General features: G+C 69.7%; 45 protein-coding genes, 1 rRNA gene and 1 pseudogene (1 of these 47 cut by a window edge). 34 read left to right on the forward strand and 13 right to left on the reverse strand.

Going from position 1 to position 55,083, the window contains the following annotated elements:
• Together hemG and hemE are read right to left on the reverse strand one after the other, a co-directional pair.
• A protein-coding gene (gene hemG / locus AB0I91_RS08375; RefSeq protein ID WP_499636056.1) for a protoporphyrinogen oxidase crosses the window boundary here: on the reverse strand, positions 1 to 231 show its 5' portion. 1,188 nt of this gene lie to the left of the window's left edge; only the first 231 of its 1,419 coding nucleotides appear in the window; the start codon lies at positions 229 to 231; the stop codon falls past the left edge of the window.
• On the reverse strand, positions 228 to 1,280 hold the full coding sequence (hemE, locus tag AB0I91_RS08380; protein ID WP_498782758.1) for a uroporphyrinogen decarboxylase: 1,053 nt from the start codon (positions 1,278 to 1,280) through the stop codon (positions 228 to 230). Before hemE ends, hemG begins: the two co-directional genes overlap by 4 nt.
• 97 nt (positions 1,281 to 1,377) lie before the next feature.
• Here hemE and AB0I91_RS08385 point away from each other — a divergent pair, with 97 nt between their 5' ends.
• The gene (locus AB0I91_RS08385) at positions 1,378 to 1,914 is read left to right on the forward strand and encodes a DUF3000 domain-containing protein (RefSeq protein WP_498782760.1); all 537 of its coding nucleotides are present in this window, start codon (positions 1,378 to 1,380) and stop codon (positions 1,912 to 1,914) included.
• A 75-nt stretch (positions 1,915 to 1,989) separates the two neighbouring features.
• On the opposite strand, the gene AB0I91_RS08390 is transcribed toward AB0I91_RS08385, so the two are convergent.
• Positions 1,990 to 3,153 carry a dipeptidase gene (locus tag AB0I91_RS08390; protein ID WP_499636059.1) on the reverse strand — a complete coding sequence of 388 codons (1,164 nt, stop codon included), beginning with the start codon at positions 3,151 to 3,153 and terminating at the stop codon, positions 1,990 to 1,992.
• 254 nt (positions 3,154 to 3,407) lie between these two features.
• Between AB0I91_RS08390 and AB0I91_RS08395 the strand changes: the two genes are divergently transcribed.
• Together AB0I91_RS08395 and AB0I91_RS08400 are read left to right on the forward strand one after the other, a co-directional pair.
• A complete protein-coding gene (locus AB0I91_RS08395) occupies positions 3,408 to 4,124 on the forward strand; it encodes a response regulator (RefSeq protein ID WP_053718177.1) in 717 nt (238 codons plus the stop codon).
• A gap of 67 nt (positions 4,125 to 4,191) precedes the next feature.
• Positions 4,192 to 5,439 carry an HRDC domain-containing protein gene (locus tag AB0I91_RS08400; protein WP_498782763.1) on the forward strand — a complete coding sequence of 416 codons (1,248 nt, stop codon included), beginning with the start codon at positions 4,192 to 4,194 and terminating at the stop codon, positions 5,437 to 5,439.
• A 76-nt stretch (positions 5,440 to 5,515) separates the two neighbouring features.
• On the opposite strand, the gene AB0I91_RS08405 is transcribed toward AB0I91_RS08400, so the two are convergent.
• Positions 5,516 to 6,163 (reverse strand): MerR family transcriptional regulator, encoded by a 648-nt coding sequence (locus AB0I91_RS08405; RefSeq protein ID WP_498782765.1) that lies wholly within the window; start codon positions 6,161 to 6,163, stop codon positions 5,516 to 5,518.
• A 92-nt stretch (positions 6,164 to 6,255) separates the two neighbouring features.
• Between AB0I91_RS08405 and AB0I91_RS08410 the strand changes: the two genes are divergently transcribed.
• The 4 genes from AB0I91_RS08410 (at position 6,256) to AB0I91_RS08425 (ending at position 11,019) form a co-directional block, all read left to right on the forward strand.
• Positions 6,256 to 7,161 (forward strand): hypothetical protein, encoded by a 906-nt coding sequence (locus AB0I91_RS08410; RefSeq protein ID WP_499636062.1) that lies wholly within the window; start codon positions 6,256 to 6,258, stop codon positions 7,159 to 7,161.
• Positions 7,158 to 7,607 (forward strand): ABA4-like family protein, encoded by a 450-nt coding sequence (locus tag AB0I91_RS08415; protein ID WP_499636064.1) that lies wholly within the window; start codon positions 7,158 to 7,160, stop codon positions 7,605 to 7,607. The genes AB0I91_RS08410 and AB0I91_RS08415 overlap by 4 nt, the downstream gene beginning before the upstream one ends.
• An 83-nt stretch (positions 7,608 to 7,690) precedes the next feature.
• Positions 7,691 to 8,911, forward strand: coding sequence for a thiolase family protein (locus tag AB0I91_RS08420; RefSeq protein WP_498782771.1), 1,221 nt, complete (start codon positions 7,691 to 7,693; stop codon positions 8,909 to 8,911).
• Positions 8,908 to 11,019 carry a 3-hydroxyacyl-CoA dehydrogenase NAD-binding domain-containing protein gene (locus tag AB0I91_RS08425; protein ID WP_499636066.1) on the forward strand — a complete coding sequence of 704 codons (2,112 nt, stop codon included), beginning with the start codon at positions 8,908 to 8,910 and terminating at the stop codon, positions 11,017 to 11,019. Before AB0I91_RS08420 ends, AB0I91_RS08425 begins: the two co-directional genes overlap by 4 nt.
• 60 nt (positions 11,020 to 11,079) lie before the next feature.
• Here the strand turns inward: AB0I91_RS08425 and AB0I91_RS08430 are convergent, their stop codons facing one another.
• Entirely contained in the window at positions 11,080 to 11,760 is a 681-nt protein-coding gene (locus AB0I91_RS08430; RefSeq protein WP_499636069.1) for a phospholipase D-like domain-containing protein, read from the reverse strand.
• A gap of 104 nt (positions 11,761 to 11,864) precedes the next feature.
• A pseudogene (locus AB0I91_RS08435) lies at positions 11,865 to 13,934 on the reverse strand (AAA domain-containing protein); the annotation flags it as partial.
• A gap of 541 nt (positions 13,935 to 14,475) precedes the next feature.
• On the opposite strand from AB0I91_RS08435, the gene AB0I91_RS08440 reads away from it, so the two are divergent.
• From AB0I91_RS08440 to AB0I91_RS08465, 6 genes are all read left to right on the forward strand, one after another.
• On the forward strand, positions 14,476 to 15,882 hold the full coding sequence (locus AB0I91_RS08440) for a plasmid pRiA4b ORF-3 family protein (RefSeq protein ID WP_499636071.1): 1,407 nt from the start codon (positions 14,476 to 14,478) through the stop codon (positions 15,880 to 15,882).
• A gap of 90 nt (positions 15,883 to 15,972) precedes the next feature.
• A complete protein-coding gene (gene pglW, locus AB0I91_RS08445; RefSeq protein ID WP_499636073.1) occupies positions 15,973 to 20,193 on the forward strand; it encodes a BREX system serine/threonine kinase PglW in 4,221 nt (1,406 codons plus the stop codon).
• A gap of 113 nt (positions 20,194 to 20,306) precedes the next feature.
• On the forward strand, positions 20,307 to 20,693 hold the full coding sequence (locus AB0I91_RS08450) for a PE domain-containing protein (RefSeq protein WP_499636076.1): 387 nt from the start codon (positions 20,307 to 20,309) through the stop codon (positions 20,691 to 20,693).
• A gap of 27 nt (positions 20,694 to 20,720) precedes the next feature.
• Positions 20,721 to 21,263 (forward strand): DUF3558 domain-containing protein, encoded by a 543-nt coding sequence (locus tag AB0I91_RS08455; RefSeq protein WP_499636151.1) that lies wholly within the window; start codon positions 20,721 to 20,723, stop codon positions 21,261 to 21,263.
• Between the two features lie 10 nt (positions 21,264 to 21,273).
• Positions 21,274 to 22,539, forward strand: coding sequence for a PPE domain-containing protein (locus AB0I91_RS08460; RefSeq protein ID WP_499636079.1), 1,266 nt, complete (start codon positions 21,274 to 21,276; stop codon positions 22,537 to 22,539).
• Positions 22,536 to 23,315 (forward strand): ESX secretion-associated protein EspG, encoded by a 780-nt coding sequence (locus tag AB0I91_RS08465; RefSeq protein WP_499636082.1) that lies wholly within the window; start codon positions 22,536 to 22,538, stop codon positions 23,313 to 23,315. The genes AB0I91_RS08460 and AB0I91_RS08465 overlap by 4 nt, the downstream gene beginning before the upstream one ends.
• A 79-nt stretch (positions 23,316 to 23,394) precedes the next feature.
• Here the strand turns inward: AB0I91_RS08465 and AB0I91_RS08470 are convergent, their stop codons facing one another.
• Entirely contained in the window at positions 23,395 to 23,694 is a 300-nt protein-coding gene (locus AB0I91_RS08470) for a hypothetical protein (protein WP_499636085.1), read from the reverse strand.
• A 134-nt stretch (positions 23,695 to 23,828) separates the two neighbouring features.
• On the opposite strand from AB0I91_RS08470, the gene AB0I91_RS08475 reads away from it, so the two are divergent.
• The 14 genes from AB0I91_RS08475 (at position 23,829) to AB0I91_RS08540 (ending at position 44,887) form a co-directional block, all read left to right on the forward strand.
• Positions 23,829 to 24,722 carry a helix-turn-helix domain-containing protein gene (locus AB0I91_RS08475; RefSeq protein WP_499636088.1) on the forward strand — a complete coding sequence of 298 codons (894 nt, stop codon included), beginning with the start codon at positions 23,829 to 23,831 and terminating at the stop codon, positions 24,720 to 24,722.
• A complete protein-coding gene (locus AB0I91_RS08480) occupies positions 24,667 to 24,855 on the forward strand; it encodes a DUF397 domain-containing protein (RefSeq protein ID WP_499636090.1) in 189 nt (62 codons plus the stop codon). The genes AB0I91_RS08475 and AB0I91_RS08480 overlap by 56 nt, the downstream gene beginning before the upstream one ends.
• 58 nt (positions 24,856 to 24,913) lie before the next feature.
• Positions 24,914 to 28,792 (forward strand): BREX-2 system adenine-specific DNA-methyltransferase PglX, encoded by a 3,879-nt coding sequence (gene pglX, locus AB0I91_RS08485; protein ID WP_499636093.1) that lies wholly within the window; start codon positions 24,914 to 24,916, stop codon positions 28,790 to 28,792.
• Positions 28,793 to 28,869: 77 nt separating this feature from the next.
• Positions 28,870 to 29,556: a hypothetical protein gene (locus AB0I91_RS08490; protein ID WP_499636095.1), complete on the forward strand. Its 687-nt coding sequence runs from the start codon at positions 28,870 to 28,872 to the stop codon at positions 29,554 to 29,556.
• Positions 29,553 to 29,879, forward strand: a complete 327-nt coding sequence (locus AB0I91_RS08495) for a hypothetical protein (RefSeq protein WP_499636097.1) — start codon at positions 29,553 to 29,555, stop codon at positions 29,877 to 29,879. Before AB0I91_RS08490 ends, AB0I91_RS08495 begins: the two co-directional genes overlap by 4 nt.
• Positions 29,876 to 30,640 (forward strand): hypothetical protein, encoded by a 765-nt coding sequence (locus AB0I91_RS08500; RefSeq protein WP_499636099.1) that lies wholly within the window; start codon positions 29,876 to 29,878, stop codon positions 30,638 to 30,640. Before AB0I91_RS08495 ends, AB0I91_RS08500 begins: the two co-directional genes overlap by 4 nt.
• An 89-nt stretch (positions 30,641 to 30,729) precedes the next feature.
• Entirely contained in the window at positions 30,730 to 31,740 is a 1,011-nt protein-coding gene (locus tag AB0I91_RS08505; RefSeq protein ID WP_499636102.1) for a hypothetical protein, read from the forward strand.
• Between the two features lie 151 nt (positions 31,741 to 31,891).
• Positions 31,892 to 35,578 (forward strand): DUF6079 family protein, encoded by a 3,687-nt coding sequence (locus AB0I91_RS08510; RefSeq protein ID WP_499636104.1) that lies wholly within the window; start codon positions 31,892 to 31,894, stop codon positions 35,576 to 35,578.
• Positions 35,575 to 38,217, forward strand: coding sequence for a BREX-2 system phosphatase PglZ (gene pglZ / locus AB0I91_RS08515; RefSeq protein ID WP_499636107.1), 2,643 nt, complete (start codon positions 35,575 to 35,577; stop codon positions 38,215 to 38,217). Before AB0I91_RS08510 ends, pglZ begins: the two co-directional genes overlap by 4 nt.
• Entirely contained in the window at positions 38,217 to 39,539 is a 1,323-nt protein-coding gene (gene brxD, locus AB0I91_RS08520; RefSeq protein ID WP_499636110.1) for a BREX system ATP-binding protein BrxD, read from the forward strand. The genes pglZ and brxD overlap by 1 nt, the downstream gene beginning before the upstream one ends.
• Positions 39,536 to 41,647 (forward strand): DEAD/DEAH box helicase, encoded by a 2,112-nt coding sequence (locus AB0I91_RS08525; protein ID WP_499636112.1) that lies wholly within the window; start codon positions 39,536 to 39,538, stop codon positions 41,645 to 41,647. Before brxD ends, AB0I91_RS08525 begins: the two co-directional genes overlap by 4 nt.
• 254 nt (positions 41,648 to 41,901) lie before the next feature.
• Positions 41,902 to 43,167 (forward strand): DNA sulfur modification protein DndB, encoded by a 1,266-nt coding sequence (locus tag AB0I91_RS08530; protein WP_499636115.1) that lies wholly within the window; start codon positions 41,902 to 41,904, stop codon positions 43,165 to 43,167.
• A gap of 497 nt (positions 43,168 to 43,664) precedes the next feature.
• On the forward strand, positions 43,665 to 44,114 hold the full coding sequence (locus tag AB0I91_RS08535; protein WP_230571397.1) for a hypothetical protein: 450 nt from the start codon (positions 43,665 to 43,667) through the stop codon (positions 44,112 to 44,114).
• 26 nt (positions 44,115 to 44,140) lie between these two features.
• Positions 44,141 to 44,887 (forward strand): DUF72 domain-containing protein, encoded by a 747-nt coding sequence (locus AB0I91_RS08540; RefSeq protein WP_499636118.1) that lies wholly within the window; start codon positions 44,141 to 44,143, stop codon positions 44,885 to 44,887.
• Between the two features lie 52 nt (positions 44,888 to 44,939).
• Here AB0I91_RS08540 and AB0I91_RS08545 read toward each other — a convergent pair whose 3' ends face one another.
• Positions 44,940 to 45,677: an arylamine N-acetyltransferase family protein gene (locus tag AB0I91_RS08545; RefSeq protein ID WP_499636121.1), complete on the reverse strand. Its 738-nt coding sequence runs from the start codon at positions 45,675 to 45,677 to the stop codon at positions 44,940 to 44,942.
• Positions 45,678 to 45,711: 34 nt separating this feature from the next.
• On the reverse strand, positions 45,712 to 46,404 hold the full coding sequence (locus tag AB0I91_RS08550; RefSeq protein ID WP_499636124.1) for a hypothetical protein: 693 nt from the start codon (positions 46,402 to 46,404) through the stop codon (positions 45,712 to 45,714).
• 60 nt (positions 46,405 to 46,464) lie between these two features.
• On the opposite strand from AB0I91_RS08550, the gene AB0I91_RS08555 reads away from it, so the two are divergent.
• The 3 genes from AB0I91_RS08555 to AB0I91_RS08565 all read left to right on the forward strand — a co-directional run bounded on the left by AB0I91_RS08555 (position 46,465) and on the right by AB0I91_RS08565 (position 48,404).
• Complete coding sequence (locus AB0I91_RS08555; RefSeq protein ID WP_499636126.1) at positions 46,465 to 47,313, forward strand: DUF72 domain-containing protein; 849 nt, start codon at positions 46,465 to 46,467, stop codon at positions 47,311 to 47,313.
• A gap of 66 nt (positions 47,314 to 47,379) precedes the next feature.
• A complete protein-coding gene (locus AB0I91_RS08560) occupies positions 47,380 to 47,745 on the forward strand; it encodes a peptidase inhibitor family I36 protein (protein WP_499636129.1) in 366 nt (121 codons plus the stop codon).
• 110 nt (positions 47,746 to 47,855) lie between these two features.
• Entirely contained in the window at positions 47,856 to 48,404 is a 549-nt protein-coding gene (locus AB0I91_RS08565) for a hypothetical protein (protein WP_499636131.1), read from the forward strand.
• Here the strand turns inward: AB0I91_RS08565 and AB0I91_RS08570 are convergent.
• On the reverse strand, positions 48,401 to 49,585 hold the full coding sequence (locus tag AB0I91_RS08570; protein WP_498786880.1) for a PP2C family protein-serine/threonine phosphatase: 1,185 nt from the start codon (positions 49,583 to 49,585) through the stop codon (positions 48,401 to 48,403). The genes AB0I91_RS08565 and AB0I91_RS08570 overlap by 4 nt on opposite strands.
• Complete coding sequence (locus tag AB0I91_RS08575) at positions 49,582 to 50,385, reverse strand: alpha/beta fold hydrolase (RefSeq protein WP_499617269.1); 804 nt, start codon at positions 50,383 to 50,385, stop codon at positions 49,582 to 49,584. Before AB0I91_RS08575 ends, AB0I91_RS08570 begins: the two co-directional genes overlap by 4 nt.
• A gap of 196 nt (positions 50,386 to 50,581) precedes the next feature.
• Between AB0I91_RS08575 and AB0I91_RS08580 the strand changes: the two genes are divergently transcribed.
• Positions 50,582 to 51,217, forward strand: a complete 636-nt coding sequence (locus AB0I91_RS08580) for a hypothetical protein (RefSeq protein WP_498786882.1) — start codon at positions 50,582 to 50,584, stop codon at positions 51,215 to 51,217.
• Positions 51,218 to 51,240: 23 nt separating this feature from the next.
• Positions 51,241 to 52,260, forward strand: coding sequence for a helix-turn-helix domain-containing protein (locus tag AB0I91_RS08585; RefSeq protein ID WP_498786883.1), 1,020 nt, complete (start codon positions 51,241 to 51,243; stop codon positions 52,258 to 52,260).
• Positions 52,261 to 52,327: 67 nt separating this feature from the next.
• On the opposite strand, the gene AB0I91_RS08590 is transcribed toward AB0I91_RS08585, so the two are convergent.
• Entirely contained in the window at positions 52,328 to 53,143 is an 816-nt protein-coding gene (locus AB0I91_RS08590) for an NAD(P)H-binding protein (RefSeq protein ID WP_499636135.1), read from the reverse strand.
• A gap of 126 nt (positions 53,144 to 53,269) precedes the next feature.
• Between AB0I91_RS08590 and AB0I91_RS08595 the strand changes: the two genes are divergently transcribed.
• The gene (locus AB0I91_RS08595) at positions 53,270 to 54,214 is read left to right on the forward strand and encodes an AraC family transcriptional regulator (protein ID WP_498786885.1); all 945 of its coding nucleotides are present in this window, start codon (positions 53,270 to 53,272) and stop codon (positions 54,212 to 54,214) included.
• A gap of 5 nt (positions 54,215 to 54,219) precedes the next feature.
• Positions 54,220 to 54,588 carry a nucleotide pyrophosphohydrolase gene (locus AB0I91_RS08600; protein WP_498786886.1) on the forward strand — a complete coding sequence of 123 codons (369 nt, stop codon included), beginning with the start codon at positions 54,220 to 54,222 and terminating at the stop codon, positions 54,586 to 54,588.
• 398 nt (positions 54,589 to 54,986) lie between these two features.
• Here AB0I91_RS08600 and rrf read toward each other — a convergent pair.
• A 5S ribosomal RNA gene (gene rrf, locus AB0I91_RS08605) occupies positions 54,987 to 55,083 on the reverse strand; the annotation flags it as partial.

Here is a 55,083-nt window from a genome sequence, read left to right on the forward strand (position 1 = left end):
GCCCAGTTCGGCGACCAGCCCGGTGGCCTCGGGGCGGCGGTTCAGGAACGCCTCCGCGCCCACGTCGTAGGCGCGCCCGCCGACCTCGGCGGTGCGCAGCTTGCCGCCGAGCCGGTCGGACTGCTCCAGCACGGTGATCCCGGCCCGAGGACCGAGCTGGTGGCGCAGCCGGTGCGCGGCGGCGAGGCCGGAGATCCCGCCCCCGACCACCGCCACTCGCAGCGCTCTCATGCGGCTCGGTGCACCAGCTCGACGGCCCGGGTGATCACGTCCGGGTCGGTGTCGGGCAGCACCCCGTGGCCGAGGTTGAAGATGTGCCCGGCGGCGGCCCGGCCCTCGTGCTTGATCCGCTCGATCTCGCGTTCCAGCGCGGGCAGGCCCGCGAACAGCAGCGCGGGGTCGAGGTTGCCCTGGACCACCGGCTTCGGCAGGTCCGGCGCGGCCCGCACCAGCCGCTCGACCGCCACGTCCAGCGGCGTGCGCCAGTCGACGCCGACCACGTCCGCGCCCGCCTCGCGCATCGCCGGCAGCAGCTCGCCCGTGCCGACGCCGAAGTGGATGCGCGGCACGCCGCTCACGCTCTGCAGCACCCTCGCCGAGTGCGGCAGGACGAACTCGCGGTAGTCGCGCTCGGACAGCGCGCCCGCCCACGAGTCGAACAGCTGGACCGCCTTCACGCCCGCGCGCACCTGCACCCGCAGGAACTCGGCGGTGATGCCCGCCAGCCGGTCCAGCAACGCGTGCCACAGGTGCGGGTCGCCGTGCATGAGCGCCTTGGTGCGCTCGTGGTTCTTGCTCGGGCCGCCTTCGACCAGGTACGAGGCCAGCGTGAACGGCGCGCCGGCGAAGCCGATCAGCGGCACGTTCCCGAGCCGGGCGTTGAGCAGCCCGATCGCGTCGGCCACCGGGCGCACCTGCTCCTCGTGCAGCTGCGGGATGGCCTTGACGTCGGACTCGGTCGAGATCGGCTTGGCCACCACCGGCCCGGTGCCCGGCACGATGTCCAGGTCGACGCCCGCGGCCTTCAGCGGCACGACGATGTCGGAGAACAGGATCGCGCCGTCCACGTCGTGGCGGCGCACCGGCTGGAGGGTGATCTCGCAGACCATCTCCGGGTCCATGCAGGCGTCCAGCATGGCGGTGCCTTCGCGCAGCTTGCGGTACTCCGGCAGGGAGCGACCCGCCTGGCGCATGAACCAGACCGGGGTGCGTGACGGCCTGCCGCCGCGCGCGGCGACGAGCAACGGGGCTTCGGTGATGTCGTTCATCTCGCCCTCCATGCTCCCACGGGCCGGGTGGTGGGCGTCTTGGGGCGGCGTCTCCAGGCACGGCGTGCCGCGCTCACGTTCCGAGGTTTAGGGGCCTACAGTCCGTGGTGTGACGGAGCCCGAACTGTTCCAGCGGGCGGTGGCGACGCTCCGGTCGGTGCGAACCCGACCCGAGCTGGAGTTGACCGAGGTGCGCCCGCCGCAACGGCTTGCGCCTTGGGCCTTCGCGTTGACCGCAGAGGTGACCGGGCCCGCCGACGAGCTGTCCTCCGGACGGCTCGTGCTGCTGCACGACCCGGACGGGGTCGAGGCGTGGTCGGGCGTGTTCCGGCTGGTCGCCTACGTGCGGGTGGAGCTGGACCCGGAACTGGCCGCCGACCCGCTGCTGCCCGAGGTCGGGTGGTCGTGGCTGGTGGAGGCGCTGGAGGTGGCCGGGGCGGAGTTCCTGGCGCTGGGCGGGACCGTCACGCAGACCTCGTCGGCCCGGTTCGGCGACATCGCGGGCCCCGCCCGCACCGACGACCTGGAACTGCGCGCCTCCTGGACCGCCCGCACCGCCGACCTGGTGGCCCACGGCACCGCGTTCTACGACGTCATGGCCACCGCCGTGGGCCTGCCCCCGGTGGGCGTGAGCACCCTTCGCTGACCCGCGCTTCCGCCCCTACCGGGCCTGCCCCCGGTCGGCGTGCCGACCTTGCGCCGATGCCGGCAGCGAGGCGGGTCAGTCGTTGGCGCGGAGGACCCGCAGGGCGTTGAGACCGGCGAGTTTGGCGCAGTCGTCCTCGCTCCACCCGCGATCCAGCAGGGCGCCGATCAGGTCCGGGTAGCAGGAGACGTCCTCCATGCCCTCCGGCAGGCTGCGCGTCCCGTCGTAGTCGCCGCCCAGGCCGATGTGGTCGATACCGGCCACCTCACGGGCGTGATCCAGGTGGGCAAGGACGTCGTCCATGGTCACGCGCGGTGTCGGGCCGGCGGCCGGCCAGGTGTCCGCGAACCGGTTGCGGGCGTCGAGGTCGTTGTGGTTCTCCCCCGCCGCCTCCATCGCGTCCTTCAGCCGGCCGTCCCAGTCGACGTAGGCCTGCGACAGGAACTGCGGCACGAACGTCACCATGCACACACCGTCGTTGTCCCGCAGCCGCGCGAGCACGTCGTCCGGCACGTTGCGGGGGTGGTCGGCGACGGCGCGGCACGACGAGTGGCTGAACAGCACCGGCCGCGTCGAGACCTCCAGGGCGTCGCGCATGGTGGACGGCGCCACGTGCGACAGGTCGACCATCATCCCGATGCGGTTCATCTCGCGCACCACGTCGCGCCCGAAGTCGGTCAGCCCGCCGTGCACGGGCTGGTCCGTGGCCGAATCCGCCCACGGCGTGTTCTCGTTGTGAGTGAGCGTCATGTACCGGACGCCGAGCCGCCGCAACGCGCGCAGCACGCCGAGCGAGCCGTTGACGCTGTGTCCGCCCTCCGCGCCGATCAGGGAGGCTATCCGCCCGTCCCGGAAGGCCCGTTCAGCCTCGTCGGCGGTGGTCGCGATGCGCAGGTGGTCGGGGTAGCGCGCGGCGAGGTCGTGCACCAGCTCGACCTGCTCCACCACGGCGGTGACGGCTGCGTCGCCCGCCAGTTGGCAGGGCACCCAGACGGACCAGAACTGCATGCCCAACCGGCCGTCGCGCGCCCGGACCAGATCGGTCTGCAGGGCGGGCTGCCGGACCGCCAGGTCGACTATCGAGACGGCCGAGGCCGGATCGCCGGCTGTTGACTTTTCACCGAATTCACCCTCGGCGACCAAGGCGCGCAGGGCCCACGGCAGGTCGTTGTGCCCGTCGACGAGGGGCACCCGGGCCAGCAGTTCCTCGGCCCGGCCTCGACCTGTGGTGCTCGCCACCCGCAACTCCTTGATGTCGTCGTGAGAACCGCTCGCGTTACGTGCCCGATCGAGTTGTCAGCCGATCGTGTGACAGCGGGGGCCATCAGTGACAACTCATTCGGGATAGATACCCGATTGATCGTCCCGTAGACCCGCTTGGGCGGCTACGCTGCCCCAGACGACACCACTTTCGGTCGATCAGTGGCGCGGCTGATTGGACGAAAGTCCCGGTGCCGGTCGGGGGGCACGACCGACTCCAGGGAGGTAGTGACGTGGCTGCCGTCGGCTTAGGTCAGGCCGTTCGTACCACGCCAGCCGGCACGTTGCCGGCGAACATGGTCCCGCACCCGCGGGAGGAGCTTTTTTCAGTGCTGGTGGTCGACGACCACCCACTGCTGAGGGAGGCGATATCGGCTCGGCTCACCCAGATGGGAGCCGGGACAGTGCATGAGGCGGCTTCGGTTGCGGAGGCTCGGGCGCGGGCACTCGCTACCGGACCGTGCGACCTCGCGATCCTCGATCTGGGTCTGCCGGATGGCACCGGCATCGACCTGGTCACGGAACTCCGTGCCCAGGGCTGGCCCCGCATCGTGGTCCTCGCGTCCTCCGACGACCCCTACGCGGTCAGGTCGGCCTTCCAGGCAGGCGCCCAGGCGTACCTGCTGAAGTCCGCCTCGCCGATGGTGGTCACCGACGGGGTGCGCAGGGTCCTCGACGGCGGCGTCTACGCAGACCCGAGCGTCGCGCCCGTGCTTGCCGCGGGCACGAGGGTGCCGGGCACCGACAACACGCCGCGGGAGCTCTCCGCGCGTGAGGTCGAGGTCCTCCAGCTGGTCGCCGATGGCCAGAGCAACAAGGAAATCGGCGAGGCGCTCAGCCTTTCCGCGCTCACGGTGAAGTCTCACCTGTCGCGGATCGGACGCAAGCTGGGCACCGGGGATCGGGCTCAGATGGTGGCGCTGGCCATGCGTGCCGGCGTGATCCGCTGAGCAGGTCGGCACACTGAACCGGCCGAACACACCCGCGAGTGGTGCGTTCGTCGTAGGGTCTTCCGCCGTGGACGTACCCTCCGACGAGCCAACCGAACCAACCGGTGCTGATCCGGTGCCGCTGGTGGAACCCGCTGACGGCGTTCCGCCTGTCGTCGCCGACGCACCGTCGCTCCGGCGTGCCGCTGATGCGCTCGCCGGAGCGACGGGTCCGGTTGCGGTGGACACCGAGCGAGCCTCGGGATACCGCTACTCGCAACGCGCTTACCTGGTGCAACTGCGCCGGGAAGGCGCCGGGACCGTGCTGGTCGACCCGATCGCCCTCGGCGGTCGGCTCGATCCGCTGGTCGAGGCGCTGGACGGGACCGAGTGGGTGTTGCACGCGGCGTCGCAAGACCTGCCGTGCCTCGCCGAACTCGGGCTGCGTCCGAGCGTGTTGTTCGACACCGAGCTGGCGGGCAGGCTGGCCGGCTTCGAACGGGTGGCGCTGGGCACGCTCGTCGAGCGGTTGTTGGGCTACCGGTTGGAGAAGGGGCACGGCGCGGCCGACTGGTCGCGCCGCCCCCTTCCCGCCGATTGGCTGAACTACGCCGCCCTCGACGTCGAACTGCTGGTCGAGCTGCGTGACGTGCTCGAGCAGGAGCTCAAGCGGCAGGGGAAGCTGGAGTGGGCGCTCGAGGAGTTCGAGGCGGCCCGCACGGCGCCCCTGCCGCGTCCGCGCGCCGAACCGTGGCGGCGCACGTCGGGCATCCACCGGATCCGCAGCCCGCGACAATTGGCCGCGGTGCGGGCGTTGTGGGAGGCGCGTGACGCGCTGGCCCGTGAGCGCGACATCGCGCCGGGTCGGGTGCTGCCGGACGCCGCGCTGGTCGACGCCGCGGTGAAGAACCCCTCCGACGAGGCGGCGCTGCTGGCGCTGCCCGTGTTCCGCGGACGTGCGCAACGGCGCATGGTGGGCGTGTGGCTGGGCGCGCTGCAACGCGCCGCCGCACTGCCCCGCAACGAGCTGCCGGAGCCGTCGCAGCAGCACGACGGCCCGCCGCCGGCCAACCGCTGGGCGGACAAGGACCCGGTCGCGGCGGCACGTCTGGCGGCCGCCAGGACCGCCCTGACGGCCGTGGCCGAGGCGAACACCCTGCCGGTGGAGAACCTGCTGCTGCCCGACCTGGTGCGGCGCACGTGCTGGCAGCCGCCGGCGGACGTCTCCCCCGAGGGCGTGGCCGCGGCGCTGCGCGAGGGCGGCGCCCGAACCTGGCAGATCGCCCTGACCGCCGACGCCCTCTCCGAGGCCCTGACCCCGACCCCCGAGCCCTGACCCCGCGCGTGTCCTACCTCCAGGGCCCGCGTGTCCGACGTTCAGGACGCGGGACCTGGAGGTTCGACCCGCGAGGTCAGGTGTCGGAGCACGGTTGGGCGGGGGTTTCCTCGGCCTGGCGCACGCCGGAGAGCTCACGTCGGGCCAGCGCGCGCACGGCCGCCATGGCCGCGTCACCCAGCACGGTCCCCACGACGACGCTCTCCAGCGCCTCGTCCTTCGTCCCCGCGCCGAGCGCGTAGCCCAGGTCGGCCTCGGCCAACGGCCGGGCGGCGGCGGCGAACCCGTCGAGCAGGTCCGCGAACCGCTCGTGCCCGACCTCGCGCGCCGTCGCCAGCACGCCCACCAGCGCCTTGAACGCGTACGACGTGGGCCGGCACACCCACCCCTGCCGCTCCAGGAACGCCCGCACCTGCTCGTGCGCCACCTCGTCGTCCGCGCCGAGGTCCGGCGGCGCCACCGCGGCCGAGATCGTGCCCATCGCCTTGTGCAGGGACTTCTCCGGGTCGTCCAACGCGCCGAGCACCTCGCGCACGGCCGCGATCGACAGCCCGCCCAGCTCCACCATCGCCCGGACGAGCCGCAGCCGGTGCAGGTGGTCGTCGGAGTACCTGGCCTGGTTCGGACTGGTCAGCTCACCGGCCGGGAGCAGCCCTTCCCGCAGGTAGTACTTGATCGTCGCCACGGGCACGCCGCTGCGACGGCTCAACTCGGCGATGCGCATCGGGCACGACCCCTTCCTGAGACGAACCTCAGCATGGATACTGTAGCTATCCGATAGTAGAAAGTGCTGCTATCCATCTTTAGGAGTCGTCCATGACCCGCATCCTGCGCTGGCACCCGCCGCTGATGCTCTTCTCCCTGCTCATGGCCGCCATGACGGCCGTCTCACTGGTCGGCCTGGTCGCCGACGACCGGATTCTGGTGGGGTCGCCGATCTGGTTCAAGCCGTTCAAGTTCGCCGTGTCCCTCGGCCTCTACGCCGTCACGCTGGCCTGGATGCTCACCCTCGTCACGAGGTTCCGCCGGGTCGGCTGGTGGGCCGGTACGGTCATCGCGCTCGCCTCCGCCGCCGAGATGGCGGTCATCGTGGGCCAGGTGCTGCGGGGCGCCCGAAGCCACTTCAACGTCGGCACCCCGTTCGACCAACTGCTGTGGGACATCATGACCTACAGCATCCTGACGCTCTGGATCATGCACGCGGTGATCGCCGCGGCCTTGCTGATCACCAGGTTCAGCGACCGCGCGACCGGGCTCTCCATCCGGCTCGGCCTGCTCCTCGCGCTCGTCGGCCTCGGTCTCGGCACCCTCATGACCAAGCCGGCACCCGGCCAGGACGACGACGCCGGGATCGTGGGCGCGCACAGCGTCGGCGTGCCCGACGGCGGCCCCTACATGCCGCTGACCGGCTGGAGCACCGAGGGCGGCGACCTCCGCGTGCCGCACTTCGTCGGCATCCACGCCCTGCAGGTCATCCCGCTGGCCGTGGCCCTGTTCGGCCGGCGCGCGACCCCGAAGCTCGCCTGGGGCCTGACCATCGCCTACGCGGGCCTGATGGCCCTGGTCACGTGGCAGGCGCTGCGCGGCCAGCCGCTGCTGCGCCCCGACCTGCTCACCGCGCTGGGCGCGCTGGCCGTGGCGACCTGGACCGCCGCGGTGATCGCGAGGACCCTGCGCACGACCGACACGACCGACGACCAGAAGGAGGTCGTGCGAGCATGACCGGGTTCCTCTTCCAGATCACGTTCTGGCTCACCGTCCCGTTCTGGGGCCTGATGATCTTCGCCCCGCACGCCGCCCTGACGAGCCGGATCGTCTCGTCCCCGTTGATCGCGGTGCCGCCGCTGGCCGTCTACACGGGCATGGTCGCCGGGCACCTGCCGCAGCTGTGGGCGACGATGAGCAGTCCGGACCTGGACACGCTGAAAGAGTTCCTGGCCACGTCCTGGGGCGCCTCGGCGGTCTGGGCGCAGGTGATCGCGTGGGACCTGCTGATCGGCGCGTGGATGTACCGGGAGGGCCGCCGCCTGGGGCTGCACCCGCTGCTCATGGGCCCGCTGCTGGCGCTCACGATCGTCCTGTCCCCGTTCGGGTTCGGGCTGTTCCTGGCCATCCGGGCCTTCTGTGACCGACCCGACAGGGCGACCACGGTGGTTACCGGCCAGTAACAGGGGCTAGAGTTGTGTTACCGATCGGTAGGAGTCGCGCCCGACCGCTCGGGCGAATCGTCACCACAAGCGGAGGAGACGCCGTGGCCGCACCAGAAGCGCCGGCACGCGTTCGGAACGTGGTCTTCGTGGACGGCGTGCGCACGCCGTTCGGCAAGGCCGGCCCCAAGGGAATCTTCGCGGAGACCCGTGCCGACGACCTGGTCGTCAAGGTGATCCGCGAGCTGCTGCGCCGCCACCCCGGGCTGCCGCCGGAGCGGGTCGACGAGGTGGCCATCGCCGCCACCACGCAGATCGGCGACCAGGGCCTGACCATCGGCCGCACCGCCGCGCTGCTCGCGGGCCTGCCCAAGTCGGTGCCCGGCTACGCCATCGACCGCATGTGCGCGGGCGCGATGACGGCGGTGACGACGTCGGCCAGCGGCATCGCGTTCGGCGCGTACGACGTCGTGATCGCGGGCGGCGTGGAGCACATGGGCCGCCACCCGATGGGCGAGGGCGTCGACCCCAACCCGCGGTTCCTGTCCGACAAGATCGTCGACCCGTCCGCGCTCGTCATGGGCTCGACGGCGGAGAACCTGCACGACCGGTTCCCGGCCATCACCAAGGAGCGCACGGACGCGTTCGCGGCGGCCTCGCAGGCCAAGTACGCCGACGCGGTGAAGAACGGCAAGATCGGCCCGGAGCTGGTGCCGGTCGCGACCCGGTCCGCCGAGCACGGCTGGGGCCTGGCCACCGCCGACGAGCCGCCCCGTCCCGGCACCACGGTCGAGGACCTGGCCAAGCTGAAGACGCCGTTCCGCCCGCACGGCCGGGTCACCGCGGGCAACGCGGCCGGCCTGAACGACGGCGCGACCGGCTGCATCCTGGCCGAGGAGGAGACCGCGCGCGAGCTCGGCCTGCCGGTCGGCATGCGCCTGGTCGGCTACTCGTTCATGGGCGTCGAGCCCGAGGTCATGGGCGTCGGCCCGGTGCCGGCCACCGAGAAGGCGTTGAAGCGGGCGGGCCTGTCCATCGAGGACATCGGCCTGTTCGAGATCAACGAGGCGTTCGCCGTGCAGGTGCTCGCCTTCCTCGACCACTTCGGCATCGCCGACGACGACCCGCGGGTCAACCAGTGGGGCGGCGCGATCGCCACCGGCCACCCGCTGGCGTCCTCGGGCGTGCGCCTGATGACCCAGCTGTCGCGGCAGTTCGCCGAGCGCCCCGACGTGCGCTACGGCATCACCACCATGTGCATCGGCATCGGCATGGGCGGGACCGTCATCTGGGAGAACCCGCACTGGAACGGAGAGTCGAAGTGACCACGTTGACCGCCGACGAGGCCAAGGCCCTGTTCCCCGACGAGGTCGTGACCCACGCCCGCACCCGGCTCGTGTCCGTGCCCGGGCTGGACGGCCAGGTCGCCGTCATCACCATCGACAACGGCCACGACCACACCCGGCCGTCCACGTTCGGCCCGCAGTCGCTGGTGAGCCTGAGCCAGGCGTTCGACGAGGCCGCGGCGGCGTCGCCGGTCGCGATCGCGGTCACCGGCAAGCCGTTCGTCTTCGCCGTGGGCGCGGACCTGACGGCCGTCGAGGGCGCCTCCGAGCGCTCGCAGGCCGTGACGATCGGTCAGCTGGGCCACGACGTGTTCCGCAAGTTCACCGAGTCGTCCGTGCCGACCTTCGCGTTCGTCAACGGCGCGGTGATGGGCGGCGGCCTGGAGCTGGCGCTGTCGTGCCACTACCGGACGCTGGCGTCCAACGCGGCGGCCATCGCGCTGCCCGAGGTGTTCCTCGGCCTGTTCCCGGGCTGGGGCGGCACGCAGCTGCTGCCGAACCTGATCGGCGCGAACGACGCGGTCACCGTGATCTTCGAGAACGCGTTGAACCAGAACAAGATGCTCAACCCGAAGCAGGCGCTCGACCTGGGCATCGCGGACGTGCTGTTCGACTCGGCGGACTACCTGGAGCAGTCGCTGCTGTGGCTGGCTTCCGTGGTGCGCGGCGACGTCGTGCCCGCTCGCCGTGAGATCGACCGCGGTGAGGGCTGGGACGCGGCCGTGGCGCGGGCTCGCGCGATCGTCGACGGCAAGACCAAGGGCGCGGCGCCGGGTGCGCTGAAGGCGTTGGAGCTGCTGGAACTGGCCCGTGCCAACGATCTGGACGCGGGCTACGCGGCGGAGACCGAGGCGCTGGCGGACGTCGTGATGAGCGACGAGCTGCGGGCCGGGCTGTACTCGTTCAACCTGGTGCAGAAGCGGGCCAAGCGGCCGGCCGGCGCGCCGGACAAGTCGTTGGCGCGCAAGGTCACCAAGGTCGGCATCGTCGGTGCGGGCCTGATGGCGTCGCAGATGGCGCTGCTGTTCGCGCGGCGGCTGGAGGTGCCGGTGGTGCTCACCGACATCGACCAGGCGCGGGTGGACAAGGGCGTCGGGTACGTGCACGGCGAGATCGACAAGCTGCTCGGCAAGAAGCGCGTGTCGGCGGACAAGGCGAACCGGCTCAAGGCGCTGGTGAGCGGTTCGCTGGACAAGGCCGCGTTCGCGGACGCGGACTTCGTCATCGAGGCCGTGTTCGAGGACCTGGGCGTGAAGCAGAAGGTGTTCGCCGAGGTCGAGGAGCACGTCTCGGCGGAGGCCGTGCTGGCGACCAACACGTCGTCGCTGTCGATCACCGAGATGGCGTCGGGCCTCAAGCACCCCGAGCGGGTCGTGGGCTTCCACTTCTTCAACCCGGTCGCGATCATGCCGCTGCTGGAGATCGTGCGCGCCGGGCAGACCGACGACGCGACGCTCGCGACCGCGTTCGCGGTGGGCAAGCAGCTGAAGAAGTCGTCCGTGCTGGTGAAGGACGCCCCGGCGTTCGTGGTGAACCGGCTGCTGACCCGGTTCATGGGCGAGGTCGTGAAGTCGATCGACGAGGGCACGCCGTTCGAGGTGGCGGACAAGGCCACCGAGCCGCTGGGCCTGCCGATGTCGCCGCTGATCCTGCTGCAGCTCGTCGGCCCCGCCGTCGCGCTGCACGTGGCGGAGACGATGAACGCCGCCTTCCCCGACCGCTTCGGCGTGTCGGAGAACATGAAGGCGTTCGTGAAGGCCGGCAAGACCGCCGTGTACCAGTGGGATTCGGCGGGCAAGCAGAGCGTCGACCCCGAGGTGCAGGCCTTGTGGGCGTTCGGTGACAAGCCGCTGACCGGTGACGAGGTCTTCGCGCGTGCGCTGGAGGCGTTGGCCGAGGAGATCCGGATCATGCTCGACGAGGGCGTGGTGGCGGAGGCGCAGGACATCGACCTGTGCATGATCCTGGGCGCCGGCTGGCCGTTCTGGCTGGGCGGCATCACCCCCTACCTGGACCGTTCGGGCATCTCGGAGAAGGTGACGGGCAAGCGCTTCCTGGCGCCCGGCGTCGCCTCCGTGCCTGCCTAGAACCCCCAGTCCCCTGCGCCCCGGTTGCTCTCGCAGCCGGGGCGCGGTGCTGTCGCGGCCCTACACCAAGAGCTCGTGCCGACACCTCGGGCAGCGCCAGAAGTACGGCGTGCCCCGCTTGCGGTCGGCCGACCGGTGCAGCTCCATCTCCGCCCCGCACCGGGTGCAGGCAGGCGGGTCGGCGAACCCGTCGGCGCCCAGATCGGCCAGCAGGCGTTTCGCGAACGTCGAACCCCGGCAGGTGAGCATCACCTCGCGCGAGTTCCCGTGGGACAGCGCGTTGAGGCTGCCGATCAGCACCACCTGCTGGTCGATGACCACGATCTTCTTGTGCTCAAGTCGGGCGCGGATGATGCGCGCGCCGGTGTCCTTGAGCGCTTGGAGCCACTCCTGGTTGGTGTCCTTGCTCTGGATGAAGTCCGTGTCGTTCCGGGTGAACACCCGCACGTCGACGCCGCGTGCCACGGCGTCCGCGATGAGCGGCATGAACCGCTTGCCGTGCTTCCCGACCCACGGCGACCACATCCACACGCTGCGCTTGGCCTTGGCCAGGTGCTTCGCCAGGGTCTCCTTGAACGCGAACTCGTCCTCGATGTCGGTGACCTCGACGAGACCGCGCAGCACGTCGTGCAACTCGGCCTCCACCGAAGACACCGGCTTGTACTCGTGCTCGTCCTCCAAGCCGAGCAGGGCGCCCGCACGGACCCACTGGATGCGGCCCGCCTTCGCCAACCGCCCCACCGCGCCGAGCGGACTGTTCCCACCGCGCCCTTCACGGCTTGCCGCGAGTTGACGATCAGGTACAGGCGATGCCGTGCTCTGGTGATCCCCACGCCGAACAACCGGACCGCGCTGTACTCGAAGTCGCCCCTGTCCGACCTGGCCTTGCTGATCCAGCCCTGACCGTCCTCCACGAGGTCGAACACGACGGTGTCGAACTCACGCCCCTGGAACGAGTGGGCGGTGCCGACGGGGACCACGACGTCGGGGCCGACGTCGCGCAGCGCGGCGAGCGTCGCTTCGGCCTGCTGCTTGTACGTGGTCACCACACCGACGTCGCCGTCGGTGACGTGGTGCTGGGCGAGTGCGCGTGCCAGGAGCGCCCCGACCGGCCACCACCCGGCGTACGTCGACGACCGGTGGATGACGCTGAGGTCCGGCAGCTTGCTCACGTCGACCAGGACGATCTCGGTGTCGGGCTTGACCGCGCCGTCCCGCAGCACGCCGTAGATGACCTCGTTGGCGAGCTCGCGCAGGTTCGACCCGAACCGGAACTGGTGCAGCAACGCCACCGCACCGGGATTCGCCGTGACGTCCGCCGGGGCGAGGATGCCGCAGTGCGTGAAGACGTCGGGCTTCACCCACTTGCGGACCCCGGCGTGGTCGACCCTGTCGACGTCACCGGTCACCGGGCCGAGCTGGAGGAAGTCGCCGAGCAGCACGGCGGTTCGCGTCGCACGCCCCACCGCGAGCAACACCTCGGCGAGCAACGCCGCGCCCGCCTCGTCGACCAGGACGACGTCGAACTTCTCCCGTGCCACGGCGGGGTGGGCCCGCGACCGTGCCAGGGTCGTCGCGACCACTCGTGCTCCGGCCACGATCTCGCCCTCGGCGTCCCGTCGGAGCTTGGTGATCTTCTTGGTCAGCTCTCGCAGGCGGTTCTCCCACTGCGGTCGGTCACGTCCGAGGGACCGCTGGAAGTCGTGGAGTCGAGCGCGTTCCTCGTGCCGGGCGGGGAGGCTTCCCCGGCGGGCGGTCGACACGATTTCGTCATCGCGGTGGTCGGCGATGCCGAGACCTCGCAACCACGCGCACCGGCCATCCAGCGCGTCGAGTGCCGTCCGCACGCCGTCGAGGGCGGATCGTGCGGTCACGACCGCGGCCTGCGTTCCCGCCCTGCGCCTGTCGAGCGCCTCCAGGTCCGCGGGCGTGACGTGGACCGTCGCGCGGAGGCGGTTCAGCTCGGCCTCGACCGAGCTCCGCCGTACGGCGAACCGGTGTTCCGCGTCCGCCGCCCTCTCCGCCCACTGCACCGCGTTCTTGTTGGCCCTCCGCCGCGCGAACGGTCCGCGTGTGGTCGCGGCCTCGACCGCCGCGCTCTCCGCCCGTTCACGCAGCCGCCGCAGCTCGTCCTCCTCGGACCTCAGCGACGCGGCGAGCCCGACGGCCTGCTCGATCATCCGGCGCTGCGGCTCCACCAGTCGGAGTTCGCCGTCCACCTCCGCCATCTCGAGCACCCGCGCGTTCAGCTGCGCGTCCGCGGCGAGGTGCCGGTTCACGAGGTCGGGACGGTCCGCCTCCAGTCGCGCCAGCTCGGTCCGGCGGTCGATCCGTTCGGCCGCGTCGAGGTAGGCGGCGTGGTCGTATCCGGCGAGTTCCGCCTCGAGAGAGGCAATCCTGGCGTCGACCTGATCCGCTTGGACCAGGCGTTCCCGCACGTCCGCCAGTTCGGCGTCGACCTCGGCGGTCGTGCGGGCGGCGAGTCGCTGCAGCTGCACGTGGTCGTCCGCCGCCAGTTCCGGGAGGTGAGGCGGACCGACCCGGATCACCTGCCCTTGGTCGGTGGGGATGTTCTTGACGACCTCTTTGAGCGCGTTGTCCACGGCGATGTTGGCCGTGGACACCAGTAGCACTCGTTGGCCCCGCCTGACCAGGTCTTCGATGGCCCGGGCCAGCACACGGGTCTTGCCGGTGCCGGGCGGACCCCACACCGCGTGCAGCCCTGGCTCGGTGCAGGCCCGGTACGCGGTCCGCTGGGCGGGGAGGAAACCGGGCGGGTAGTCGTTCGTGCCAGGGGGCAGCGGGTCGAGCCGTCCGGCGGCCAGGCGATCCGCCAGGGGCACACCGTCCAGACCCGCGATTCCGTCGCGGAGCTTCTGCCACAGGTGACGGGGCGTGAGGCGGATCGTCCACACCGGTCGCAGCCGTCGGGCAGCGCGCCGTCCACCTTGATCTTGACCAGGCCGTCGGCGACCTGGACCCGCTCGACCGGGAAGGACGTGCCGTTGTCGGGTCCGTCCTTGTCCGCCAAGCAGAGCTGGTCGAAGCTGTCCGCCGACGGCGGCCGGTCACCGGCGCGGAGGTCCAGCGTCCACCAGCCCGGCTCGTCGCCGGGTAATCGACTCGCCTGCCCGAGCGACCGCCAACCGCCGTCCCCACCCTTGACCGGCCCGGTGAGCACCCGGTCCACCGCGTCGACGAGTTCACGTCGCCAGCCCGAAACCCCGCCCTCTCGCGCTGTCACCGGGCCAGTAAACCAACCCTGGTTCGCCGAACACCAAACTGCCCGCCCCTTCTCACACCACCGGCCGATGTCACCACCCGGCTGCGCGCCCCCAGCGCCGTTCGCTACGGCGTTCCCTTTTCCGACCGCCCGTCGCGCCGGCGACCGAGGTGCGGTGGCGTGGCTGACGGGGGAAGCCACTACCGGCACGTGGTAGTGGCACGATGACGCGGGTGCCGAACGACGTCGAACCGACCTTGTCCGACCTCCGCGCGATGCTCGCGGATCAAGGTGCCCCCGATCAGGTGTTGCGGCTGGTCGACGCCGCGAGTGACGTGCCTGACGCGTTGGAGCGCCTGACCACGGCGGGCTTCGTCCAGCCGGTGGCCGACCTCGCGACGGCGTTCCTCGACGCCTTCACGCCGCTGCTGGAGCAGGGTTGCGGACCGTTGGACGCCGAGCTGTGCGCGTCCGAGTTCCTGGGTGTCATGCGCGACAGCGCCGATCCGCAGGACTTCCCGGAGATGGTGGCCGCCATGATCGCCGACGCCGAGGCCACCGGTGAGGCGGAAGCCCTCGCGCTGGCGCGGTCGTTCGCGGTGCTCGCGCCGCCGGACGTGCGGCCGGTCGCGTCCCAGGCCGCCGACCGCCTCGTCGCGACCGGGCTGAAGGACCCGAGGTGGACGCGGACGGTGGGCAAGCCGACCGTCGGCGCGTGCTTCGGCTACGCGGACCCGCGCGGCGCCCAGGAAGGGCTGGCGCTGACCTTCTCGTACGGCCGCAAGTCGCACGCCTTCGTCCTGCTGATCGACCACGACCTCGGCGGCCTCAAGGACTGCTTCGTCAGCGACCAGCCGAAGGCGATCCGGGAGGGGTACGTCCACGCGGCTGCCGAGTTCGGCTTCCCGTTCCGCGAGTACACGCCCGAACAGGCACGCGCGATCGTGGCGGACGCGTTGACACGCGAGCCGTGCCCGGTCGAACCGGACCAGGTCGAGGACGTGCGGTCCAACCTCGCCCTGCTGCGGCAGCGGCTGGAGTTGCTCCCGGAGGCCGCGCCGACCGCCCTCGACACCAGCGTGCACCGCCTGAAGATCACCTTGCGCGGTTCGAAGCCGCCGATCTGGCGCCGTTTGGAAGTGCCGTCCGCCACGCCGCTCGTGCGGCTGCACCAGGTCGTCCAGGACGCGTTCGCCTGGGAGGACTACCACCTGTGGGTCTTCGACACCGCAGAGGGCGAGTACGGGATGCCCGACCCGGAACTGGGCCACGGCGACGCCGCCACCGTGACCCTGGCCGACGTGGCGAAAGCACCCAAGGACCGCATCGGCTACCTGTACGACTTCGGTGACGCGTGGGACCACGACATCCTGGTGGAGGACGTCGTCCAAGCCGAACCTGGGGCCTCCTACCCCCGCTGCCTCACCGGCCGCCGCGCCGCACCGCCGGAGGACAGCGGCGGCATCTGGAGCTACGCGCACCTCTGCGACGTGCTGGCCGACCCCGAACACCCGGAGCACGCCGAACGGCTGGAGTGGCTGGAACTGGACTCCGCCGCCGACTTCGACCCGACCGCCTTCGACGCCGACGAGGTGAACGAGTACCTCTCGCGCCAGGCGAAAGTCCTGGTCAAGGAATGACGCTCACTCCGTCGTGGTGGTCCGAGGGGTAACGCGCCCGCACCGGGCGCGCGATCGGAGATGATGGGGCGTCGAGTCGAAGGGTGCAGGGTGGACGAGCAGTCGAGCAGGTGGCACGAGATCACGCAGTCCGCGTTCACGCACGAGCGGGCGGCACTGCGGCAGGTGCGCGAACTGCTGCCCGACCGGCACTCGTACGAGGCGTGGTCGAACTTCACGTTCATATCGCCGCACGGGCACATCCGCGAGGTGGATCTGCTGGTCGCCACACCGAGCGGACTGCACCTGGTCGAGATCAAGAGCTTGAAGGGCCGGTTGGAGAACCGGCACGGCACGTGGGTGCAGCACCGCCCGAACAGCCGTCACCCGCGCACGTTCGACAACCCCCTGCCGTCGGCGGACCAGAAGGCTAAGGAACTGAAGTCGCTGCTGGTCCAGGCCGCGCGGCAGGACCGGGTCACGATCCCGTTCGTGTCGGCGGCGGTGTTCCTGTCCGAGGCCGGGCTTGATGTCAAACTCGACGACTCACAGCGCCACGGCGTCTATGGACCCGAAACCGGCAAGGTGCTGGACAAGATCGGCTCTGACCTGCTCACCGGCCCGATCAGCAGGACGCCGCTGAGTGCGGACTTCGTCCGCGCGCTGCCGCGGCTGCTCAAACAGGTGGGCATCCACCCGACCCGGCGCAGCATCACCGTCGGGTCGTGGCAGATCGAGCCCCGCCCGTACGACGCGGGGCCTACTTGGCAGGACCACCACGCCCAGCGCGAGGACATGCCCGGTGAGTACCGCAGGGTCCGGATCTACCTCTACGAACGCGAAGGCGATTCGGACAAGCAACGTTCCATCCGCGCCGCCGCGGAGCGCGAGTTCCGAGCCTGCCAGGGCATCCGCCACCCCGGTTTACTCGGCCCGGTGGACTTGGTCGATCACGAGGCGGGCCCCGCGCTGCTGATCGAGCAGCCCAGGGAGGCGCTGCGGCTCGACCACTACATGGCCCAGCACCACGCCGACCTGGACCTGCCCACGCGGCTGGACATGGTGCGCCAGCTCGCCGAGGCAGTGCACTACGCGCACGAGCGGCGGCTGGTGCACCGGGCGCTGTCGCCGCGGGCGGTGATCGTCCTGCCGACCGCCGGCGACTGGACGAAGCCGCAGCTGCAGGTAGGTGAGTGGCAGGCGGCGGCACGCGGCCTGTCGGGCTCCTCCACGGTCCATCGGCTCCGCCCCAGTTCGGGTGCGGTCGCCCACGTCGAGGCCGCCGCTGCCCCGTACTTGGCCCCGGACTTCACTGACGACCCGGACGGCACCGTCGCGATCGACGTGTTCGGCGTCGGCGCGATCGCCTACCTGGTGCTGACCGGTCAGCCGCCCGCCGCAACCCGTTCCGAGCTGCTCGACCAATTGGCTCGTCAGGGCGGCTTGCACCCCCGCGCGGTGGACGACAGCATCCCTGACGACCTCGACGCAGTGATCGCGCTGGCCACGGATCCGGTGGTCCGGGACCGGTTCGCCGACGTCGAGCAGTTCCTGGAGGAGCTGTCCGCGGTCCCCGGAGGGCTCGGCGAGCCCTCCGGGGACCGGGTCGACCCGTGGGACGCCGCGCCGGGCGAGCGGCTGGCCGACTCCGACTACGTGGTGCAGCGCGTCCTGGGCACCGGCGCCACCGCGCGGGCGTTCCTCGTCGAACACGACAACATCGACACGGTCTTGAAGGTCTCGCGGTCGGCCGACGCCGTGGACCGGCTCGCCGACGAGGCCGCTGCCTTGGAGGACCTGCGACACGAGCACATCGTGGTGCGCAGGCGCAGCCTGTTCCCGCTCGGCAGCAGGCAAGCGATCGAGATCGACTACGCGGGTGAGCGGTCGTTGGCGCACGTCCTGCGCGACGAGGGCGCGCTGCTCCCGGACAAGCTCCAGCTGTTGGGCGACCAGTTGCTCGACGCCCTGTGCTACCTGGAGCGCAAGGGCGTGCTGCACCGCGACATCAAGCCGGACAACCTGGGCCTGCGCAGTCACCCAAAGTACGGGCAGGGTCTGGTGCTCTTCGACTTCTCGCTGGCCGGCGCCCCGCTCAACGACGTGAACGCCGGGACGCGCGGGTACATCGACCCGTTCCTGGGCAGCGACCGCCGCCCGGTCTACGACCTGCACGCAGAGCGCTACGCGGCAGCGGTGACGCTGCACGAGATGGCGTGCCTGGAACTGCCGTCGTGGGGCGAGGACGGGACGAACCCCCGGTACCACACCGAGCCGGTGACTTTGGCGGCCGAACTGTTCGAGGCCGGGTTGCGGGAGCCGCTACGCGAGTTCTTCGGCAAGGCCCTGCACCGCGACGCCGACCAGCGGTTCAGCTCCGCCACCCAGATGCGCGAGGCTTGGCAGCGGGTGTTCATCGCGCTGGACGAGACCGCGCCGGCCTCGGTGTCCTCTTCCAGTTCCGACGACCCTGAGGAACTGCGCGAGGAGGCAGCAGAGCGGGCCACCCTGGACACCGCGCTGAACGCGGCCGGGCTGACGCTGCGGGCGGTCGCGGTGGCGAACCGGCTCGGCGCGGACACCGTGGGCGACCTACTGGACCTGCGGATCAACGAGGTGCGCAAGGCACGGGGCTTGAGCCGCAAGACGCGGACCGAGCTGCTCGACCGCATCGCCGCGTGGCGGACCAGGCTCGTGACCGAACCGGGCGCGATCACCACCGTGGCATTGCCGTCCGACGTGGATGGTTCGCGCCTGCCTCTGGACGCGATCGTCGCGGCGCTCCTGCCGAAGGCCAAGCGCCGCAATGACACGCAGGCCACGATCAGCCGCCTGCTGCTCGGCTTGCCGGACGAGAACGGCGTCCTGCCCGCGACGCGGTGGCCGACGAGCGTCGTCGTCGCCCAGGACACCAACCTCACACAGGGGCGGATCAGCCAGGTCCTGTCCGCGCGCCGCCGGGCGTGGTCGGACTTGGACGTGCTCGACACCGTGCTCGACGAGGTGGTCGAAGCCCTGGTGTCGTTGCGGCGGGTCGCGGCCGCCGAAGAGCTGGCAGAGCACTTGCTGGCACAGCACGGCTGCTCGAGCGTCGAATCCCACCCGGTGCGCATGGCCTACGCCTACGCCGTCCTGCGGGCCGCGTACGAGGTGGATTGGCAGCGCGACGAACCGCGACTGTCGCTGCGTCGACACCACGAGCGGGTGCTGCTGGCGTTACAGGTCGGCTCGGAAGACCCGGTGGACACGCCGTCGGACGAGTCGCTGCTGGACCTCGCCGCACGACTCGCGGACACGGCTGGTGAGCTGGCCGCCCAGGACCCACTCCCGACGCCGACCGCCGTGGTGCGCGAGCTGGCGGCCCGCGCGGAGCGGACCGGCGAGGTGTTCGACGAGAAGCGCCTGGTCAGGCTGGCTGCCGCCAGTTCGGGCGCGGTGCTGGCGAACCTCCGGCTCGAGCTGTACCCGCGAAGCCTGTCGCCGGTCCGTGCGCTGCGCTTGGCGCAGGCAGGTGCGGGGATGCCGGAGGGTGGTTTGACCGGCGACGGCGTGCAGCAGCGGCTGGACAACCGGTTCCCCGGCCTCGACCGCCTGCCGACCGGCCGGGAACTGGCAGAGCTGCTGACCGAGGCCGGGTTCCCGGTGACCTGGGACGGCGAGCTCTACCGCCCGCGCACGCCCGAGACGACCGGCGTGACGCGGGTGACGTCCTCGACGGGGTCGCTGAGCCACCACCCGATCGTCTCCGGCACCGCCGCCAGCGACGTGGACGCCCGCTTGATGGACGCGGCACAACGCGGCGGCGTGCGGATCATCACCGTACGGCGCAAGCGCTGGGCGCAGGCGCGGGCCGCGGTGGAGGCCGCGCTGGGCGTGCCGGTGGTGGACGTGACGGCTGCGTTCGTGGCCGCTTTGCGCGACGTGGCCAGGGAGCACCGAATCCCCGACTTCGACCGCGTGCTACGCGCCGACGCCGCCGATCCCGGCAGCCGGGACCAACTGAACCTGCACCGGGTGGTGGAGCAGGCGTGCGGAGCGCTGGAGCGGGAGTGGGCGCGACAGCCCGTGTTGGCGTTGGACGGCCTTACCCCACTCGGGCGATACCCAGCCGGGCAGGCTCTGTTGGACCGTCTCGCCAAACGAGCCCGCTATGGTGCGGAAACGGGCGGAGCAACGGGACCTGACGCATTGGTGTTGTTGTGCCCAATGGGTGACGAAACGACAGTTCCTCGCATTAATGATTACGTCATCAGAGTGAACACGCCGGAAGAATGGATCATCGCCCGTTCTCCGTGGCCGCCGTCCGGGATACTTCACTCGCTCGTGGGCTGAGTCTGAGCCGAGTCACCGGTTCCACTGCTCGATGACTTCGCGTGCGGGAACCTGAACACGGACAGCGATTATTCACGTACGGACAGTGATCGACGCACACGAAGGGGAGACACATGCCGTTCACGGCGAGCGGTGGCGGGGGCGGAGGCGGAGGCGGAGGCGGAGCAGGCGCTCCGCCATCGGCAGGCCCGGTCACCATGCAGGTCGCACCGGACCAGATCTTGACCCTCAAGGCCCGCTACGAAGCGGTCCGCGACACCGTCCAAGCGTTCGTTGATCTTGAGGGATACAACCTGGCTGGCAGCGCGTTGAGCGAGGACGACGTGTCCAAAGATGCAGCCAAAGTCTTCGAAAAGAACGCGGTCACCGCCATCGACGTAGCCACGCAATTTCTGGTCGAACTCAGCCTGAACATCGACCAACTCAACCAGGCTGCAACGACATATCGCCTGGTGGAGGACACGAACAGAAGTGATATGCAGCAGGACAGGGGCTTCTGAGCGATGCGCATCTCCTTGGCAGCAGTGATGTGTGTGCTCCTCTTCGTGGGAGCGTGCAGCACGGGCGGCACAGCGAGTCCGCACACGACTGGAACCAGCGAGCCGACGACCCCGACACCGACGACCGCCTCTTCCTCGCGCCCTCAAACGATCAAGTTGGACGGCAGGGAACCATGCAGCCTCCTCACGGCAGCGCAGCTTGAGGGCTTGCAGATCGATCGCGCGGGTCGCCCCCTGGAGGTGGATGCACTCAAGGCCACTGGATGTACTTGGACCGTGACAGGCGCGTCCAACATCTTGGTTCCCGTGCTTCACGAGGGCATCGAGACCTGGACTGGCGGAAAACGCACCGGACAGCCAGCGCCTGCTGAGCCGGTGGCTGGCTTCCCGACTATTACGGTACCTGTTCCAGGTAGCCCTAACCGATGTGATCTCATGATCGACACTGCGGAGAGCCAGTATCTCGCCGTCGCGTTCTCGGTCCTGCCGAATTTCGAGGATCGCTTTCCCGAGCCGTGTGCCGGGGCGCGGCAACTGGCGGAAGCGGCTATGCAGAACTTGTTGAAGTGAGGGGGATTCGATGGGCGCCATTGGTGACCACAACTTCCACGCGCAGTCGCACGAGCAGCTCTACAAGAAGATCCATGGTGGGCCGGGTCACTCGGCCGCCGATGCCGTAAACGACGCTTGGAACGGCTTCCGCGCGGTGATGGGCAACGCCAAGAGCGAGCTGGAGTCGGCGATCCGGGCTGCGGGGGCAGTCTGGGTCGGCGCGGCGGGTGAGCAGTTCACCGGCAGCACGGCTCCGCTGGTGCAGTGGGCCGAAGACGCCCGCCTCGCCGGCGTCAAGACGCACGACGCCTTCACCGTCCAGACATCCCTCTACGGTGGCGCGAAGAACGTCATGCCAGAACCGGTAAAGGTCACCTCCACCGCGAACGACAGCTTCTTCGGCATCCCCTCCGGCCTCAAGCACCTCGTCGGCGGTCAGACCGACCAGGACATTCAGGAGAAACAGGCTCAAGAGGCCAAGAACCACGCGGTCGACGTAATGAACAGCTATCGCGACGGCGCGAACGTTGCGTTGCACAGTTTGGGCACGTTCGTGCCGCCGCCCCAGGTCACGACGCAGGTCGTCGAGCCGACGTTCCAGCAGTCCGAGGCGCAGAGCCAGTACTCCCAGCAGTTCTCGGACGGCCAGTGGAACGGCAACTCCTCCACCGGCACCAGCCGAATGCCGTCGCAGACGCAGCAGCCGGTGAGCCCTCCGCCATCCGTCGCGCCCATCGGCGGCGACACCAGCACCTCCGCGGTCGGCACCACGCCGGACGTCACGCCCCGACCCGGCCCCACGCCGATCACTCCCCCGCCCTACACCCCCGGACCGCAACCACCTGTCGCAGTGCCGCCGCCCAGCATGATCAGGCCGAACCCGGGCTTCTACGACCGGCGGACCCCGCCCGGCGGCAACCCTCCCGGCAAGGGCGTCGGCCCGGGCGTTCCCAAGGGATTCGGCGGCAACTCGCCGGGTGGCGCGCCCAGGTTCGGAGGCCTGCCCGGCATTCCGGGCCAGCCTGGTCACGGCGGCCAGCCGTTCGGCCCCGGCTCTTCCATCGGCGTCGGGGGTGACGCTCACGCGAACCGCGCGGCAGCAGGTGCGGCAGGAACGAGGGGTGCGGCGGGCAGCCCGATGATGGGTGGCATGGGCGGCGCACCGCAGGGTGGCCAGGGCGAGGACGACATCGAGCACAAGGCCGCGGCCTACCTGGAAGAGCTCGAAGACGTCTGGGGCGTCGACTCCGGCCCGTTGGTCGCACCGCCGGTGATCGGGGACGACAGCCTGTGAGAGTCACGTTGTCCCGGCTGGAGTTCGAGCTGTGCTGGGATCACTTGAAGCTGGGCGAGTACCCGACGATCCTGACGATTCCCTCCCACGGCGCGACGATGGACGAGCGTCGCGCGTTGTTCAACGACGCCTGGCGCTCGATGGAGGCACGGGGGCTGGCCGAGCGCGGCGAGTTGGACGCCCGCCTGGCCGGTTCGCTGGAGTTGCTGGCACGCCCGGAACGCGAGGTCGACGCCCGGCTGCGACTGGACGATGGCCCACGGATCCGCGCGGTCGCGGCGGCCCGACGTGGGCACGCGGTGTCGGCTGTCCTGACCGCTGACGCGCTGGCGTTGAGCCGGATCGACGAGACCGCGCTCGCCGCGTCGATGGTCTCGCTGCTGCCTCCGCACCCTGCACCCCGATCACGGTCCATCAGCCTCCCCGCGGCGGACCTGGAACGTGCGGCGGCTGCCGCCGGTGAATCCGCCACCCGCCTGGAGAATGCGCTGCGGGACGTGGGCCTGCCGCGGCCCGACGCGCAGAAGATCGGCTCGGTGCTCGGTAACGTGCAGCGGATGGGCCAGTTCGGCGTGGCGGTCCGCCCGACCCTGCACGGCCGGCCGGGACCGCGGAAGCGCGGCCCGTACGCGGTGTCGTTCTACGACACCCCGGAAGGACGGTGGCAGTTCACCCGCAGGCCGTCCAGCGACGGCCGGGAGTGGTCCACCCTGAGCCCTGCCGATCACCAGCGGCTCGTTCACGCCGTGTCGGAGTTGCTGGGCCTGACTGGCTGATCGGACTCGACGGACTCCTGATCGATCTGGTTGGTCAGGAGTTCCGCCACCGTCATGTCCTCGACGGGCTTCTCGGGCGTCACCGCTTCTTCCGCTCGATACCGACGACGTCGAGGATGTGCCCCTCCGCAACGCCGTCGAACGGCATCAGAGCCAGCCGGAGATCGCTGCGCAACACGCACTCCGACGACTCGCACGCGGCGCACCGACCGGTCTTGTCGAGCGGGTGCGTGCCCAGGCACGTGGTGACGGCGCCGACCAACCGATGCGTCTCCGCGCGAGCCATCTGCAACGACTTGTGGTCGGAGTTGTAGAGCACCCCGACCAGCACGGCCGCCAGATGCCGCCGCAGCACTCGATCTTCCTCAACGGTGTTCATGCGGCGAGAATTTCAGCCTTGCTCGGTTTGGACAAGGGCGCAAGACCGCCCGTTCGAGTGATGTTTCTGCAGTTCAGAGATGCTTTGCTGTGGACTGAGCGAGACATTTTTGCTACCTGTGCAAGGGATTCGAGATGGCACCAAAGCGGTCTGGCGTCGCTACCAGGGGGATCGGGTTCGAGTTGGAGCGACTCCGCAAGGCAGCGCGGATGACGCTGCAACAAGTGGCCGACCAGCTCGGAGTCTCCATCAGCACCATCAGCCGCCTGGAGAACGGCAAGCGCGAAGCTACGAGCGAAGAGGTGGCGTCGATCCTGGCGATCATCGGCGTGACGGGCGATATCCGCGAGCGCCTGCTGTCCCAAGCACGAGGCGGCAACGGTCATGGTCTGCTCGTCGCACCCCTGTCCGCGCAGAGCCGGACCTACTGGGACTTCGAGCAGCGGGCGTCGGAGATCATCAACTTCGAACCGCTTCTGGTTCCAGGGCTGGCCCAGACGGCCGACTACTCCCGCGCAGTGATCTCCGCCCTCCAGTTCCTCGAATCGGAGAGCGAGATCGAGTCCCGCGTGGCGAACCGCCTGGCCCGGCAAGCACTGCTGACTCGTCGTCATCCACCCAAGCTTCGCCTAATCATGAACGAGGCGGCGTTGCGCCAGCCGATCGGCGGCCCTGACGTGATGGCCCGGCAAATCCGGCACCTCATCGAACTCGCCGAGCGCCCGGGCATCGCCGTGCACATCATCCGGCGCGACGTCGTGACCCATCCTGGTCTCAGCGGCTCGTTCGTGATCATGACATTCGCAGACTCTCCGACCATGGCCTATGTCGAGTCGCGAACCTCCGGCATGTTCCTGGACGACCCAGCGGCGGTGCACTTCCACCAGCAGACCGCAGACAGGATGCTGACTGTGTCGCTTGATACGGCAGGCTCGGTAGATCTCATGCGATCCATCGCCGAAGGGAGCAGGGATGATCCAGGTCAACGGCACGGCTCCGTGGCGCAAGAGCAGCCACAGTGCGGGTGACGTGAACTGCATCGAGGTGGCGCTCGGAACGGACGCAGTGGGCTTGCGTGACTCGAAGTGCCCGGAAGCGGGTGAGTTCAGCGTGAGCGCGGACTCGTTCCGGGCCTTCGTGCGATCGCTGAAGAACGACTGAGTTGCGAGCGGGGTGGTTGTGCCACCCGGACCACCTCGCTCCCCTACCCTGACTCCTCGTGACGTCGCCTTCCCTTGATCGCGCTCGACTGTTGGCTGACCTGCAGAAGCAGGTGCTCACTCTTGAGGAGGACCTGCGTGAGCAGGTCGAACGGCTGCCCGAGGTCAAAGGCCGGATGGAGGACCTGCACAAGGCCACGCTTACCTCGGCGACGTTCGGCACGTTCCTCGGCGAGCAGGTCACCCAGTCGGCCGTCGCATGGGTGTTGGGCACGGTGTTCGTGCGGTGGTCCGAGGACAACGGCCTGATCCTGCCCGTGCTGTCGGGACCGGGCGACCGTCTCGCCGAGGCCGAGGACGCGCAGACCGCCTTCTTCCGCCGGCAGCCGCACGCCACCGACGCGGACTGGATCGAGCAGGGCTTCGACTCTCTGCGACGCAGCGACGCCGGCGCGGCCCTGTTCGACCAGGAGCACAACCCGGCGTACCGCATCCCGATGTCGCACGACGGCGCCAAGGCGTTGATCACCTTCTGGCGGTCCCGCCGGCCGGACGGCTCACTGATCCACGACTTCCGCGACGACACGTGGAACACCCGCTTCCTCGGCGACCTCTACCAGGACATGTCTCAGGCGGCGAAGGACAAGTACGCCCTGCTCCAGACGCCCGAGTTCGTCGAGGAGTTCATCCTCGACTACACGCTGACGCCGGCGTTGGAAGAGTTCGGCCTGGAAGGCTTCCGACTGATCGACCCGACGTGCGGGTCGGGACACTTCCTGCTCGGCGCGTTCCACCGACTCGCGGACGCCTGGCGCGAGCAGAACCCGAGCCTGAGCGAGACGGAGATCGCCCGCAAAGCCCTCGACTCCGTCCACGGCGTGGACCTGAACCCTTACGCAGTCGCCATCGCCCGCTTCCGCCTCACCCTCGCGGCGTGGCGGGTAGCGGGTGTGCGCACCATCGAGCAGGCGGAAGGCCAGCGCTGGGCGGTCACTGTCGCGATCGGCGATTCTCTGCTGGCTAACAAGCGCGGAACACTCGACGGAATGGATGAGTTCGTCGGGATCAAACTCACAGCAGAGGATGTCGAAGACTTCCCGACCCTTCTCGACGAAGGTTCCTATCATGTGGTCGTCGGCAACCCACCATACATCTCGGCGAAAGACGCAGTACTCAACCAAGAATACCGCAAGCTCTACTCGGCCTGCCACCGCCAGTTCCAACTGACGGTACCGTTCGCTCAACGATTCTTCGAACTATCACGCCGCGGCGGCAAAGACCGCCGCAGCGCAGGCTTTGTCGGCCAGATTACGTCAAACGGTTTCATGAAGCGCGAGTTTGGCACCAAACTTATCGAGAGGTTCTTTCCAACGATCGATCTGACCCACGTTATCGACACCTCTGGGGCCTTCATTCCAGGCCATGGCACCCCGACTGTCATTCTTGTCGGCCGTCGCCGCCCTCCAGACGAGGGTCACGCCGTGCGAGCAGTACTCGGCATCAAGGGTGAACCGTCACAGCCAGTCAATCCGGCCAACGGGCTGGTCTGGACAGCAATCAACAACCAGATTAATGAGCCAGGCAGCGAGTCGGAATGGGTCAGTGTCGCTGATTTCCCTCGCACACAACTACACCAACATCCCTGGTCACTGAGTGGCGGCGGAGCCGATTCGCTGTTGCAGTTCCTTGCACTGCGTCCGACCTTTTCTGATTCGAATGCACGGGTAGGAACAGGCGTCGTGACTCGCGAGGACGACGTGTACATGGTCGGCACAGGCGCACTCCGCCGTCACCGGATTCCACCCCACCATCGCCTCCCTCTCGTAGAAGGCGATGTAGTACGCGACTGGCGCCTGACCGAACCAACAGGTTCGGTATGGCCATACACAGAGGGTTTGCAATCGGCCGACCACCCATCGATAATAGAACTTCTATGGCCGTACCGCGGCAGATTGAGTTCCCGCGTCGCCTTCGGCAAGAGTCAAATCGAACATGGCCGCTCATGGTTCGAATACTCGATGTTCTTCACTGGAAACTTCAACCTTCCCCTAACGATCACTTTCGCGTTCGTGGCAACACACAACAACTTCACCTTGGACAGGGGCGGCAAAGCCTTCAATCGATCGGCACCCGTCATCAAGCTACCTCCGGAGTCGACCACAGATGACTACTTGACTCTTCTTGGCGCGCTCAACTCATCTACCGCTTGTTTTTGGATCAAGCAGGTCGGCCATGACAAAGGAAACCGCGGAGAAGGTGGCGGTATAACAAGTTCGGCATGGGAGAGGTTCTTCGAACTCAGCGGAACACGGCTAGAACAGTTCCCACTCCCTTCGGGAATGACATCCAGCCGGGCAGAACGCTTGGACGACCTGGCGCAGCGGCTGTCCGCGTCGTCGCCGAAGGCTGTGGCTGATGTTCAGGTTCCACGCCATGATCTCCTCGACCACGCCTATACCGACTGGACTGACCTCCGCGCTCGCATGATCGCCGAGCAGGAGGAGTTGGACTGGGATGTCTACCAGCGCTACGGCTTGCTGTCCGACGCTGAAGCCGCCGAGGTAGTCATTCCCGACCCGGCAACGGTCCCGCCTCTCAAGCTCGGCGAGCGGGCCTTCGAGATCATCCTTGCCCGCAAGGTGGCTGCAGGCGAGACCGAAACGCAGTGGTTCGCGCGGCATGGCTCGACGCCGATCACCGAGCTGCCCGCCCACTGGCCCGAGGACTACCACCGCGTAGTGGAAGCCCGCGTCGCGCTCATCGAAAAGCGCCGGGACCTCGCACTCATCGAGCGTCCCGAGTGCAAGCGCCGCTGGGCCACCGAACCGTGGGAGAAGCAGCAAGAGCGCGCCCTGCGTGAATGGCTCCAAGACCGCCTCGAAGCCCGTCACCTCTGGTACGCCGAGGACACCTACGGAGTCGAGCAGCCGACCACGCGCTCGGTGTCCGAGCTGACCGACCTCATGCGCAACGACGACGACTTCACCGAGGTCGCCCGCTTCTGGGCCTCCGACACCCTGGGCAGCCAGGACATCGACCTCGCCGACATCGTCGCCGCCCTCATCGACGAGGAGCACGTCCCCTTCCTCCCCGTCCTCCGCTACAAGCCCGCCGGTCTCCGTAAGCGCGCCGACTGGGAACACGTCTGGGACCTCCAGCGCCAAGAGGATGCCATCGCCGCCGAACTGGGCAAGGAAGTCACGGACCCTGCAGTGCGCAAGGCCGTCGCCGACAAGCTCGGCACGATCCCCGTCCCCCCGAAGTACGGCTCGGGCGACTTCCTGCGCAACTCCTACTGGCGGCACCGCGGCAAGCTCGACGTCCCCAAGGAGCGCTTCATCTCCTATCCCGCCGCCACCCGTGACGGTGACGGGAGCCTGCTGCTGGGCTGGGCGGGCTGGAACCACCGGGAACAGGCGCACGCGCTTGCCGTCCTCATCAGCCACCGCCAGAACGAGGAAGGCTGGGAGCGAGACCGCCTCTTGCCACTCCTCGCAGGCCTGCACGAAGTGCTGCCGTGGGTGAAGCAGTGGCACGGCGACATCGACCCGGCCATCGGCGAGTCGCCTTACGTGGTCTACCAGGGGTTCCTGGACAACCAGCTCAGCGAGCTGCACATCGCGAAGTCCGACCTCGCGGCGTGGCAGCCGTCCGCCAGGGTCGACGTCTCGCCGCTCCCGCGTAAAGCCGGTGGTCGCGCTACGCAGTCCGCCGCACCTCGCCGCACCAAGGTCGACGTCTCGTTCACCCCGGAGCAGTTCCAAGTGGTGTTGGACTTCGCCCGCAACGGTCCGATGACCACCGCCCAGGCCGCCGAACTCACGGGCCTGCCGACCACCGCGACCCGCGCCCTGCTCAAGCAGATGGTCGAACGGGGCGATCTCGTGCAGACGGGGCAGAAGCGGGGCACGCGCTTCGAGGTGCCTGCCAACACATAATCCCGGGTTCGCCTGCGCCCCGACCCGCCACACCGCTACAGTCCGGAGCCGATTGACTACGGATCGCAGGGGGCGACGTGGGCGAGACATTCGTGTTCGGGTTCGAAGAAGGCGACGAAGAGGACCGTCGGCCACGTCGGAAGCAGGAAACTGCTCCCGACGTGGCCGACGTCCTGAGGGGGAGCGATTCCGGCGGCGTCGTGACCGTGACGGTCGACGACTCGGCCGACGTCCTGTCGGTGACGCTGGCATCGCAGTGGAAGCAGGCCGTCGACCCCAGGGCTCTGGGCTCGGTCGTCACGTCCGCGATGAACGCGGCAACCATGCAGGCACTGGCCAAGCAGGTTGAGCGGCCGGTCACCGAAGAACCACCTGCACCGCCAATCCCGCCGCAGGACAGCTCGCGCATCACTCTGGCAGAGGTGACGCGGCTCATGGACGCGGTCACCGCCGATTTGGAGCGCTTCAAGCGGCAGGTCGCAGAAGTGGTCGACAGGCCGGTGACCGCGGAGAGCCGAGGAGGACACGTGCGCGGTGCCGCGCAGCGCGGGCAGGTGGTCGACATAGCCGTCGACCCGGCCTGGGCCCACACAGCCCGCAACAGCGAGTTGGAGCAGGAACTCGTGGAGGTGCTCCGGGCGCTCCGAGCCCGCAGCGCTCCCGCCGACCTGACACGAGGGCCGCAGAGCCCTGCCATCGCCGAACTCACCGCGCTGGTGAGTGATCCGAACACACTGCTGCGCCGAGTGGGGTTGCTGCCATGACCGACATCTCCGTAGCGCTCGAAGCCATGCGCTCCGACGCCTCTCTGTGGACCGCCGCCGCCGATAACCTGGACCGACCCCGTTCGACGATCGGTGACCTCGTGATCACCGACGCGGAGATGTCCCAATGGGCGGCCGACCGGGGCTTGGACCGCGTCTACAACGACGCCCGCCTCGCGTTGGAGGACATGCTCACCCAGGCGATCGAAGCGTTCCGCGGCCTCGGCGCGAGCCTGCACGCCGCCGCGAACACCTACGAGAGCGAAGAAGAAGCCAACCGGTTGGCGATGGACCGCATCCACAACGAGAGGGGCGTGCGGTGAACCCGCTCGTGCAGCAGGTGGAGGAGAAGTCGCAGGACGCCCAGCAGAACGTCAAGGAGTTCTTCGACCAAGTCGACCGCCTCCTGAGCTGGGTGCCGGCTCCGCTCGAGTACATGATCGACCCCATCGTGCAGGGCATGCGGCTGCTGTCCGAGAAGGTGGCGGAGTTCTGGGATTACGTCGGTCACCTGATCGAGCAGTGGGGTGACCCCGACCGGCTCAAGCAGGTGGGTGAGCAGTGGGTGGCCCAAGTCGGCAACACACTGGGCGACATCGCGGGCACCGTCGCGATCGACGAGCTCCGGACGACCGTCGAGTGGGAAGGGCGCGCGGCCCGTGCCTACCACTCCGTGGTGCCCGCCCAGTCGGCCGGGTTGAACGCGATCAAGGACATCGCCAACCAACTGCGCGGTTCGCTCGTCAACCTGGCGAACGCGATCGAAACGTTCCAGATCACTATGTGGATCGCCTTGGGTGCGTTCGTGGTCGGGGCGGTCGGTGCGATCGCGAGTGCGTGCTCCGTCGTGGGGACACCAGTGGGCATCGCCGCGTTGAGCGCTGCCTGCGGCACGGCCCTCACGCTCATCGGCACGGCCGTGCTCGCGATGAAGTCCCAGGTCAACACGATGGAGGTCGAACAGACCACGATCATGCAGAAGATCCACGACCTCGGTTCGGAGTGGGTGATGCCCGATACCGCGGCGATGGCGGACGCCAGCGCCACCGATGGCGACGGGTCGGACTGGCGGCCGGGATCGTGATCCAGCAGGCATCGGGGCCGCCGCCGCTCGTGTGGATCTCAGAGCCCCGCGCCCGGCAGGTCCACGCTGCCTGCGCTTCGACGGGCCGGTTGTTCGCCGTCGCGAGCCCCGTGCTCGCGACGGCGATCGTGCTGCTCGGCCTGCGCCTCCCGACCGCGTACCACCCGATGAACACGATGGCGTGGATCATCGGCGCGGCTTCGGTGTTCACCGTGCTCTACGCCGCCTTGGGCCTGACGGGCATCAGATCCCTCCTCCAAGGCGGCTACCTCGACGCGGCGGGCGCGCGGAGGACGAGGCGGCTGTTGGCCGCGATGTGGGCGACCGCGGTGTTCTTCTCGTTCCTGGCCTGCTTCGCCTTCATCGGCACGATCGTGAGCCAGGTGGGCGATCCTGAACACCCGGAGGTGCGCTTCACGGTCGCCATCTGGGCGCAGCTGTGCCTGCTGGCCGCACCGCCGGTGCTGACCGGCGTCCTGTTCTTCGTGGGACGCCGTCTCCTGGATCCGATCCCAACTGCCGTCCGACAGGACGCGCCTCCGAGTGCGGACAAGGCAGGGTTCACGACTTACCCGCTGCCACCGCCGCCCCGGCGCCACGTGCGGATCCCGGAGGCACGTGCGCACGAGGTCCGCAGGGCCTGCGGACGGCTCGGTGCCGCCCTGATCACCGCCGGGGTCCTGCTGGCTCCGACGATCGTGCTGCTCGGTGACCGGCTGCCACCGCTCTACCCCGCGCTCGGCTTCCTCAGCTGGACGTTCGCGACCATCGGCGTGGTCCAGGTGTTCATCGCGGCCATCGTGCTCCGAAGTGCTCGCCGGCATGTGACGGGCGACCACCTGGACCTGCCTGAGGCGTTGACGACGCGCAGGTCACTGGGTGTGATCTGGGGACTCGGCCTGTTCTGCACCGTGTTCTCCGGTGCCGGCCTGGTACTGGGACTCTCGATGGCGACCAGCGGCCCGGCCGCCCGTTACCCGGCCGCCGCGTGGGTGGTGCTGTCGCTCATGGTCACGCCGGGAGTGCTCACCGGCATCGCGTTCTTCGCAGGCCGGCGGCTGTTCACACCACCGATCCTCGCACGACCACGTCGGCGTTGAGCCGAACGGGTGATGCCTGAAACGCCGAAGGCCGTCAGTCCTATAACGACAATCAGGGCCGCCCTCACCGTCGTGCGAGCCTGGTCCGGGTGGGCTGACCGGCGGCGATCCGGCCGACTACGGTGGGGCGGCTACCGTCGGTTTCGACAGAATGCGAACCAGGGGGTTCTCCAGCGTGACCACCGCCGGGCCGAGCACCGCGCCGCTGCTCCGGGAGCTGATCGACATCCCGGAGGGCGTCCACCGGGGCGACTTCGTCCTCAAGTTGACCGAGGGCGTCGACACCAAGCGTGACCAGGCGCTGAACAGCTACGTCGTCACACCCCAGCTCCGGGTGGCGTTCGGCGAGGCGCTCGGCCTGATCAAGTCCGCGCTGGACGAGCACAGCTCCAAGGCCGCCTATCTGCACGGCTCGTTCGGCTCCGGTAAGAGCCATTTCATGGCGGTGCTGCACGCCCTGCTCGACGGGCACCCCGGCGCCTTGGACCGGGCCGACTTGGCCGAGGTCACCACGAGGCATCCCTGGCTGGGCGCCAAGCGCTTCCTGCTGGTCCCTTACCACCTGACCGGGTCGGAGAGCCTGGAGGCCGCCATCCTCGGCGGCTACGTGGAGCACATCCGCCGCCACGAGCCGGGCAAGAAGATCCCGCAGGTCTACCGCGCCCAGGGGTTGCTCGATGACGCGCGGAGGCTTCGGGAGAAGCTCGGGGACGAGCGGTTCCTCGCCGGGTTCCCCAACGAGGCCGACACCGGCTGGGGCGACCTCGGCCAGGCGATGACCCCGGAGAAGCTGGACGAGGGGTTCGCCGCCCCGATCGGCAGCCCCGCGTCCGACGACCTGATCACCAAGGTCATCGAGGCGTATTTCCCGAACTACGTCGACTCTGTGCGGGGCTCGGCCAGCGCGTTCAAGCCGCTCGACCAGGGCTTGTCTGAGATCAGCCGACACGCCAAGGAACTTGGCTACGACGGCATCGTGCTGTTCCTGGACGAGCTGGTCCTGTGGCTGGCGGGCAAGATCGGCGACCAGGCGTTCATCAGCCGGGAGACGGAGAAGGTCGCCAAGCTGGTCGAGGCAGGCGACGCGCACCGACCCGCGCCGATCATCAGCTTCATCGCACGTCAGCGCGACCTCCGGGAACTGGGCATCGGAGCCGAGCGCACCGGCGCCGAACTCCAGTCGTTCCACGACCGGCTCAACCATTGGGACGGTCGCATCGAGCGCATCACGCTCGAAGACCGCAACCTGCCGCTGATCGCCCAGGAACGCGTCCTCAAGCCCCTGCCGGGCAAGGAGGAGCAGATGCGGCAGGCGTTCCAGCGGACGTTCGCGCTGCCGGGCTCCGTGCGGGACGTCCTGATCGGCGGGGGTGACGGCGGCTCGTTCGAGCGCACCTACCCGTTCAGCCCGGCGTTCATGGACACGCTGGTCCACGTGTCGTCGGCGTTGCAGCGGGAACGCACCGCGCTGCTGCTGATGCGCCAGATCCTGGTGAACCGGCGCGAGGACTTCCGCCTGGGTCAGCTCGTGCCGCTGGGCGACCTGTTCGACGCTGTCGCCGACGGTGCCGACCAGCCGTTCACCGAGCAGCTCAAGCACGAGTTCGAGGAGGCACGCACCCTCTACCAGCGCACCCTGCGGCCGATGCTGCTGCGCGACCGCGACCTGCGCGAGGAGCAGGTCGCGGGGCAGGCGGACGCGGACCCGGCCGTGCTGCGTGCGTTCCGTAGCGACGACCGCCTGGTCAAGACGCTGCTGCTGGCAGCGCTCGCGCCGGACGTGGAGGCGCTGCGCGACCTCACCGCCCGCCGGCTCGCCGCGCTCAATCACGGCACCATCACCGCGCTCATCCCAGGTCAGGAGGTCGGCGAGGTCGTCCGCCGCTTGCGCAGCTGGGCCAGCCGCGTCGCCGAGCTGCAACTCGGCGAGGGCAGCGACCCGAGCGTGCGGCTCAACCTGGTCGGGGTGAACGTCAACGCGATCCTCGACCGGGTCGTCTCGCTCGACCAGCAGCCCGCGCGCCGCAAACTGGTCCGCGAACTGCTCTTCTCCGAACTCGGCGTGACCGACACTGGCACGACTCCCGTCGAACACCCGGTGGTGTGGCGAGGCAGCCGGCGCACCCTCGAGATCGTGTACGGCAACGTGCGGGACCGCCAGGAGCTGCGCGACGACCTGTTCGAGCCGTCCGTGGACGGCCGCTGGCGGCTGATGCTCGACTACCCGTTCGACCCCGACAACCAGTCCGCGGCCCAGGACCGCATCCGTGTGCTCGAACTACGGGCGCTGGGGGGCAACCGCCCGGCCGTGGCGTGGTTGCCAGGGTTCTTCACCTCTGACGTGCTCGACAAGCTCGGCAGGCTGATCAAGGTCAACTATCTACTCGGCGACCGGGCCAGGCTCGAGGAGCACACCCGGACGATCGGACCCGAGGACCGCAGGCGCGCGCACGACCTCCTGGGCAACCTCCGGAGTTCGCTGCGCAACGAACTGCGGGACGCGCTGAAGAACGCCTACGGGCTGATCAGCCGCCCGAAGGAGGAGATCGTCCAGGACTGGAACGACCACCTGGTCAGCCTCGATGCGACGGTCAACCCCAAGATCGACGCCGGCCGTTCGTTCGCGGAGGCCCTGCGCTCCCTGGTGGACCAGCTCTACGCCGCGACCTATCCCGACCACCCCGACTTCGACCCCCAGCGCAAGGGCGACATCGTCCGGGATGCCGACCTCCGCACGACGCTCACGCTCGTCAGGATGGCCGCCGACGCGCCGGAGGGCCGCATCGAGGTCGAACGAGCCGACCGCGAGGCCCTTCGGCGGATCGCACACCCGCTCCGGCTCGGCGAGGAACACAACGGGCCGTTCGTGCTGGGCCGGTACTGGGCCGACGAACTGGACCGGCGTGCCGCCCAAGAGCACGGCGACGGGGAGCTGACCGTGCGGACCGTCCGGGGCTGGCTGAGCCACCTGGGCATGGAACGCGTGGTGGAGAACTTGGTGATCGCCGTTTTCGCCGAGCTGACCCACCGGGCTTGGATGCGCGGCGACCGGCGGATGGACCCGCCGGAGACGCCGAAGGACCTCGCCGACGACATGGTGCTCTACCGGCAAGCCCTGCCGTCGGTAGAGCAGTGGGAGACGGCCTGCCGGCTGGCGGAGGCCCTCACCGGCAGGTCACTGCGGACCGCCGTGATCTCCCCGCGTGCCGTGGCGAAGTTCTCGCGGGCCGTGCGGGCCAAGGTCGACCAGGTGCGCCTGCCCGCCGTGGAGCTGGTGGAGGTGCTCGACCAGCACGCGATCCGTCTCGGCTTGGACCTCGGCGCGTCCTACGGCCGTTACCGGGTGGCCGTCGTCGCCCGCGACCTGGTGACCGGGCTGCACGCGGTGCACGACCCGACCAAGCTGGTCGAGGCGCTCGCGGACGCCGACCTCGGTGGCGTCGAACCGATGCTGGTCAGCAAGTCGCTGGAGTCGGCCGGCGAGGTGGCGGGTGCGTTGCGGACCGCCGACTGGGACATCCTCGACATGCTCGACGACCCCGCCGCCGCCGAGGTGGCGGCCGAGCTGCGCGTGGGCGCGAACGCCAACGAGCACGCCGTGCCCATGCGCAAGGCGCTCGACCAGGCGAAGCGTCGCCTGATCACGCTGTTCCGGCCGCCGAAGCCCCGCCCACAGCCCCCTGGCGGCACCACTCCCCCGCCGGCGCCGGAGCCCGCGCCCGGTGCGCGTCAGGCCAAGGGCAGCCTCGGTGACGTCCTCGGCGAGCTGCGAAAGTTCGGCGAGGAGCACCCTGACGCGACCATCGAGGTGACGTTCCGCGTCGTGGAGGGCGGATGATCTCGACCGACCTCGACTCCGCGATCGAGAACGCCGTCGTCAGCCGGGTGACAGACATCGTCGAGAAGCTGGACGCGGCGGGCAACGGGAACCCCGGACGAGTCGTGATCGGTGTGCGGACGCGGCACGAACCGGTGTGGCACGGACCGGCCGAAGGTGAAGTGCGCGGGCACCCCGTCCGCTACGTCGCCTGCCCGTCGGTGCTCTCCGTGCTGTCCGCGCTGGCCCTGCCGCCGGCGGACGGCTCGACCTACGAAGTGCTGGTCGTGCTGACCGACTGCGACGAGGAAGAACTCGGCGACGCCGTGAGGGCGCGGCTGCACCGGGAGCAGCTGCACGAGGTGAGCAAGTACACCCTGCTGCAAGACCTGCTGCGGACCAGGCAGCTCGACCCGCGCCTGCGCGGCCGGGACAACGCCTGGCTGGTCGACGCCCTGGTGCAACTGGCCCGCACCGGAGGGCTGCCGAACACGACCGGGCTGTCGTTCGGCCGCGACGTCGCGTTGCGTCACGTCGTGCGCAACCGGTTGGCGGTGGACCACGCGACGCTGGACCTCAGCGCGTTGATCACCGCTGTGGACGACCTGGCGACCGTCACGCGGTGGCGCGAACTCGGGGCCGACGAACGCCGGGGCATCACCGAGCACCTCGTGGAACGTCTGGGCCGCGCCGCCGACGTGGTGCTGCGCTTGGCCGCCGGCCGGGACGACGTGGTCCCCGAACTCCTCGTCGCCGACGTCCTGACCCGTGCTCCCGAAGACGACGTGACCGCCGCACGGGCGTTCGGCGCGTTCGCGCACTCGCGGTTCGGGTCCGACGAGCCGTCCCGCGCCGACCTGAGTGTCGCGGCGTCGGCTGCCATGGAACTCGTGTCCCGCTCCGACACGCAGCGGGCCTGGCAGCAGGTCCGCCACGCGGACGCACTGCTGGCCCAGCTGAACGCCGTGGAGTTGGCGCACCACAGCCGACTGCTGCCCAGCGGACTCGTCTCGCGCATGGAGCGCGCGGCGACCACGCTGGACGAAGCCGACCTGCTGGCCGTCGAGGAGCACCACGCCACGGGCGACCAACGACCACAGGTCCGCAGGTTGCGCGCGGCGGTTCGGCTGCGCCGCTGGCTCGACAGTTCACCGCACGACATCACCACGGTGCCGGACGCGCTGCGACGCCACGCCCGCGACCTGGCGTGGGTCGACGGCGAGCTCACCCAGGTGCGCCGGGGCTCGTCGAACACGGTGGTGGCCAAGGCTCTCGGCCGGATCACGAAGCGCGCGGGAGCCCGACGCGCAGAACTGGACCGGCAGTTCGCACGAGCCCTGCCCGAAGCCGCCTACACCCGCCCGGACGGCGTGGGCACCGTCGAGACCCTCCTGCGCGACGTCGTCGGACCGCTCGCCCGCAAGCACAAGGTGCTACTGGTCGTGGTCGACGGCATGTCGGGCGCGGCGGCGGCCGAGATCGCCGGTTCGATCGAGGACAACCCCCGTCTCGGCTGGACCGAGGTGGTGCGGTCGCCCGGTGGGGGGCGAGAGGCGGTGCTGGCCGCGTTCCCCACCGAAACGGCCTACAGCCGGACGTCGCTGTTGACCGCGTCGCTGGCCGCCGGGACCGCGGACGACGAGCGCCGGGCGTTCCCCAAGCACGGGTTCTGGCCGCCCCGAACGCGGGCGGTACTGGTGCACAAGGCGGGCGTAACCGGCTCATCCGGTGCGGATCTCGGAGCCGAACTGGACGCGGAGTTCGCCCCGCGCGCCGAGCCGCAGGTCTTGGCCGTCGTGCTGAACACCGTCGACGACGCGTTGAGCCGAGGCAGGCAGGCGGAGGACCCGGCATGGGGCTATCGCGACGTGGCGCACCTGCCGGAGCTGCTCGACCGGGCCGCCGAGGGTGGCTGGGTCGTCGTGCTCACCAGCGACCACGGCCACGTGTTGGAGCACGGCTCCGAACACCGGCCGGACGCCACCGGCGGCGCCCGCTGGCGGTTGCCGAGCGGTGAGACGCGACCCGATGAAGTGGTGTTGACCGGTCCGCGGGTCTTGGTGCCCGGCGGGACGGCGGTGCTGGCCGCCTCGGAGGACATCCGCTACGGCGGTCGCACCCACGGCTACCACGGCGGCGCGGCCCTCGCCGAGGTGGCGATTCCGCTCGTCGTCCTCCTCCCGCCGGGTGTCGAGGAACTGGACGGGTGGTCGGTGCACTCCCAAGGCGCACCGGACTGGTGGACCGGTCGTCGGACCGCCGGACCGCCGAAGCCGTCGCCCGAGAGCAAGCGGCGGACCCCTAGGACACCCGCGCCCCAAGCGGACCTCTTCGCCGAGGACACCGTGTCACGTGGCACCCTTCTGATCGCCGGCGAGACGTTCGTCAACACGCACAAGGGCCAGCCCGCCAACCGGGTCCTGAAACCGGAGGTCTTCCGGGACGTGGTGGACGCCGTGCTCACCGCCGGGGGCAGGTTGCCCGTCGCGGACGTCCTGCGGGCCGCGGGTACCCCGGGGCGCAACCCGCGTGGTCTGGTCGCGGCTCTCGGTCGAGTGCTGAACATCGACCAGTTCCCAGTGGTGGACCTGATCGACGACGGGCGCACGGTCGTGATCAATGAGAAGCTGCTGGACGAGCAGTTCCCCGAAGGACGCTGATGAAGACCGTCAGTCCGGCACGCAGACGTGCGGTGCTCGCGGCACTGCGGCGCGGCACCGTGCCGGAGAGCGGCTTGGACTTGTTCGCCGTCGGGATGGACCGGCTCGCACCGACGTTGGACGAGGAACTCGCAGCGTGCGCCGCGGGCGGGGCGGGGTTCAAGGCGGTGCGCGGCGAGTACGGCGCGGGCAAGACGTTCCTCGCCCGCTGGCTCGCCGAGCGGGCCAAGGCCGTGGGCATGGCGGTCAGCGAGGTGCAGGTCTCCGAGACCGAGACGCCGTTGCACCGCTTGGAGACGGTGTACCGGCGGCTCTGCGAGAACCTGACCACCGCGGTCAGCCCGCCCAGTGCGTTCCGCTCGGTGCTGGACAGCTGGCTGTTCGCGTTGGAGGAGGACGTCCTCACCGAAGGCGACGTCGACGACTCCGATGCCGACCGGCTCGGTGACGCGGTCGACGCGTTGCTGGAGTTGAGGCTCGGCCAGATCGCCCGCACCACGCCCGGTTACGCCGCGGGCCTGCGCGGCTACCGCAAGGCCGTGGCCGTCGGGGACGGCGACACCGCGGACGGCCTCGCTGCCTGGCTCGCGGGTCAGCCACACGTCGCAGCCGGCGCCAAGCGCACGGCGGGCGTCAAGGGCGACATCGACCACTTCCAGGCATTGGGCTTCCTCCAGGGTCTGCTGACCGTGCTGCGCGACGCCGGGCACCCAGGCCTGCTGTTGGTGCTCGACGAGATCGAGACACTTCAGCGAGTTCGCGGCGATGTCCGGGAGAAGGGGCTCAACGCGCTGCGCCAACTGCTGGACGAGATCGACGCGGGCCGCTTTCCCGGCCTGTTCCTGGTGATCACCGGGACGCCGGCGTTCTTCGACGGGCAGCAGGGCGTGCAGCGGCTCCCGCCTCTGGCGCAGCGGCTGGCCACGGATTTCACGACCGACCCGAAGTTCGACTCCCCTCGGGCGGTTCAGCTTCGGCTGCCCGGGTTCGACCTGGTCAAACTGGGGGAGCTGGGACGGGCGGTGCGCGACCTGTACGCGGGCGTGGCACGCCACCCCGACCGCGTGTCGTCGGTGGTGGATGACGCGTACATCGCTCAGCTCTCCGATGCGGTCACCGGCGGTCTCGGTGGCCAGGTGGGTGTGGCGCCGCGGATCTTCCTGCGCAAGCTGGTCGCCGACGTGCTGGACCGCGTGGACGAGCACGACGACTTCGACCCGCGCAGGCACTACGCCCTCACCCTGACCCGGTCCGAGCTGACGGAGGTCGAGCGGAACGCCGCAGCGCGCTCCGCCGACGACATCGAGCTGGACCTGCCGTGACCACCGGCCTCGACGGCCTGCACCCGGCGCTGGTGCACCACATCGTCAACACGCTTGGGTGGGGTTCGCTGAGGCCGTTGCAAGCCGAGGCGGTGGGGCCGCTGGTGGACGGAGACGACGCCGTGCTGCTGGCACCCACCGCCGGGGGCAAGACGGAAGCAGCCTGCTTCCCGCTGCTCAGCGCGATGGAGCGGCACAAGTGGACCGGCCTGTCGGTCATCTACGTGTGCCCGCTCAAGGCACTTCTGAACAATCTCCACCCCCGTTTGAAGGGCTACGCCTCGTGGCTAGGGCGGCGGGTCGGCCTGTGGCATGGCGACACGACCCAGGCCACTCGCCAGAAGATCCTCCGCGACCCGCCGGACATCCTGCTCACCACGCCGGAGTCCTTGGAGGCGATGCTCGTCAGCGTCAAGGTGGAGCACGGCACGTTCTTCGCCGGTCTCCGCGCGGTGGTGGTGGACGAGGTGCACGCCTTCGCCGGGGACGATCGAGGCTGGCACCTGCTGGCCGTCTTGGAGCGCCTGACACGGGTGGTCGGGCGACGCATCCAGCGGGTCGGTCTGTCCGCGACGGTCGGCAACCCGCGTGACCTGCTGACCTGGTTGCAGGGTTCCGGTCAGGGGACGCGCCCGGCTCGGGTGATCGCGCCAGGTGTCACCGGCGCCGCGGTGAACCCCGCCTCGGTCGGCGAGATCGAGCTGGACTACGTGGGCTCGGTGTCCAACGCGGCCACGGTGATCTCCTCGCTGCACCGAGGGGAGAAGCGGCTGGTGTTCTGCGACTCGCGACAGCTGGTGGAAGAACTGGGCGAGGCGATCCGGAGCCGTGGCGTCACCACGTTCCTGTCTCACGCGTCCCTATCCGTGGATGAGCGGCGGCGAGCTGAACTGGCGTTCGCCGAAGCCCGCGATTGCGTGATCGTGTCCACGAGCACTTTGGAGCTGGGCATCGACGTGGGCGACCTGGACCGGGTCATCCAGATCAACGCTCCCAGCTCAGTGGCGTCGTTCCTGCAACGCCTCGGGCGCACCGGTCGCCGGGCCGGGACAGTTCGCAACTGTCTGTTCCTCGCCATCAGACGCAATCAGGTGCCTTGGGTTGCAGGGCTACTTCTGCTGTGGAGCAAGGGGTTCGTCGAACCGGTCACCGCGCCGGCACAGCCGCGGCACATCGTCGCGCAGCAACTGTTGGCGCTCGCGCTCCAGGAGAACCGCATCGGCGACCGGCTGTGGGTGGAGGGGTGGAACGGCTTGGCGCCGTTCGACCGCAGCGCCGAGCCGATCCTGCGGTACCTGGTGGACAACGGCTTCCTCGACCGGGACGGCGACCTGCTGTTCATCGGTCCCGCGGCGGAACAGCGCTTCGGGCGCAGGCACTTCATGGACATGACGGCGGTGTTCACCGCGCCGCCTCAGTTCACCGTTCTGCATGGCCGCCGCGAGATCGGGCGCACCGACCCTGCGCTGCTCACCGAGAAGGTGGAGGGGCCTCGTCTGCTGCTCCTGGGTGGCCGGAGCTGGAAGGTCGGTTGGATCGATTGGAAACGGCGTCGCTGTTTCGTGGAAGAGGCAACCGGTGGCGGCAAGGCCCGCTGGCACACCCCTGGGTTGAGTGGTGCCTCACTGGAGCTGAGTCGCGCGGTTCGGGACGTGCTGCTGGGCAGTGATCCGCCCGTGAAGATCACCCAGCGGGCTCAGCGCGCGTTGACCGAGGAGCGTGAGGACGCGAGCAGCACCGTCCACCCGGGCGGAACGGTCGTGGCCCGTGACGGCATGGACGTGCGCTGGTGGACTTGGGCGGGCTATCGGGCGAACGCCACCCTCGCCTCGACGCTGTCCGAACTGACCGATGCCAAGCAACGCGCGGACGACGCGTCGATCCGGCTCCGCACTGACGTCACAGTGGACGGGTGGCGGGCGGCGCTGACGGACGCAACTGAGCGCTTGTGCCTGCCGGAGGTCGACGAGCGGGCACTGGAAGGCTTGAAGTTCGGTGGAGCGCTCCCCCACGCGCTCGCGACGGCGACCCTGGCGGCGCGGCTGGCCGATCTCGACGGCGCGTCGGCGGTACTGGCGGAACCGAGCCGTTTCACCGTTACCGGCTGAGGTGCCGCCGACCGGGTTCCTCAGCCGATCCGGTGTAACGATGACACGTCCACGTTCTATATGTCTCACAACGAATCATGCCGAACCGAGCACTGAACTGCGTGCACTGATCCGCCGCCCTGACGACAGGGCCATCCGACGTACCCAAGGCAGAAAACGTGACGAATCGTCAAGTTCGTCACTCCAAGGTTACCGGGCGCGAATTCCGACGAAGTACCTCGGATCAGTACCGGCACATCCGACGAGGACTCACATTGAGCATCTCCATCGATCCGCTGCGTTTGTCCAAGCCGCAGGACTCAAGCACCTACCTGGCCATCAAGACCATGCAGGGTGGACGCTCCGTCTGCACGACCAGGGTCCCCCTCCTGGACCTGCCCACGATTCTGCCGGTGCCCGATCCGAACAACGTCGACAAGGACAACCGCAAGGTCGACCGACTGCACGCCAAGCAGTTCGGCCAGTACCTGGACAACAAGCAGGACTGGGTCGCCCCTGCCCTGCTGGCGCGGGACAGCGGCGGCTGCCTCTTCGAGAAGGTCGACGAGCACGGTGCCGTGGGCTACCTCACCGTACCGTGGGCGATCGGAGGCATCTCGTCCCTCCGGACGATCGACGGCCAGCACCGCGTTCTCGGTGTCGCCATCGAGAAGCAACGCATCACCGATGCGATCACCGCCGTTGACCGCGAGATGGCCCGCAAGGTCAGCACCGAGAAGTCGGCCAAGCTGCAGGCCGACCGCGAGAAGCTGATCAGCCAGATGAACCGGTTGAAGGACGAGTACGTCGGCCTCGACATCTACGTCGAGCCCGATCCCATCAAGGCACAGCAGATGTTCGTCGACGTCGCCGACAACGCCAAGGGAATCAGCAGCGCCGTTCGGGCCCGGTTCGACAATTACAAGGTCGCCAACCGCACGCTGTCGGATGTCATCGACCACCCGTTGCTGAAGGGGCGGGTGGACGCCGAGCAGGACCGCATGACGGCGAAGAACCCGCACTTGCTGGGAGCCAAACACGTCGCCGATATCACTCGGGCGGTTATCGCGGGGCCCGGCGGTCGGGTCACCAAGAAGGCCGAGCAGACGCTGACCGACGGTGAGGTGATCGAGCAGGTCAAGGACTTCCTCGACGCCATCTCCCACGCGTTCAGCGCCCTCGCCGCCATCACCGAGGAAGACCCCGACCTGAGCCGGAAGGTCGGTGAGCCCACCATGTCCCAGGAGTTGCGGCGCAGGTCGCTCCTGGGATCGGTGGGTATGTTGCGCGTGTTGGGTGGCGTCTTCCACGTGCTGCGTTCGGGGGACAACCCCGCGGAGTTGAACGACATCACCGAGTTCTTCAAGCGTCTCGACCGGCACATGGCTGCGCCGGTCACCGAGACCAGCATCTGGCGCAGCACCAACGCCGAGGTCGACTTCGAGCCCAACGCAGCCGCGCCGATCATGCGGACGCAGAACATCATCCACCTCGTGGAGGTCATCGCCGGTTGGTACAAGAAGGCGCCGGCTGCACTGTGAGCTCCACTGCACGCAGTCGACGCCCCGAGGGCGGAGATTCCGACGCGCACGCAGCTGGTCGCCATGGCACACAAGAGAACCGACCCGCCGAATCGACCGGTTGACGCGGGCGACCTGCACATGCCACGGGGGTTCGCCCCCGTGGCATGTGCTGACACACCGGGCGAGGTCGAGCAGTCCCGCTGGAGCAGCGGGGCGCGGTTCGGCGGCACCGCCCTTCGGGCGGCCGGCTACTGCTGGAAGTAGAGCGAACCGGTCAGTGCCCAACGGAACGAAGGTCGTCGTGCCCGACGTCGAGATCGGCGACGGGGGACGTCCGTGGAACACGAAGCCGGGGAAGCGAGTCCGCTGCCGAAACTCGGGAGTACTTGGGGAAATGGCGCGTGACGGCAGGCAGTATCTCTCGGTATCCGAGGTACTAGTGCGCACGAGTGCTCTGACCGCGCAGGCGGGTGAGGGGTGCTCACGACGGATTGCGACGCACGATCTTGAGAGTCATGTCGCAACGACGAAGAGCGCGCGCCCGCCGTCCCCGGCCCGATCCCGTGCGCGTGGAGGAGTTGGTGGCGTACTTGCGCGCTGACCGGGCGTGGCGGGACGAGGTGGCCAAGCGGCTCGTGGCGAGGCTGGACCAGCGGCTCGTGCGGTCGGCGCGGGCGTACGGGTGCCGACCCATCGCGCACGTGGCGGAGGAATTGGACAGCCAGGCGTGCGTCGACCTCGGGCCCGGTGTGCCGTACCAGCTCGCCAAGGCGGTGTACGGGCAGGTGCGGTTGCGGGGTGCGGCGCGGTTGCGGCAGACGGCGCGCAGCCTGCGCGTGCTCGGCGTGTACCTGTGCGGCAACGACTTGGCCGGTTGCCCGTGCACGGAGGCGTTGGCGCGTGATCCGCAACAGGCGCGCGTCGATCGCGTGGTGAGTGGCGCCTTGGACGGCGCGGGCTTCTAGCCGAACACGTTTGGGCGGTGACCCGGATGGGCAACAAGATCACCGTGGGCAAGATCCGAATCGGCACCTCCGGCTGGCATTATCCCGAGTGGCGTGGTGAGTTCTACCCGCGCGGGTTGCAACAGCGGCTGGAATTGCAGTTCCTGTCACGCCGCTTCGACACGGTCGAGATCAACGGCTCGTTCTACGGGCTGCGCAAGCCGACGGACTTCAAGTCGTGGTTCGAACGCACCCCCGAGGACTTCGTGTTCGCCGTCAAGGGGCATCGGGAGATCACGCACACGAAGCGATTACGCGACGTCCGGGAGGACGTGGAGGAGTTCTTCGGCTCCGGCGTCCTCGACCTCGGCCCGAAGCTCGGGCCGATCCTGTGGCAGCTGCCGCCGACGCTGCCGTGGCGGCCCGAGCGGCTCGCCGCGTTCCTGGACCTGTTGCCGGGCCCGCCGGTCCGGCACGCGCTCGAAGTCCGGCACCCGAGCTGGGACACGCCCGAGCTGGTGGAGTTGTTGGCAGAGCACGACGTCGCGCTCGTCGTCGCCGAATCCGCGGGCCGCTTCCCGGAGCCGCGCGAGCTCACCACCGACTTCGTCTACGCCCGCCTGCACGGCGACGAAGAGCTGTACGTCAGCGCGTACTCGGACGCGGCCCTGGACCGCTGGGCCTCGCGGTTCCGCGAGTGGTCGGCCGAGCGCGACGTGTACGTCTACTTCGACAACACGATGGGCGGCGCCGCGCCGTTCGACGCCCTCGCGCTCGCCGAACGCCTCGACTGAGGCGCGGTCAACCGAGCCGCGGTCAGCCGAGGCACGGTCAGGGGAGGTGCGGTCAGCCGAGCCGGGGCACGCGGTTCAGCACGACGCCGAAGTGCTTGGCGTAGGCGTCCAGCAACGCGTCGTCGTCCAGCTCCTCGATCACCTTGTCGTCACCGGTCGTGGTGATCAACTTGTTCTCCGCGATGGTGATCCGCCCGGTCGCCGTCGGCAGCGAGCACGTCGCACCGCGCCGGAACGGCGACTCCGGCCACGTCTGCTGGTACCAGCACGTGGCGCGGAACTCCTCCAACGCGCGCGGGCGCAGTTCGAGGCGGTACTGGGGCACGCCGTTGAACAGCACGTCCACGTCCCCCTCCGGTGTGTCGACCATCCGGAACACACCGGCGGGATCGTGCTGGTCCTCCCGGCTGACGAGGTCCAACGGCCGCAGGCTGAACCGCCCGAAACCGACGTCGACGAGCAGATCGCCCACGCGCAACGCCAAGTGGTCGAACGGCGGCCCGTACGCGCCGTCGTTGAACACCTTGGCCGACAGCATCCGCACGTCGTGCCCCAACGCCCTCAGCAACGCCGCGAACGCCCCGTTGAGCTCGTAGCAGAACCCACCGCGCCGCCGGTTGACGATCTTGTTTACCAACAGGTCCTCGTCGAGCACGATCGGCTCGCCGAGGTGGATGCTGAGGTTCTCGAAGGGCACCGTGGCCACGTGCCGTTCGTGCAGCTCGACCAGGGTGCTCGCGCGCGTCGCGCCGATCCTGGCCAGGTAGGCGTCAAGTGTGCGGTCGTCCATGCGCACCAACTTGCACCTTCGAGTGCGGTGGAGGTCAAGCAGTGGTTCCCCACCGCGCCTCGACCGAGCCATCGTCCGCGACGAACAGCACCGACACGCGCATGGTGACGACCGTCGTCTCGATCGTGCGGATCAACGACCGGTAGGTGGGCACGTCCGGGAGGGCCAACGCCACCTCGTCGTCCGGGTACTCCTCCCGGAGCTGCAGCACCTTCACCACCGCACCCGCGAACCACACGCGCGCCTGGGTGGCCGGTTGCGTCGGCTTGGCCTCGTGCACGCGCCGTGGGTCGGCGTAGGACGTCGACGGGTAGCCCTTCACCTCGACGTGCAGCGGCGTTCCGGCGCGTTCGGCCCGGATGTCGGTACCGCGCTCACGGGAGGCGGTGTCCGCGACCCGCAGCACGTCCCAGCCCTCGCGCACCAACCACGCGACCAGGCGCTTCTGAACGACCTCCTCCCGGCGGTCCGTCTCGGCCCGACTCCCCGGCGAGGGGCTGGGCGCAGGCATTGCTTCCCGGCGACGTGGCGACACGGCGAGGTCGGGCAAGCGGTTGCGGATGGGGCGGGCGAAGTCGTCCCGGGCGATGCGCCCTTCCCTCGCCAACCGGCGGCAGTAGATGTTCGCCTGCGAGTGGTTGGTGTGCAGCGCGGCCGCGATCTCACCGTCGCTGAGCCCTTCCGGGTGCTCGGCGAGCAGTTGGAGAACGCGGTCGGCGAATCCCACACCGGCATGGTCCCACCGGCTCGCGGGGTACGCCGGAGATCACCCGGGTATCCCGACGACGTGACGGGAGAGGTGAGGGTCGGGACGTCAGGTTGGGTGTACCCGACCTGGCGCGGTGCGTTCTACCCGGAAGGTCTGGTGCAGCGGCGGGAGTTGGAGCACATTTCCGGGCTCCTCACGTCGGTCGAGTTGAACGGCTCCTTCTACTCCCTGCAACGCCCCTCCAGCTACCGGGCGTGGGCGCGGCAGACGCCGGACGACTTCCTGTTCGCGGTCAAGGGCGGCCGGTTCATCACCCACCTCAAGCAGTTGCGCGACGTGGAGATCCCGCTGGCCAACTTCTTCGCCTCCGGCGTGCTGGCGCTCGGCCCCAAGCTCGGACCGGTGCTGTGGCAGCTGCCCCCGACCACCGCCTACGACCCCGACCGGCTGACCACGTTCTTCGACCTCCTCCCCCGCACCACGACCGCCGCGGCCGCGCTCGCCGAACGGCACGACCACCGCCTGTCCGACGAACGCACCTGGACCACCACCGACGCCCACCGGCCCCTGCGGCACGCGCTGGAGGTCCGGCACCCGACGTTCCAGGTCCCGGAGTTCCACGACCTCCTCCGCGCGCACGGGATCGCGCTGGTCGTCTCCCACTCCGCCGACCGGTTCCCCTACCTCGAAGACGTCACGGCGGACTTCGCGTACGTCCGGCTGCACGGCAACCAGGCCCTGTACGTCGGCAGCTACACCGACGACGAACTGGACGAGTGGTCCGCGAAGATCCGCGCCTGGGCCGCCGACCACGACGTCTACGTCTACTTCGACAACGACACCGACGCCGTCGCACCGCACGACGCCCTCCGCCTCGCCGGCCGCCTCGCCCTGCCGAAACCAGGACCTGCCCACACAATCAGGTGAACGGCGGTCGCCGGGACCCCACGCCGCCGCCGACCACAGCACCCTGGAGCGGTGGAGGTGACCTCGATGACGACCCGCGGCCTCGTGACCGCCCTGGTCCTCACCACCGGAGCCCTGGCCTCGAGCGGCACGGCGGTGGCGCACCAACCCGATCCGACCTGCGACCGCGGCGAGTTCTGCGTGTGGTCGGGCACCCGGTACACCGGCGACTCCCACCGGCTCGACCTGGAGTCCGCGAACCCGCGCGAGTGCATCCCGCTGCCCGACGGCTTCGTGGCGCGCTCGTTCGTGAACAACCTGACCCGGGACACCTCGGTCTACCAGCGGGTGACGTGCTCGACCGAGGCCGAGTTCACCACCTACCCGGGCAAGGGCACCTACGTCCCCGACGCGCCGTTCGTGGTCAGGGCGATCCAGGTCTGGGAACCCTGATCGACCGACTACTTTCCGAACCTGGTTGACTACGCACCGCAAGAACGTCCGGTGGCGCGAACCGGCATGAGGTCGTCCCGACCGGGCCGGCAGAACGGAGTGGCAGAACCGTGAGCTACCCGCCGCCGCCCCTACCACCCCGGTACCTGTGGATCCCGGCGCCGCACGCGCACCGGATCCGCACGAGCTGCCGACGGGTCGCCGTGCTGCTGATCACCGCCTGCCTCGTGCTGATCCCGCTGCTCGCGCTGCTCGGCGGCCACCTGCCGCCCGTCTACCCGGCGCTCGGCGTCTTCAGCTGGTCGCTCGTCGGCAGCAGCATGGTCATGGTGGTGCTGGCGGGCGCCTTCCTCCTCGCCGCCCGACGCCACGTGTCGGCCGAGCACCTCGACCTGCACAAGGTCCGCGAACTGCGCTCGGGGATCGTCGTGGCGTGGACGTCGTCGCTCTTCATGACCATGTTCGCCTTCGGCGGCCTGTCACTCGGGCTGTCGCGGCGGTTGTCGTCGGGGCAGCTCGACCCGGACGCCCGCGCCACCTCCTGGCCCGGCGTGTGGGCGCTCATGCTCCTGCTGGCCACGCCCCTCGTGCTCGCCACCATCGCCCTGGTCACGGGCCGACGGCTGCTCGGACCGCCCGCGCGCCGCCGAACGCGCTAACCGGCCGGAACGCCGATCGCCAGCACCGCCGTGTCGTCCTCGACGCCGTCGCCCAGCCGGTCCAGCAGGCCGACGAACGCGTCCACGGCCCCCGCCGCGGACACCGGGGGCAGGCCGGCCGCGAACGCCAGCAGCTCCTCTTCGCCGTAGCGGGTCTCCGGACCGGTCCGCGCCTCGATCAAACCGTCGGTGTACAGCACGAACGTGTCACCGGCGGCCAGGTGGACGGTCGTGGTGACGACCCGCGCGTCCGGCAGGATCCCGATCAGCTGACCACCGGGCATCTCCGCGTACTCGACGGTGCCGTCCGCGCGCAGCAGCAGGCCGGGCGGGTGGCCGCCGGCCGCCAGCGTGAGCGTGCAGCGGTCCTCCTCGACGGTCAGCACGCCGAACGTCACCGTGCAGAACCGCGGGTACCCGGTGTCCACCTCCTGGTTGAGCACGGTGTTGAGGTTGGTCAGCACCGCCACCGGGTCGGGGTCGTACACGGCCGCCGAACGCAGCGTGTAGCGGGTCAGCGACGTCACCACCGCCGCGTTCGCGCCCTTGCCGCACACGTCGCCGAGGAACACCGCCCACCGGCCGTCCGCCAGCGGGAACAGGTCGTAGAAGTCGCCGCCCACCTCGAACGGCGACGCGTGGTGGTAGTGCGTCGCCGTCTCCACGCCCGGCACGGCGGGCAGCACCGGCGGCAGCAGGGTGCGCTGGAGGGTCGTCGCGAGCCGCCGGATCTCGTCGCGCTCCCGCTCCGCCTCCTGTCGGGCGCGCAGCAGCTCCCGCTCGTACGCACGGCGGTCGCTCGCGTCGAACACCGTGGTGCGGATCAGCAACGGCTCACCGTCACCGCCCGTCTTCAGGGTGGAGTTCACCAGCACCGGCAGCCGCGTGCCGTCGGCCGCGACCATCTCCAACGCCACGCCGCCGACCTCGCCCTGCATCCTCAGCAACGGCGCGAAGTGCGTCTCGTGGTACAGCTTGCCGCCGACGGTGAGCAGGTCCGCAAACCGCAGCCGACCCACCAGCTGCACGCGCTCGTACCCCAGCCACCGCAGCAGCGTCCCGTTCACCTTCGCGATCTGCCCGTCGAGCATGGTGGACAGGTAGCCGCACGGCGCGTTCTCGTACAGGTCGTCGGCGCTGTCCTCCAACAACGCCGAGAACGCCTCGCGGTCGCCCGTCACGCGGTGTCCGCCACGAACTCGGCGATCGCCGCCGCGGTGGCCTCGGGTGCGCTCAGCTGCGGGCAGTGGCCCGTGGCGGGGAGCGTGACGAGCTTGCTGCCCGGGATCCGCGCGTGGACGTACGCGCCCACCTCGGGCGGCGCGATGACGTCCTGCTCGCACTCCAGCACCAGCGTCGGCACGGTCACCGCGGCCAGGTCCGCCCGGTTGTCGGACAGGAACGTCGTGCGGGCGAACACCTTCGCGACCGCGGGATCCGTGCGGCAGAAGCTGTTGGTCAGCTCGGCCGCCAGCTCCGGCCGGTCGGCGTTGCCCATGATCACCGGGGCCATCGCGGCCGACCAGCCCAGGTAGTTGCTGTCCAGCGAGTCGAGCAGCTCGTCGATGTCGGCGGCACTGAACCCGCCCCGGTAGTCGCCGTCGTCGACGTACCGCGGCGAGGGCGTGACCAGCACGAGCTTGGCGAACGTCGTGGGCTCCGCGGCCACCGCCAGCACGCCCACCATCGCCGACACCGAGTGGCCCACGAACACCACGTCGCGCAGGTCGAGGTCGTGGCAGATGTCCAGCACGTCCCGCGTGTACCCGTCGAGCGTCGAATAACGCCGCTCGTCCCACGCGGACAGGTCGGACCGGCCCGCGCCGACGTGGTCGAACAGCACGACGCGGCACGTGGCGGCGAGCGCGGGCACCACCAGCCGCCACATGGTCTGGTCGCACCCGAAGCCGTGCGCGAGCATGACGACGGGACCGCCGGCGTTGCCGGTCACGACCACGTTGTTCCTGCGCCGCGCATCCACCACGTCATCCTTCCACTTCCCGGCGCGGTCCCCGCTGCCCCTGTTTCCGACCATAGGTTCCGCGGCGGCCGGCTGCCGGCTGCCCGGCGTCTGGTCCGGTCGTCTGGTCCGGTCGTCTGGTCCGGTCGTCTGGTCCGGTCGTCTGGTCCGGTCGTCGGCGGCCGGATTGTCGGTGGTCGGCGCTACCGTGCCGGGCATGAGGATGTCGAACGCCACCGAGCTGACCGCCGAGCACCACGCCCAGCTGGCGGAGCTCGGCCTGCGCACCGACCACCTGGACGAGGCGATCTGGGCCGGGGTCGACGCCCGGGCCTCCGCGCCCCCGCTCGGGCCCACCAACGGCGCCGGCCTGCTCGACTGGATCCACCGGGTCGGCAGGCTCCGCGAGGTCCTCGTGGCGGAGGGCTGGACGCGGGTCGACAAGTGGAACGCGGGCCTCGTCCAGCACCCCACCAGACCGGTCGTGCTCGGCACGCTCCAGGGCAACCGCCACACCGGCACGCCCGGCGCACCCCTGCGCAGCGACTACGCCAAGGGCCCGGCCATCGCCGCCATGATGCGCGGCAACGACAGCGACCAGTTCACCCTCTTCGACTCGCTGCACACGCACGAGTGGAAGCTGTGGTTCCTGGTCACCTACCCCCGGCAGGAAGGCGAACGGCTGGTCGTGCTGCGCGAGGTGGCGCAGCCGGAACCCACGCCGCAGGGCCAGGTCGTCGACCGGTGGGCGCGCCGGATCACGTTGCCGCCCTTGGTGTTCGGCCCGCTGCCCACCCCGCGCGATCCAGACGGCCCGGACGAGGTGGACGTCACCGTCACGCCGCGCCGGTAGGCGGGTGCGAGAATGGCGCGATCATGCTCACGCCCTCCCGCCTCGTCCTCGCCCGGACCCGCCGCGGCCTCACCGCGGTGGAGCTGGCGCGCAAGGCGGGCACGAGCCCGGCGAGCATCGGGGACTACGAGCACGGCCGCCGCCAACCACGACCGGCCACCACGGCCAGGCTCACCGAGGCCCTCGGCTTCCCGCCAGGCTTCCTCGAAGCCGACGACGTGCCGGAGGTCGAGGTGGCGTTCACCAGACCGGCGGCCAAGCGGCAGCGGGACGCCGCGATCGGCGCCGCCCGCCTGGCCATCGGCTTCGACGGCTGGCTGACGCGGGCGTTCACCTTCCCCGAGCCGGACGTGCCGACGTGGGAGCACCCCGACCCGGAGACGGCGGCCGAGGTGCTGCGCGCCCGCTGGGGCATCCCGCACCGGCCCGCGCCCAACATGGTGCACCTGCTGGAGGCGCACGGCGTCCGGGTCTTCTCCCTGCCGCCGGACTGCGCGGGCGTCGGCCCGTTCTCCTGCCGGCACGACGGCACCCCGTACGTCTTCCTGGACCCGGCGGTCGCGCCGGGTCAGGCCCGCCTCGACGCGGCGCGCGAGCTCGGGCGGCTGACCGGGGCGTCGGACCCGCAAACGTTCGCCACCGCGTTCCTGCTGCCCCGCGCCGGCGTGCTGGCCGGCGTCGCCCGAGGCCCGCTCACCGAGCACGTCGTCGCGCACAGCGCCGGTTGGCACGTCGACCCGGTGACCCTGGCGCACCGCTTGCGCGACCTGGGGCTGTTGACGCGGACCCAGCACGCGACCGTGTGCGCCCAGCTGGCCCGCCGTGCCGTCGGGATGGCCCACCGCGAGACGTCCCAGCTGCTCGCCAAGGTCTTCCGCGCCCTGCGCGCCCAGGGCACCACGCCGCACGGTGTCGCCCGCGAGCTCCTGCTGGACGTGGAGGAGCTGAACGGGCTGGTGTTCGGCCTCGTGCTCACCGCCCTGCCGGGGCAGGGCGACCCCGGCCGCACCGCCAGGCCGAACCTCACCCTCGTCAGGGAGTGACCTGTGGCCCGTCGGGGGTGACCTGTCGAGGGTGACCTGTCAGGGGTGGCCCGTCGCGGGTGGCCCGTCAGGCCCAGATGCCGGCCGACTCCTTCGCGTAGTCGCCGAACAGCCGCCCGTCACGTCCCAGCACGGACGGCACGCCGTCGGACAACGCGGCGTCGTGTCCGTCGCGGATGGCGATCAGCGACATCGTCAGCACCTCCGCGTACGCGGGCTCGATGCCGGCCTGCACCAACATGCCGGTGTAGTCGGCGGCAGGCACGTCCGTGATGCGGATCGAACGACCCGACACCTCACCGATCCGCGCCAGCACCTCGGAGAACGTCAACGCCTCCGGCCCGGACAGCTCGTACGTGACGCCCGCGTGCCCGTCCTGGGTCAACGCCGCCACCGCCACGTCGGCGATGTCCTGCGCGTCGATGAACGGGTGGGCGCCGTTGCCGTTGCCGTTGCCGGTTCCCGCGGGCAACACGACCTCGCCGGCCAGGACCTCCGGCAGGAAGTAGTCCTCGCTGAAGTTGTGCGAGAACCACGTCGGCCGCAGGATCGTCCAGTCCACACCGGACTCCCGCACGGCGCGCTCACGACCGTCGTCCGTCGGGATGCCCCGCGCCGACAGCAGGACGATCCGCCGCACACCCGCCGCCACGGCCTGCGGCACGAACTCCACCAACTCGGCGTCGTCGAGGTTCATCGCGAGCGGCACGAGGTAGACGGCGGTGGCGCCGTCGAGCGCACGCGCCCAGGTCGACGGGTCCGACCAGTCGAAGCGGATCTCCGTGCTGCGGGACACGCCGCGGTAGTCGACGCCGAGGGCGTCGAGGGAGGAAACGACACGGCGACCGGTCTTGCCGGTCGCGCCGAGCACCAGGATTGTCATGCCACAAGACAATCAAGATCGTGCCGGACGGAACATGGCTCACCGTCCCGGATGCATGTTCAATCGTCTACATGGATGACGTGGAAGCGCCGTGGACGCCGTGGCTGGGGTTGCGGAGTGGCTGAGGTGAACGCGGCTGAAGTCTCCGCCGCGGCCGACGAGGACGCGCTCGCCGATCTCCTGCGCGGCTTGCGCGCCCGAAGTGCCGACGTGTGCCGTTCGTTCGCCTCGCCGCCGTGGGCGCTGGCGTTCACGGAGACGCGTCCGTTCACGCTCGTCGCCGCCGTGCGCGGCGACACCTGGCTGCTGGCCGAGGACGGGACCCAGGTCCTGCTGCGGCCGGGGTCGATCGGCCTGATCCACGGACCGCAGCGGTTCGTCCTGGCCGACGACCCGTCCACGCCGCCTCAGCTCGAGGTCCGTGAGGCGGACTGCGAGCAGTGGCTCGTCGGCACCCGCACCTACGGCCTCGCCGACGACGGCGAGTCGCTCGTGATCACCGCTGCCTACTCCGTCGACGGTGGCGTGGCGGCGCGGCTGCTGAACGCCCTGCCGGCGACCTTCGTCGTGACGTGCGACGACGAGCACTGCCCCACGGTGGACGTGCTGGCCGCGGAGGTGGCGAGGGACCAGGCCGGGCAGGACATCGTCCTCGAACGACTGCTGGACCTCCTGCTGGTGTACGCGCTGCGCGAGTGGTTCGCCCGGCCCGAGGCGAACACTCCCGCGTGGTACCGGGCGTTGAGCGACGAGACCGTCGGCCCCGCCCTGCGCGCGATGCACGACGAGCCGCAGCGTGCGTGGACCGTCGCGGAACTCGCAGCGCGCGCTGGGGTGTCCCGGGCGGCGTTGGCGCGCCGGTTCACCGCACTGGTCGGCGTGCCGCCGCTGACGTACCTGACCCAGTGGCGCATGGACGTCGCCGCGGACCTGTTGGGCAAGCCGGACGCCACGGTCGAGTCCGTGGCGCGTGCGGTCGGCTACGGCGACGGGTTCGCGTTCAGCACGGCGTTCAAACGGGTACGCGGCGTGCGGCCCAGCGACCACCGTGTGGTAGCTCTGCGAGTATGAACTCTGTGGGCACGGATGCAGTGGGTGCGGATTCAGCGGGCAAGAACCTGGAAGACCTGCGAGACGCGCTGCGCCGGTTCGCCGCCGCGCGTGACTGGGACGAGTACCACACCCCGAAGAACCTGGTGATGGCGTTGTCCGGGGAGGTCGGGGAGCTGACCGACCTGTTCCAGTGGCTCACGCCCGAGCAGGCCGCGCACGCGATGGACGACCCCGAGTTGGCGTGGAACGTCCGTGACGAGCTGGCCGACGTCATGCACTACCTGGTGCGGTTGGCCGACAAGCTGGACGTCGACCTGATCGAGGCCGCGTTCGCCAAGATCGAGCGCAACGAACGCCGTTTTCCCACTGGTGACCTGAAGCCCGTCGAATGACTCCGAGTCAGACGTAGGTCAACAACAACAAGATCAAAGCGACGAGGACCACCAGGCCGAGAACGGCCGAAGCCCACATCGGTGTGTCCGACGACGACGGGCGGGCACGGACGTGCCTGCCTCTTCGTCTCATTTGTCTGCGCGCGCGCCATGGCACCGACGCCTCCCTCGTCCCGCTACCGCTGCTCATGCCGGCTACGGTATGGACGATCAACCGCGGCAAACGGAGCGTCACCCGGTCGCGCCAAGCGCGTCGCCCGAATAGCGGTCGAAGCCGCCGGAAAGTGACGGTTCGCCGTCACGTGGAAAGGGTTCGCGGTCACGTGGAAAAACTGCGTCGAACGCCAAAAAACCCTCAGGGGCACTCGAGTAAACGAGTGCCCCTGAGGGTGAAGTATGTTCGGCGGCGTCCTACTCTCCCACACCCTCACGAGTGCAGTACCATCGGCGCTGGAAGGCTTAACTACCGGGTTCGGAATGGGACCGGGTGTTCCC

The organism is Actinosynnema sp. NPDC049800 (genome assembly GCF_040656635.1).
Lineage (GTDB): Bacteria > Actinomycetota > Actinomycetes > Mycobacteriales > Pseudonocardiaceae > Actinosynnema.

Excerpts from the sequence above, each read along its gene's own strand:
- brxD (WP_499636110.1), top strand. The coding sequence starts at position 38,217 with ATGAAGACCGTCAGTCCGGCACGCAGACGTGCGGTGCTCGCGGCACTG.
- AB0I91_RS08405 (WP_498782765.1), bottom strand. The coding sequence starts at position 6,163 with ATGCGCATCGCCGAGTTGAGCCGTCGCAGCGGCGTGCCCGTGGCGACG.
- AB0I91_RS08415 (WP_499636064.1), top strand. The coding sequence starts at position 7,158 with ATGACCGGGTTCCTCTTCCAGATCACGTTCTGGCTCACCGTCCCGTTC.
- AB0I91_RS08460 (WP_499636079.1), top strand. The coding sequence starts at position 21,274 with ATGGGCGCCATTGGTGACCACAACTTCCACGCGCAGTCGCACGAGCAG.
- AB0I91_RS08545 (WP_499636121.1), bottom strand. The coding sequence starts at position 45,677 with ATGGACGACCGCACACTTGACGCCTACCTGGCCAGGATCGGCGCGACG.
- AB0I91_RS08450 (WP_499636076.1), top strand. The coding sequence starts at position 20,307 with ATGCCGTTCACGGCGAGCGGTGGCGGGGGCGGAGGCGGAGGCGGAGGC.
- AB0I91_RS08410 (WP_499636062.1), top strand. The coding sequence starts at position 6,256 with ATGACCCGCATCCTGCGCTGGCACCCGCCGCTGATGCTCTTCTCCCTG.
- AB0I91_RS08475 (WP_499636088.1), top strand. The coding sequence starts at position 23,829 with ATGGCACCAAAGCGGTCTGGCGTCGCTACCAGGGGGATCGGGTTCGAG.
- AB0I91_RS08495 (WP_499636097.1), top strand. The coding sequence starts at position 29,553 with ATGACCGACATCTCCGTAGCGCTCGAAGCCATGCGCTCCGACGCCTCT.
- AB0I91_RS08580 (WP_498786882.1), top strand. The coding sequence starts at position 50,582 with ATGAGGATGTCGAACGCCACCGAGCTGACCGCCGAGCACCACGCCCAG.
- hemE (WP_498782758.1), bottom strand. The coding sequence starts at position 1,280 with ATGGAGGGCGAGATGAACGACATCACCGAAGCCCCGTTGCTCGTCGCC.
- AB0I91_RS08585 (WP_498786883.1), top strand. The coding sequence starts at position 51,241 with ATGCTCACGCCCTCCCGCCTCGTCCTCGCCCGGACCCGCCGCGGCCTC.
- AB0I91_RS08540 (WP_499636118.1), top strand. The coding sequence starts at position 44,141 with ATGGGCAACAAGATCACCGTGGGCAAGATCCGAATCGGCACCTCCGGC.
- AB0I91_RS08510 (WP_499636104.1), top strand. The coding sequence starts at position 31,892 with ATGCGAACCAGGGGGTTCTCCAGCGTGACCACCGCCGGGCCGAGCACC.
- pglZ (WP_499636107.1), top strand. The coding sequence starts at position 35,575 with ATGATCTCGACCGACCTCGACTCCGCGATCGAGAACGCCGTCGTCAGC.
- AB0I91_RS08590 (WP_499636135.1), bottom strand. The coding sequence starts at position 53,143 with ATGACAATCCTGGTGCTCGGCGCGACCGGCAAGACCGGTCGCCGTGTC.
- AB0I91_RS08535 (WP_230571397.1), top strand. The coding sequence starts at position 43,665 with ATGTCGCAACGACGAAGAGCGCGCGCCCGCCGTCCCCGGCCCGATCCC.
- AB0I91_RS08470 (WP_499636085.1), bottom strand. The coding sequence starts at position 23,694 with ATGAACACCGTTGAGGAAGATCGAGTGCTGCGGCGGCATCTGGCGGCC.
- AB0I91_RS08480 (WP_499636090.1), top strand. The coding sequence starts at position 24,667 with ATGATCCAGGTCAACGGCACGGCTCCGTGGCGCAAGAGCAGCCACAGT.
- AB0I91_RS08560 (WP_499636129.1), top strand. The coding sequence starts at position 47,380 with ATGACGACCCGCGGCCTCGTGACCGCCCTGGTCCTCACCACCGGAGCC.
- AB0I91_RS08455 (WP_499636151.1), top strand. The coding sequence starts at position 20,721 with ATGTGTGTGCTCCTCTTCGTGGGAGCGTGCAGCACGGGCGGCACAGCG.